At 73.5% G+C, this 57671-nt stretch carries 44 protein-coding genes (1 of these 44 running past the window's edge); 25 read left to right on the forward strand and 19 right to left on the reverse strand.

Annotated elements, in window-relative coordinates:
- The 14 genes from V9U70_RS20660 to V9U70_RS20725 all read left to right on the forward strand — a co-directional run.
- A protein-coding gene (locus V9U70_RS20660) for a TadE family protein (RefSeq protein WP_336677307.1) crosses the window boundary here: on the forward strand, positions 1 to 192 show its end. 228 nt of this gene lie to the left of the window's left edge; the window shows 192 of its 420 coding nt (coding positions 229–420); the start codon falls outside the window, past its left edge; it ends in the stop codon at positions 190 to 192.
- A 285-nt stretch (positions 193 to 477) separates the two neighbouring features.
- The gene (locus V9U70_RS20665; RefSeq protein WP_336677308.1) at positions 478 to 816 is read left to right on the forward strand and encodes a TadE/TadG family type IV pilus assembly protein; all 339 of its coding nucleotides are present in this window, start codon (positions 478 to 480) and stop codon (positions 814 to 816) included.
- A 62-nt stretch (positions 817 to 878) separates the two neighbouring features.
- Positions 879 to 2216 (forward strand): TadA family conjugal transfer-associated ATPase, encoded by a 1338-nt coding sequence (locus V9U70_RS20670; RefSeq protein WP_336677311.1) that lies wholly within the window; start codon positions 879 to 881, stop codon positions 2214 to 2216.
- A 10-nt stretch (positions 2217 to 2226) separates the two neighbouring features.
- Positions 2227 to 3171, forward strand: coding sequence for a type II secretion system F family protein (locus V9U70_RS20675; RefSeq protein ID WP_336677313.1), 945 nt, complete (start codon positions 2227 to 2229; stop codon positions 3169 to 3171).
- 48 nt (positions 3172 to 3219) lie between these two features.
- The gene (locus V9U70_RS20680) at positions 3220 to 4107 is read left to right on the forward strand and encodes a DUF5936 domain-containing protein (protein ID WP_336677315.1); all 888 of its coding nucleotides are present in this window, start codon (positions 3220 to 3222) and stop codon (positions 4105 to 4107) included.
- A gap of 364 nt (positions 4108 to 4471) precedes the next feature.
- Complete coding sequence (locus tag V9U70_RS20685) at positions 4472 to 5887, forward strand: sensor histidine kinase (protein WP_336677317.1); 1416 nt, start codon at positions 4472 to 4474, stop codon at positions 5885 to 5887.
- Between the two features lie 14 nt (positions 5888 to 5901).
- A complete protein-coding gene (locus V9U70_RS20690; protein ID WP_336677319.1) occupies positions 5902 to 6966 on the forward strand; it encodes a response regulator transcription factor in 1065 nt (354 codons plus the stop codon).
- 200 nt (positions 6967 to 7166) lie between these two features.
- The gene (locus V9U70_RS20695; RefSeq protein WP_336677320.1) at positions 7167 to 7397 is read left to right on the forward strand and encodes a hypothetical protein; all 231 of its coding nucleotides are present in this window, start codon (positions 7167 to 7169) and stop codon (positions 7395 to 7397) included.
- A complete protein-coding gene (locus V9U70_RS20700) occupies positions 7397 to 8005 on the forward strand; it encodes a pilus assembly protein TadG-related protein (RefSeq protein WP_336677321.1) in 609 nt (202 codons plus the stop codon). The genes V9U70_RS20695 and V9U70_RS20700 overlap by 1 nt, the downstream gene beginning before the upstream one ends.
- A gap of 35 nt (positions 8006 to 8040) precedes the next feature.
- Positions 8041 to 8661, forward strand: coding sequence for a hypothetical protein (locus V9U70_RS20705; RefSeq protein ID WP_336677323.1), 621 nt, complete (start codon positions 8041 to 8043; stop codon positions 8659 to 8661).
- A gap of 8 nt (positions 8662 to 8669) precedes the next feature.
- A complete protein-coding gene (locus V9U70_RS20710; protein ID WP_336677534.1) occupies positions 8670 to 9317 on the forward strand; it encodes an OmpA family protein in 648 nt (215 codons plus the stop codon).
- A gap of 308 nt (positions 9318 to 9625) precedes the next feature.
- Positions 9626 to 10540 carry an oxidoreductase gene (locus V9U70_RS20715; RefSeq protein ID WP_336677325.1) on the forward strand — a complete coding sequence of 305 codons (915 nt, stop codon included), beginning with the start codon at positions 9626 to 9628 and terminating at the stop codon, positions 10538 to 10540.
- Between the two features lie 489 nt (positions 10541 to 11029).
- Complete coding sequence (locus tag V9U70_RS20720; protein WP_336677327.1) at positions 11030 to 11626, forward strand: hypothetical protein; 597 nt, start codon at positions 11030 to 11032, stop codon at positions 11624 to 11626.
- A gap of 330 nt (positions 11627 to 11956) precedes the next feature.
- Positions 11957 to 13156 carry a hypothetical protein gene (locus tag V9U70_RS20725; RefSeq protein WP_336677329.1) on the forward strand — a complete coding sequence of 400 codons (1200 nt, stop codon included), beginning with the start codon at positions 11957 to 11959 and terminating at the stop codon, positions 13154 to 13156.
- A 222-nt stretch (positions 13157 to 13378) separates the two neighbouring features.
- Here V9U70_RS20725 and V9U70_RS20730 read toward each other — a convergent pair whose 3' ends face one another.
- Complete coding sequence (locus V9U70_RS20730) at positions 13379 to 13756, reverse strand: DUF192 domain-containing protein (RefSeq protein WP_336677331.1); 378 nt, start codon at positions 13754 to 13756, stop codon at positions 13379 to 13381.
- 170 nt (positions 13757 to 13926) lie between these two features.
- Between V9U70_RS20730 and V9U70_RS20735 the strand changes: the two genes are divergently transcribed.
- From V9U70_RS20735 to V9U70_RS20745, 3 genes are all read left to right on the forward strand, one after another.
- On the forward strand, positions 13927 to 14835 hold the full coding sequence (locus V9U70_RS20735) for an A24 family peptidase (protein ID WP_336677334.1): 909 nt from the start codon (positions 13927 to 13929) through the stop codon (positions 14833 to 14835).
- A 112-nt stretch (positions 14836 to 14947) separates the two neighbouring features.
- A complete protein-coding gene (locus V9U70_RS20740) occupies positions 14948 to 15751 on the forward strand; it encodes a class I SAM-dependent methyltransferase (protein WP_336677335.1) in 804 nt (267 codons plus the stop codon).
- Positions 15752 to 15892: 141 nt separating this feature from the next.
- Positions 15893 to 16351, forward strand: coding sequence for a hypothetical protein (locus V9U70_RS20745; protein WP_336677336.1), 459 nt, complete (start codon positions 15893 to 15895; stop codon positions 16349 to 16351).
- A gap of 706 nt (positions 16352 to 17057) precedes the next feature.
- Here the strand turns inward: V9U70_RS20745 and mgrA are convergent.
- A complete protein-coding gene (gene mgrA, locus V9U70_RS20750) occupies positions 17058 to 18107 on the reverse strand; it encodes an L-glyceraldehyde 3-phosphate reductase (RefSeq protein WP_336677338.1) in 1050 nt (349 codons plus the stop codon).
- A gap of 258 nt (positions 18108 to 18365) precedes the next feature.
- Between mgrA and V9U70_RS20755 the strand changes: the two genes are divergently transcribed.
- From V9U70_RS20755 to V9U70_RS20770, 4 genes are all read left to right on the forward strand, one after another.
- Entirely contained in the window at positions 18366 to 19127 is a 762-nt protein-coding gene (locus tag V9U70_RS20755; RefSeq protein ID WP_336677536.1) for an isoprenyl transferase, read from the forward strand.
- A gap of 422 nt (positions 19128 to 19549) precedes the next feature.
- Positions 19550 to 20872, forward strand: a complete 1323-nt coding sequence (locus V9U70_RS20760) for a PhoH family protein (RefSeq protein WP_336677340.1) — start codon at positions 19550 to 19552, stop codon at positions 20870 to 20872.
- A gap of 387 nt (positions 20873 to 21259) precedes the next feature.
- On the forward strand, positions 21260 to 21985 hold the full coding sequence (locus V9U70_RS20765) for an aggregation-promoting factor C-terminal-like domain-containing protein (RefSeq protein ID WP_336677342.1): 726 nt from the start codon (positions 21260 to 21262) through the stop codon (positions 21983 to 21985).
- Between the two features lie 155 nt (positions 21986 to 22140).
- Positions 22141 to 23574, forward strand: coding sequence for an AI-2E family transporter (locus V9U70_RS20770; protein ID WP_336677344.1), 1434 nt, complete (start codon positions 22141 to 22143; stop codon positions 23572 to 23574).
- Between the two features lie 105 nt (positions 23575 to 23679).
- Here V9U70_RS20770 and V9U70_RS20775 read toward each other — a convergent pair whose 3' ends face one another.
- Together V9U70_RS20775 and V9U70_RS20780 are read right to left on the reverse strand one after the other, a co-directional pair.
- Positions 23680 to 24213, reverse strand: a complete 534-nt coding sequence (locus tag V9U70_RS20775) for an alkyl hydroperoxide reductase (protein ID WP_336677346.1) — start codon at positions 24211 to 24213, stop codon at positions 23680 to 23682.
- Between the two features lie 10 nt (positions 24214 to 24223).
- Complete coding sequence (locus V9U70_RS20780; RefSeq protein ID WP_003966619.1) at positions 24224 to 24778, reverse strand: peroxiredoxin; 555 nt, start codon at positions 24776 to 24778, stop codon at positions 24224 to 24226.
- 133 nt (positions 24779 to 24911) lie between these two features.
- Here V9U70_RS20780 and V9U70_RS20785 point away from each other — a divergent pair, with 133 nt between their 5' ends.
- Complete coding sequence (locus V9U70_RS20785) at positions 24912 to 25886, forward strand: hydrogen peroxide-inducible genes activator (RefSeq protein WP_336677348.1); 975 nt, start codon at positions 24912 to 24914, stop codon at positions 25884 to 25886.
- 58 nt (positions 25887 to 25944) lie between these two features.
- Here V9U70_RS20785 and V9U70_RS20790 read toward each other — a convergent pair whose 3' ends face one another.
- The 5 genes from V9U70_RS20790 to V9U70_RS20810 all read right to left on the reverse strand — a co-directional run bounded on the left by V9U70_RS20790 (position 25945) and on the right by V9U70_RS20810 (position 30915).
- Entirely contained in the window at positions 25945 to 28344 is a 2400-nt protein-coding gene (locus tag V9U70_RS20790; RefSeq protein ID WP_336677350.1) for an FtsX-like permease family protein, read from the reverse strand.
- Positions 28341 to 29027 carry an ABC transporter ATP-binding protein gene (locus tag V9U70_RS20795; protein ID WP_336677352.1) on the reverse strand — a complete coding sequence of 229 codons (687 nt, stop codon included), beginning with the start codon at positions 29025 to 29027 and terminating at the stop codon, positions 28341 to 28343. The genes V9U70_RS20790 and V9U70_RS20795 overlap by 4 nt, the downstream gene beginning before the upstream one ends.
- Positions 29024 to 29548, reverse strand: a complete 525-nt coding sequence (locus V9U70_RS20800) for a PadR family transcriptional regulator (RefSeq protein WP_336677353.1) — start codon at positions 29546 to 29548, stop codon at positions 29024 to 29026. The genes V9U70_RS20795 and V9U70_RS20800 overlap by 4 nt, the downstream gene beginning before the upstream one ends.
- An 84-nt stretch (positions 29549 to 29632) precedes the next feature.
- Positions 29633 to 29947, reverse strand: a complete 315-nt coding sequence (locus V9U70_RS20805) for a type II toxin-antitoxin system antitoxin (protein WP_336677354.1) — start codon at positions 29945 to 29947, stop codon at positions 29633 to 29635.
- Positions 29944 to 30915 (reverse strand): SPFH domain-containing protein, encoded by a 972-nt coding sequence (locus V9U70_RS20810; RefSeq protein WP_336677355.1) that lies wholly within the window; start codon positions 30913 to 30915, stop codon positions 29944 to 29946. The genes V9U70_RS20805 and V9U70_RS20810 overlap by 4 nt, the downstream gene beginning before the upstream one ends.
- Before the next feature lie 242 nt (positions 30916 to 31157).
- On the opposite strand from V9U70_RS20810, the gene V9U70_RS20815 reads away from it, so the two are divergent.
- Positions 31158 to 33401, forward strand: a complete 2244-nt coding sequence (locus V9U70_RS20815) for a transglycosylase domain-containing protein (RefSeq protein WP_336677357.1) — start codon at positions 31158 to 31160, stop codon at positions 33399 to 33401.
- A 96-nt stretch (positions 33402 to 33497) separates the two neighbouring features.
- On the opposite strand, the gene V9U70_RS20820 is transcribed toward V9U70_RS20815, so the two are convergent.
- From V9U70_RS20820 to V9U70_RS20830, 3 genes are all read right to left on the reverse strand, one after another.
- Positions 33498 to 35402: a SpoIIE family protein phosphatase gene (locus V9U70_RS20820; RefSeq protein ID WP_336677359.1), complete on the reverse strand. Its 1905-nt coding sequence runs from the start codon at positions 35400 to 35402 to the stop codon at positions 33498 to 33500.
- Positions 35403 to 35787: 385 nt separating this feature from the next.
- Positions 35788 to 36474 carry a cytidylyl-2-hydroxypropylphosphonate hydrolase gene (fomD, locus tag V9U70_RS20825; RefSeq protein ID WP_336677361.1) on the reverse strand — a complete coding sequence of 229 codons (687 nt, stop codon included), beginning with the start codon at positions 36472 to 36474 and terminating at the stop codon, positions 35788 to 35790.
- Positions 36475 to 36554: 80 nt separating this feature from the next.
- A complete protein-coding gene (locus V9U70_RS20830) occupies positions 36555 to 37973 on the reverse strand; it encodes a class II fumarate hydratase (RefSeq protein ID WP_336677537.1) in 1419 nt (472 codons plus the stop codon).
- Positions 37974 to 38100: 127 nt separating this feature from the next.
- Here V9U70_RS20830 and V9U70_RS20835 point away from each other — a divergent pair, with 127 nt between their 5' ends.
- Positions 38101 to 39654 (forward strand): ricin-type beta-trefoil lectin domain protein, encoded by a 1554-nt coding sequence (locus V9U70_RS20835; RefSeq protein WP_336677362.1) that lies wholly within the window; start codon positions 38101 to 38103, stop codon positions 39652 to 39654.
- 48 nt (positions 39655 to 39702) lie between these two features.
- On the opposite strand, the gene V9U70_RS20840 is transcribed toward V9U70_RS20835, so the two are convergent.
- The 7 genes from V9U70_RS20840 to V9U70_RS20870 all read right to left on the reverse strand — a co-directional run bounded on the left by V9U70_RS20840 (position 39703) and on the right by V9U70_RS20870 (position 56381).
- A complete protein-coding gene (locus V9U70_RS20840) occupies positions 39703 to 42501 on the reverse strand; it encodes a non-ribosomal peptide synthetase (protein ID WP_336677364.1) in 2799 nt (932 codons plus the stop codon).
- A 64-nt stretch (positions 42502 to 42565) separates the two neighbouring features.
- Complete coding sequence (locus V9U70_RS20845) at positions 42566 to 43402, reverse strand: SDR family oxidoreductase (protein ID WP_336677365.1); 837 nt, start codon at positions 43400 to 43402, stop codon at positions 42566 to 42568.
- A complete protein-coding gene (locus V9U70_RS20850) occupies positions 43399 to 44130 on the reverse strand; it encodes a thioesterase II family protein (RefSeq protein WP_336677366.1) in 732 nt (243 codons plus the stop codon). The genes V9U70_RS20845 and V9U70_RS20850 overlap by 4 nt, the downstream gene beginning before the upstream one ends.
- A gap of 75 nt (positions 44131 to 44205) precedes the next feature.
- Positions 44206 to 45507: a M18 family aminopeptidase gene (locus V9U70_RS20855; protein ID WP_336677367.1), complete on the reverse strand. Its 1302-nt coding sequence runs from the start codon at positions 45505 to 45507 to the stop codon at positions 44206 to 44208.
- A complete protein-coding gene (locus V9U70_RS20860; RefSeq protein WP_419724006.1) occupies positions 45504 to 51188 on the reverse strand; it encodes a MupA/Atu3671 family FMN-dependent luciferase-like monooxygenase in 5685 nt (1894 codons plus the stop codon). The genes V9U70_RS20855 and V9U70_RS20860 overlap by 4 nt, the downstream gene beginning before the upstream one ends.
- Before the next feature lie 518 nt (positions 51189 to 51706).
- Positions 51707 to 55114, reverse strand: coding sequence for a type I polyketide synthase (locus V9U70_RS20865; protein ID WP_336677369.1), 3408 nt, complete (start codon positions 55112 to 55114; stop codon positions 51707 to 51709).
- Positions 55056 to 56381, reverse strand: coding sequence for an MFS transporter (locus V9U70_RS20870; RefSeq protein ID WP_419724007.1), 1326 nt, complete (start codon positions 56379 to 56381; stop codon positions 55056 to 55058). Before V9U70_RS20870 ends, V9U70_RS20865 begins: the two co-directional genes overlap by 59 nt.
- Before the next feature lie 212 nt (positions 56382 to 56593).
- Here V9U70_RS20870 and V9U70_RS20875 point away from each other — a divergent pair, with 212 nt between their 5' ends.
- A complete protein-coding gene (locus V9U70_RS20875) occupies positions 56594 to 57595 on the forward strand; it encodes a LuxR C-terminal-related transcriptional regulator (RefSeq protein ID WP_336677373.1) in 1002 nt (333 codons plus the stop codon).
- Positions 57596 to 57671: the final 76 nt, after the last annotated feature.

Here is a 57671-nt window from a genome sequence, read left to right on the forward strand (position 1 = left end):
CGGGCGGCCTGCCGGGCGGGCGCGGAGGCGGACCTGCCCAAGGCATGGAAGGACGGGGCCGAGATCCGCTGCCGCCGCGGGGGCGGACTGTACGAGGCGACGGTGCGGCTCAAGGTCCCCGTGCTGGCGCCCGGTCTGTTCGACCTGGACGTCCACATCGACGGCGAAGCCGGATCGGCGCTGGAGGACTGAGTGATGACGGCACCCGCGACCGCCTCCTCCGCGGCCCCGACAGCCCCCGCGGCCCCGACGGGGCTGACGGCTCCGAAGGCGCTGACGGCCTTGACGGCCTTGGCGGCTCCGGCGGCCCCGAAGGCGCTTACGGCCTCGTCGCCCCCGACGCCCCGCCCTTCGTGCCCGTCCCGCGCCCGTTCCCCGCGCCCGGCCGGTGTCCGGCCTCGCAGGCCCGCGAAGGGCGGACGCCCGTGCGGGCCCCGGCCCCCGCGCGCCCGCAGGGGGGACCGGGGCCAGGTCGCGTTGGAGTATCTGGGCTTCCTCCCGCTGCTGCTCCTGGTCGCCCTGCTGGCGCTCCAGCTCGGCCTCGCCGCGTACGCCGCCAGCCAGGCGGGCACGGCGGCCCGCGCCGCCGCCCGCACGGCGGCCAGCGCCGACCACCACGGCGACCCCCGCTCCACCGCCCGCAGCGCGGTCAGCCAGTGGCTGGTGGACGACCCCGCGGACTTCGGATACCAGGAGAGCGGCGGGGACGACGTGACCGCCACCGTGCGCATCCGGGTCCCTTCCGTCGTCCCCGGACTGGACGGCTGGTGGGCCGAGCGGAGCACGACGATGGCCGTCGAGCCGGCCTGGCCCTGACCCGAGGCCCGAACCGAGGGCCCGTACCGGCACCGTCCGCGATTTCGAGGAGAGTTACGCACATGAGCCTGCGGGCACGCATGACCGCCCCGGACGAGCAGGGCGGGGCACGGGAGGACGGCCACCTGGTGGCCGCCTACCGGGCGAAGCTGCTGGAGGAGATCGACCTCGCCGAGATGTCCTCCCTGGCCGCCGCCGACCGGCGGGCCCGCCTGGAGCGGGTCCTGGGCCACATCATCAGCCGTGAGGGCCCGGTGCTGTCCACCGTCGAACGCTCCCAGCTGATCCGCCGCGTGGTGGACGAGGCGCTCGGCCTCGGCATCCTGGAACCGCTCCTGGAGGACGCCTCCATCACCGAGATCATGGTCAACGGCCCCGACCAGATCTTCGTCGAACGCAACGGCAAGGTCGAACAGCTCCCGATGCGCTTCGGCTCCCACGAGCAGCTGATGCAGACCATCGAGCGGATCGTGTCGACCGTCAACCGCCGCGTCGACGAGTCCAACCCGATGGTCGACGCACGCCTGCCCAGCGGCGAACGCGTCAACGTGATCATCCCGCCGCTCTCGCTGACCGGCGCGACGCTCACCATCCGGCGGTTCCCGCGCTCCTTCACCCTCCAGGAGATGATCGCCTTCGGGTCGCTGGACGAACAGATGCTCGTCCTGCTCGCCGGACTCGTCCAGGCCAAGCTCAACATCATCGTCTCGGGTGCCACCGGCACCGGCAAGACGACCCTGCTCAACGCGCTCTCCGGGCTGATCCCGAACTCCGAACGCATCGTCACCATCGAGGACTCCGCGGAACTCCAGCTCCAGCAGCACCATGTGATCCGGCTGGAGTCCCGCCCGGCCAACGTCGAGGGCAAGGGCCAGATCACCATCCGCGACCTGGTCCGCAACTCCCTGCGTATGCGCCCCGACCGCATCGTCGTCGGCGAGGTCCGCGGCGGCGAGTCCCTCGACATGCTCCAGGCGATGTCCACCGGCCACGACGGCTCGCTGGCCACCGTCCACGCCAACAGCGCGGAGGACGCCCTGATGCGGTTGCAGACCCTCGCCTCCATGTCGGAGGTCGAGATCCCCTTCGAGGCGCTGCACGACCAGATCAACAGCGCCGTCGACGTCATCGTCCAGCTCACCCGGCACGCCGACGGCGCCAGGAAGATCACCGAGATCGCCGTCCTGGACTCGCACGGCCGGGACCCGTACCGCATCATCACGGTCGCACGGTTCGACGCCCGCCCGATGGGCCCGGACGGCCGGGTCCACGGCGACTTCCAGTACCTTCCGCTGCCCCGCAGGCTCGCCGACCGCCTCTATCTGGCCGGCCAGCCCATTCCGCAGGCGTTCGGGATCGCCCGGTCCGCCGAACAGCTCGCCACCCGAGAGGCCAACTAGGTACCGAGCCATGGACAACGTCAACCTCCCCCTGATCACCGTCGGCGTCACGCTGCTGTGCTGCGTGCTGGGCGTGGCGGGCCTGTACGCCTACTCCGGTGGCAAGGCCGACCGCGACGCCCTCGTCGAGCGGCTCTCGCACGTGGGGCAGATCCCCGAGCCGGGCCGCGTCCGCCGCTTCAAGGGTCTGGACCGCAGACTGCGCGGCACCGCGCTCGGCCGGAGACTGGAGCTGAAGCTCGCCGCGACCGGCATGGAGCTCACCCCCGGCGAGTTCGCCGTCTACGCGCTGGTGGCGATGGCCGGACTGTGGATGATCGCCTCCTCCGTGCTCGCCGCCTTCTTCGGGCCGGTCGCCGCCCTCATCGGCCTCTGGGGCACCAACGCCTTCCTGAACTGGCAGCGGACCAAGCGGACCGAGCGCTTCATCAACCAGCTCCCCGAGCTGTCCCGCATCCTCGCCAACGCCACACAGGCAGGCCTCGCCCTGCGCACCGCGCTCTCCATGGCCGCGGAGGAGCTGGAGGACCCGGCCGGCGAGGAACTGGCCCGCGTCGCCCGCCGACTGGCCGTCGGCGAGCCCCTGGAGGACGCGCTGAGCGAGCTGACCGACCGGCTGCCCTCACGGGAACTCGTCGTCCTCGTCACGACCCTCGTCCTGTCCAACCGGGCGGGCGGCACGGTCGTCAGCTCGCTGCGCAACCTCACCGAGACCCTGGAGGAGCGCAAGGAGACCCGCCGCGAGGTCAAGACCCAGCTCTCCCAGGTCACGGTCACCGCCTACGCCGTGCCGGCCTTCGGGGTCGGCGCGATGCTCCTGATGAACGCCGTCATGCCCGGCGCCCTCGACCGGATGACCGGGGCCTTCATCGGCCAGGCCGCCGTCGTCGTCGCCATCGCCCTGTACGCGATCGGGTTCGTCGTGATCCGCCGCCTCTCCCGTATCGACGTCTGAGCCAGGCCCCGCCCGGCCCGTACCGCACCGCACCGAGAGGAACCCGGCATGGACTTGCTGCTCGCCCTGGTCGTCGGCCTCGCCGTCTACGGGGCCATCCACGGCATACGGATGTACCGGGCCGACGCGAAACTCCCCGGCGACCTCGCCGTCGCCCTGGAGTCAGGCTCCTCCCGCACCAGCGCGGTGGGCTCCGGCATCGACCGCCTCGGCATCCGCTGGGCCCCCATGGTGCTGCGGATGATGGGCCCCAAGGCCGTCAACAAGAAGCGCCGGCAGATCGACCTGGCCGGCAACCCCGGCGGCCTCACCATCGACCGTTACGCGGCCCGCCGCGCGGTCTACGGGGCGCTCGGCCTCCTCGGCGCGTTCTCCATGCTCCTGCGCGGCCAACTGTTCCTGGCCCTCCTGATGGTCGCCTTCGGCCTCTTCTGGATCGAGGCGGGCATCTGGTCGGCGATCCGGGTGCGCCGGGAGGACATCGAGCGCACCCTTCCCGACTTCCTCGACGTCCTCGCCGTCGTCGTCTCCGCGGGGCTCGGCTTCCGCCAGGCTCTGGACCGGGTCGCGGAGAAGTACGAGGGCCCGTGGTCCGACGAGGTGCGCATCACCCTGCGGCAGATGGACATGGGCGTCAGCCGCCGCCAAGCCTTCGAGGAACTGCGCAGACGCAACGACTCGGAGCAGGTCGCCATGTTCGTCACGACGCTCCAGCAGGGCGAGGAGCTCGGTGCGCCGATCGTCGAGACGCTCATCCAGATCGCCAACGACATGCGCCGAACCGACGCCCAGAACGCCCGCCGCAAGGCGGCCAAGGCGGTGCCCAAGGCCACGTTCGCGGTGACCTCGTTCCTGCTGCCGGGAACCCTCGTGCTGCTCACGGTCGGATTCGTGTACGGAGCCGACGTCGACTTCACGTTCCTCACGGGCGGCTGACATGAACGGCGGGCGGGGCGGGGACAGAACCCGTGCACGAGGGCCGACCGCGGTGCGGCGGCCACCGGCACGGGAAACGCACCGCGGCACCGCGGCGGTCGGCGGCGTGGCGGCCAGCGGCGGGGCGTGGGGCCTTGGCGCGGTGGCGGGATTCTGCGCACGAGCCCCGGGGAGGCCCGGCGGCCGGGTCCTGGACGAGTCCCGGACGAGACGTGGGCGTCGTCCCTGCGCGCGCGGCAGAGGCGCTGTGCGCCGGGGCACGGGCCCGGGGCGCGGGGCAGGCTCGGAGCAGGGGCCCGGGGCGTGCCCGGGCCGGGACGGTCGGCCACCACGGGGAACGAGACGGAACGGAGGTGACAGGCGCATGGCCTACCAGCTCAACGAGCCCCAGCCCGGACTGACCGCGGAACTGAACCGCGCCCACTCCGGCACACCGGCCCGCCCGGCCTTCGCCATCCAGGTCAACGCCCTCCAGGCGATGTGCCGCCAGGTCTTCGGCTTCCGGCTGGCGATGATCGCGCTGGCGACCCCGTACGCCATCGACCGCACGGCCCCCGGCCTGCCCACCTGGTTCGTCGGCTCGGCGATCCTGGTCACCTTCATGGGCTCGTACGTGCTGTTCCGCGACTGGGAGCGGTTCGGCCCGGTGCTCCTGCGCCATCCCTGGCTGCTCGCCGTCGACGCGTTCTTCGGGTCGCTGCTGCTGGTCACGGCGACCCCCGAGTCGACCCTCGCCTACGTCACGGTCTGCACCCCGCTGCTGGCCGGCCTCGTCCACGGCTGGCGCGGGGCCGCGGTCTTCGCGGCGCTTCAGGTGGTGGTCGTCTTCGGCGTGTACGCCGGAGTCCCGAAGCTGCAGGGCGCCGGGGCGACGCTGCTGCTGCCCGGCTTCTGCGTGATCGCCGGGGCGGTCGGAGTCACGCTGCGCAATCTGCTCCTGCGCTTCGGCACGGCCACCCAGGCCCTCACCGAGACCCGGGCGCGGCTGGCGGTGCACGAGGCGGTGGAGGGCGAACGCACGCGCCTGGCGCGGGAGATGCACGACTCTGTGGCCAAGACCCTGCACGGCCTGGCGCTGGCGGCCGAAGGACTGGCCGGCTCGGCGGACCGCATGGACCCGCCCACCGTGAAGCACCAGGCCGAACTGGTCGCCCGCGCCGCCCGCCGCGCCGCGACGGAGTCCCGGGAGCTGCTCACCGACCTCCGCCGTGAACAGGGCCTGGGGCGCGGCGTCGACATCCTGGCCGAACTGGCCACCCACGTACGGGGCTTCAACGAGCGCCACCCCGTCCCAGCCGCCTTCCGCGGAATCGGCGAGGAGCCCCCGGCGCCCCCGGTACCGCAGGCGGTCGCCCGGCACCTGCTCGCCATCGCCTCCGAGGCCCTGGAGAACGCCCACCGCCACGCGCACCCCACCTGCCTGGTCGTCCGCGCGGGCGTGAAGGGCGACGTGCTCCGGGTCAGCGTGTACGACGACGGGTGCGGCCTGCCCGCCGGCACCACCTTGGACTCCCTCCGCAGGGCCGGCCACTTCGGCCTGGTCGGCATGGTCGAACGCGCCGCCTCCATCGGGGCCCGCATCCGGATCGGCCGGGGCAGGGCGGAGAGGGGCACGGAGGTGCGGGTGGAACTGCCCCTGGCGGCGCTGGCGGAGCCGGAGGGGGGCTCCGGCTCCGGCTCTGATCCTGGCCTCGGCGGGCCTGAGGCTGCCCCGCCCTCGGCCTCGTGCACCCCCGCCCAGGCACCTGCCCCCCGCCCCACCCGTAGTCCCCACCCCTGAGAGGAGGGCGCAGCATGCCGGACGACTACGGCGCATCCCCCGCGCCGGACCGCCACGGACTGGACCGTCACGGGCCGGACCGTCACGGGCCGGTGACTCACCCAAGCGCCTTTGGGCGCCCCGCGCCTTTGGGCGCCCCGCTCGGCGAGGACCCCGACCCCGCCGAGCGCGCTGGACCCCAGCGCCCTGCGACCGACCACCCAGCCCCTCCCGCGCCGCGGACCCCGCAATCGTCACCGTTCTCCCCGACCTTCGCGGCGTCCCGGGAGGCCCGACTCCGGGTGGTCATCGCGGACGACAACCCCGTGGTCAGGGCGGGCCTGGGGGTCCTGCTCTCGGGACGCGCCGACATCCAGGTCGTCGCAGAAGCCGTAGACGGGCGGGAAGCGTACGAGAAGACGGTGCAGCACCGCCCCGACGTGGTCCTGCTCGACGTCCGCATGCCCGGTGTGGACGGCATCTCCGCCCTCCCGCACCTGGTCGGCATCGCGCCGGTGCTGATGCTGACGTACAGCCGGGAGAGCGAGATCGTCCACGAGGCCCTGCGGCTGGGCGCGGGCGGCTATCTGGTACACGGTGAGTTCACGGCGGACCAACTGGTCCAAGCGGTACGCGACACGAAGAACGGCCGGGCGCACTTCACCGCCACGGCCGCCGACGCCCTGCTGGCCCACATGCGTCAGGGGCCGCCCTCCGGGCCGCCCCTGCCGGAGGGCCTGGGAACGGCACTGGCGGCCCCTGGGACCCCGGCGGACCACGCGACTTCGCGGCCCGCCGAAACGCGGGGAAGTCTTTCGCAACTGCAACCTGTTGTGGGACAGTCTTCTGTGAGCGGGAGGCTGGCGCCCCCTCCCAACAGGCGACAGTGCGCGCTGAGTTCCAGGGAGGTGGAGGTCATGGACCTGATTGCGTCCGGAATGAGTAATCAGCAGATCGCCGCCACCTGCTTCATCAGCGAGAAGACGGTCAAGAACCACATCAACCGCATCTTCACCAAGCTCCACTGCTCCACCCGTAGCGAGGCGATCGCCCACTGGCTCGGCACGGCGCCCCGGAGTGTCGGGCGGCGCCATGACTGATCACGGCTCCGACGCAAGAGCCCAGCAACCGCTTTGGGCCCGGGGATGGGCCCACGGACCCTCCGCCAATCCGGCAGCAACCCCCTATGGTTCTCTCGTCGCCAGCGGCACCGGCCAGGAGGAAGCCGGTGCCGAGGACGGCACCGCAGGAACGCGCGTGCCGGCCGGCAACCGGCCGGCCGGACCAGGAGGGCCACCCCATGTCGAACAACACCCTGAAGACCGCCGTCCGCGTCAACGGCTGGGCCGACACCGCCGTCAGCAGCATCCAGAAGCGTTACGCGGCGAAGGACCGGGGGCAGACGGCGTTCGAGTACCTGGGCATTGTCCTGGTGGTTGTGGCGATCATCGGGGCTATCGCGGCCGCCGGGATCGGTGGGAACATCTCGGCCCGCATCGAGGGTCTGGTGACCGCCATCACCTCTGGCTGATGCGTAGGCGCCCCCGCAGCGACGCAGGGCAGGCCTTCCCCATCTACGTAGTGATGGTGGCGGGCCTGCTCTTCCTCGCGTTCGCCTTCTTCGCTGTCGGCAAAGCCTCGGCTTTGCGCAATGGAGCACAGGGCGCGGCGGACGCCGCCGCGCTGGCTGCTGCTCAGAAAGCTCGTGACGACTTCGGGGCCGGGTTCTACGCCTCGCTCCTCGGGAACACCCTGGACCTCTTTCTGGACGCGCCCTTCGCCTCGCCCTGCTACGAAGCAGAACGATTGGCTGAAGCCAATGGAGCCGCCCTGACCCTCTGCGAGCCGACTGATGATTTCCTGCGCGACCGCATTGCGGTCGAGGCCCAGGGACGTGACGCGGTGGACTCGTCGGTGCTCCCCGGCTCGGGGAGCACGTTCGCCAAGGCCAAGGCCACCGCACTCATCGAGTTCCGCTGCCCCGCCCCGAAGGCGGTGGACAAGGACGGTGACGGCGTCCAAGACCTCTTCGTCTTCACGTGCCGGGACGGCAAGATGCTCGAAATCGCGCCAGGCAGCCCTCCGCCGTGGGAGAGCGTGAGCAGGACCCTCTTTGATGTGCGGTTGGTCGACCAGTAAAAGCGAAGCGAACGACGAGTAGAGGAATCGGGACCATGAGTATGCGGCGGACCACGAAAACCAGAAGGGCGATGACGGCTGTCACGGCGACGGCCGCTCTGGCTCTTGTGCTCGCCGGTTGTGGCGACGACGGAGGTGAGGAGCCTGGTATCGAGGGCTCCAGCATGGCTTCTGCCCCAGCCGGCACCTCTTCTGCGGAGGATAAGGGCCAACCGCAGCAGGAGGACACGGCCGCAGGCGAGAACGTGGACCGGGACGTCAAGCTTGCGGAGGCACAAGGGCAGGGCGGGCTTGTTCTGGTGATCAATGAGGTCAAGCGAGACTCCGGTGGATTCCTCACCGTTCAGGGCGAGGTCACCAATCAGGGGGACCGGGCACGGACCACCTCGTCGTGGTCCGGGTCTGAAGTGAACATCGTCAACAAGAACCCCAACTCCGTCGCCGGCGCGACCCTGGTGGACAGGGCGGGGAAAAAGCGTTATTACGTGTTGCGCGACACCGACTCCCGCTGCCTGTGCACCACGGCGATCACGTCCTTGGCACCGGGCAAGACCGCACCGATCTTCATGCAGTTCCCGGCCCCGCCCGAGGGGACGACCGAGGTGGATTTCAACCTTCCGACCTTCGCCACCACCTCGCTGAAGATTTCTGGGTGAGTGCGAACATGGAGACCATCCAGCGACCCGGGGCGCTGCGCAACGCGGGGCGGGCTGTCGCGGTCGTCGTGCTGATCGCCGGTACCACGCTTCTCGGGGCGACCCCGTCGTATGCAGACGACGAACCGAGCGTGCCCCCGGGCACGCAGACGACGTCGGAGCCACCGGTCCCGGTCGACCCCAACGACCCTGACCTGAAGATGCCCGAAGGCGGCACCCTGGCTCCCGGACGGGTCCTCGACATCGTCCAGGTCGTAGAAGACCTCGGTGGTGAGGAGCGCAGGGAGGACAGCAACGCCGACATCAAGCTCGCGCTCCAGGCGGAGGTTCTCTTCGGCAAGGACAGCGCGGAGCTGAGTTCGGAGGCCAATGCCCGGATCGCTGCCATCGCGGAGGAGATCGAGAAGCAGAACGCGACCAAGGTCCGCGTCTTCGGCTTCACCGACAACCTCGGCTCCTCAGCCCACGGTGACGTCCTCTCCAAGCAGCGCGCCGACGCGGTGCACGGGGTGCTGTCGAAGGAGCTGGGCCCCACCATCACGTACGAGATCCGGGGCTACGGCGAGCAGTACCCGATCGCCAACAACAGCAGCGAAGAGGGCCGGAAGAAGAACCGCCGCGTAGAGGTCTCCTTCCCTCGCGGCGGAGACTCCTGACTTCTGGCCACCCTTGTCCGTCCCGAAGGGTTTCTGGAGGCGGCCATGCGGACGGCGGGGCCGGGAGCCGACAGGGCACTCGGCCCCGCCGCCTTCCTGCTCGTGCACCGCAGACGGCTCCTGTGCCGGTGGGGCTCTGTACGGGCCGGCGGGCTCCGGCATACGCGGGCTCTCTCCTCTCCCGGGCAGGGGCACGGCACTGCTGCGTCGGCGAACACCAGCGCGGGGTGCGTTGACCGACCCCCGGCGCCTTTCTCCCGGGTGCTGTGGCGTTGCCAGCACCACCACGGCCCCGCGACCATACGGGCATGGCAAATGAAGCGATCACCGCAGAGGCTTCGGGCACCTGGACGCTCGGTGACCTCGTGGTCAACCGGGTCGGATTCGGGGCGATGCGGTTGCCGCAGCAGGGCGCGGCGTTCGACGTCGACGCGGTGCCGAGCGACCGGGACCGCGCGATCGGGGTGCTGCGCCGGGCCCGTGAACTCGGCGTGAACCACATCGACACCGCAGCGTTCTACTTCTCCCGGTTGCGTTCCGCCAACGAGCTGATCAACAGCGCGCTGGCCCCCTACCCCGACGACCTGGTCATCACCACCAAAGTCGGCCCCGGCCGCGACCCGTCGGGAGCATGGCAGCCCCATGCCACGCCGGGACAGCTGCGCGGCCAGGTCGAGGAGAACCTCCGCCAGCTCGGACGCGACTGCCTTGACGTGGTGAACCTGCGCATCGTGGGCACCGATTCGATCGCCGAGAGGTTCGGTGCGCTGGCCGAGCTGCGCGAGGCCGGGCTCGTCCGCCACCTCGGTCTCTCCAACGTCGGCCCCGACCAGCTCGCCGAAGCCCGCGCCATCGCCCCGGTGGTCTGCGTCCAGAACTCGTACGGCCCCGGGTCTCCGCCGGAGCAGGACGCGTTGGTGCGGAGCTGTGGTGAGCAGGGGATCGCCTTCGTCCCCTTCTACGCCATCGCAGGCGCCGGGCGTGAGGCGGGCGTGCTCTCGGGCGCCGACGGAGACGCCTTGCTCGCCGTCGCCCGCGCGCACGGTGTGAGCACGGCGCAGGTGCGGCTGGCCTGGACACTGCACCGCGGACCGCACGTCCTCGCCATTCCGGGCACCGGCGACCTGGACCACCTGGCCGACAACGTGGCCGCAGGCGCACTGCGCCTGTCCGACGACGACCTGGTCGCCCTGGACGCCCTCCGAGGCGGAGGCGTCGTGTGACCCGACGCGGGGCCGCCGACCGCACCGCGGCCGCGCTGTGCTCTCCGCCCCACGCGGACCCAGTTCCAGCGGTGTCCGGCCGGTCAGGGCATCGGCGGAGAGACGGACGAGGCGGCCCCGCGCATGCGCCGTCCTGATGGCGAGAGCGTACGGCCGGGACGGTACTCCGTCCCGGCCGTACGCTCTCGGCCACCCGGGCATGACCCGGTGTGCGCGAGCGAACCGGGCTGAGGGGGATGCGGTGCCGTCCCGGCCTTTGGGCCACCTGTGGGCCCGTGGGCCCACGCTGCCCCGGCTGTCCCTCAGTACGCTCGGACGGGCCGGTGGTCGCCGACCACGACACCGTGGCCGATCCGTCTCCGCTCTGCCCTCCTCATCCCTTCGTGGGGGTTGAGCGATCGTCGGAAGCACATGTCCGTGCGGGGGAGACGTCTTCCTGCCGTGTTCGCTTGAGTAAATCTCCGGGTTCTTTCGTGATGGGGTGGGGAAGTGACGGGCGCCGGATTCTTCTACTCGTACCACCTGGGCTGGACCCGGCTGGACGCCCGGACGCTCCTGGGCGATCTGGAGGCCGAAGGGCTCCGCCCGGCGCATCCGGTGACCGGCCGCACCGTCCTCGTCAGTCTCGACCCCGGCTCCCGGGGGGCCCGTTCCCCTGTCACCCGGGACCAGCTGCTCTCCATCGCCGATCTCCAACGGCTTGACGAAATCGGCTTCCGGCTGTGGGCGGACCGGAATCTCGACCTCCTGGTGCGCATCCGCAGAGCACGGGCCGGTGTCGTCGCCGTCGAGTTCTCCATCGGAGAGCTGCCCGGTCCGGAACGGGAACACGCGGTCGGCGCCATCCGGCGGACGGTCGGGCGGGCGTCCGTGCTGTGCATCGGGTTCGTCGTCGACCGGAGCGGCGCGACAGCCGCCACCGACTGGGACGGCGTCGTCATCGACGGCGGGACCCCCATCGACGTCTGGCCGGACGCCCTCGCAGTCCGCGACGGGACGGCGGCCCGGCACCCTCAGCTGAGCGGTGTGGACGCACGGGACGTATCGCCGTGGAAGGTGTTCGGCAAAGCGGTCCTCGACATGTGACGCGAGGGGCCGTGTCCCTCGACGGGTGACACGCGGAACCCGTCGATGGGCGGCCCGTCGGCATGAGAGCTTTGGCGTGGACGTCTCCGCCGGGAAGGCAGCCGATCCCACCGACCCCGCCGACCCCGCCGATCCCACCGACCCCGCCGATCCCATCGACCCCCGGTGGGGGTCCACCTGGTCGATCCGTCGCCGCCGACACCGCTGGTCCGTGCTGCCCGGTGCGAGGGGCCACCCCTCGTTCCGCGAGGGCCGGAACCCCTTCCCGCGACGACGGGACGAACTCCCGGCAGGGGGGAGCGTCCAGTTCCGGGCGTCATAATCGGCCGTATGTCCGCCACCCAGCTCCGCCCCCGGACGCCCGTCGACCCGCCCCGGCGCGCCCGCGCCTCCGGGCCCCGGGCCGTCGCCGCACTCCGGGCCGCCGCTCCCGCACTCGCGGTCTACGCCGCGGTGCGGGCCTTGGGGCTCCTGGTCTTCTGGGCGGCCGCATCGGCCCAGGGGAAAGACCCCCTGACGCGGCTCAGCGGGCGCTGGGACTCCGTCTGGTACCGGCGCATCGCCGCCGACGGGTACGGCTACACCGCCACCCTCCCCGACGGAGCCGTCCATTCCGACCTGGCCTTCTTCCCGCTGCTCCCGGCTCTGGAGCGCGGCCTCAGCGAAGTGAGCCCGCTCACCGTGGGCGGCGCGGGTCTCCTGGTCGCCTGGACGGCCGGGCTCCTCACCGCCTGGGGCGTCTTCGCCGTCGGCTCGCACCTGCGCGGGCGGCGCGCGGGGGTGGTGCTGGCCGCGCTGTGGGGCGTCTACCCGACGGCGTTCGTCCAGTCGATGGCGTACACCGAGACGCTGTTCACGGCCCTGGCCGCCTGGGCGCTGTACGCGGTGCTCACCGGACGCTGGATCGCGGCGGGCGCGCTGTGCGTCCTGGCAGGGCTCACCAGGCCCTCCGCTGCGGCGCTCATCGCGGCCCTGACGATCACCGCCGCCGTCACGCTCGTACGGGAGTGCCGTGGCGGAGGCCGAGTCGGCCCCGCCCTCCGCCGTAACACCCGGATGCTCGTGGGCGTGGCGCTCGCACCGCTGGGCTGGCTGGCGTACGTGGTGTTCGTGGCGGTGCGGGAGAACAGCCCGTTCGCGTACTTCGAGGTCCAGGCGCAGTGGGGCAACAGCATCGACGGCGGGCGTGCCCTTGCCTCCTTCATCGCCGGACTCCCCTGGCCCGCAGCCCTGGGCCTGTGTGCGGCGCTCGCGCTGCTCGGCGGGCTGGTGGTGCTCTGCGTACGGCAGCGGCAGCCGCTCCCCGTCCTCGTCTACGCTCTCGCGATCGTCGTCGTCTCGCTGATCGGAGCCGGGTACTTCGGCTCCCGGCCGCGCCTGATGATGCCCGCGTTCCCGCTCCTCCTCCCGCCCGCCGTGGCCCTGCTGCGGCTGCGGACCACGGTGCGCACGGCCGCCGTCCTCGCCGCGCTCGCCTGTGCGTCCGCCGGCTTCGGCGCGTGGACGCTGCTCGGCTCCGGTCCGCCGTAGACGCGCCGCGCCCTCTCCGCACCGCCCGGCCCGCCGCCGTAGGCGTGCCGCGCGCTCACACACCGCCCGGCCCCTCCGGTAGACGCGCCGCGCCCTCTCGCACCGCTCGGGCCTCGCGGCCGGGCAGCTCCCCTTCGGCGGACCGCCCGGCTCCGAGCGCCACCGCGGCTGGCTCCCTGAGGCCACCGCGCCCCCGTCCCGCGCCCCGTCGCCCTACGCCCGTCAGCCCGCCGCGTCCGCCGGCGCCCTCAGTTCCAGCCGCACGCCGGGCCGTACGCCCCACCGCTCCATCGCGCCCGCCTCCGCCTCCACCACGTGCCGGGCCCGCAGCCGGGGCAGCCCCAGCCGGCCCGGCTCCATCGTGCGGACCGCCAGCACGGTGAACTTCCGGTCCAGGTAAGCCACATCGATCGCGAACCGCATCCCGAAGGTGTGCACGCTCCCGCACGGGGTGAGCATCAACGCCCCTTCGACACCGTCCTGCCCGAGCAGCCCCTGCCTACGGGTCCGGTACGAGGCCGCGATCCGCAGCGGCACCTCCCGCACCCTGGGGGCCGCCGCGACCGTGAGCGTCCCCTCGCCATCGCGCCATGTCCTCATGGGGATCGACCGTAACCCCCGGCGACCGCGCCCGAACCCCGAACCGGCCTCCGAACCCCGAACCCCGAACCGTCCTCCGGGCCCCGGGCAACCGCGTCCGGGCTCGCCCCGGCCGGACATGGGTCTCCGGGCCCACGCCCCGGGGCGCCGCCGCCCTTTACAGTCGTTCCGTGGACGCCGTGCTGCTCGCCCTCGCCGCCGTCTGGGGCGCCGTCACCGGACTGCTGATCCCGCGTGCCGCCTACCGGTTCGCCGTCGAACCCGGGGAGCCCTGGCGTAGGGCCTGCCCCGCCGGCCACCCGTTCACCGGGCCGGCGCGCGGCTGGCTCGGCCCCGCCCGGTGCGCCGCCTGCGCCGACGCCGCTCCCCAGCCGTACGGCCGTACCGGCGAGGAGGCACCGGGGCAGGACCGTACCCACGACGAAGCCCAAGCCCAGGCCCACGGCCGCGTCGGCGACGAGCCCCCCGCGGGGGTGAGCGGCGGTATCGAAGCGGGCCGGGACGCCGGAGCGCGCCGTGCCGCCCCCGGCACGCGCCCCTACGCCCCCGGTGTCGTCGCGCCCATGGTCACCGTGCTCGCCTGCGTCGCGCTCGCCGCCGCGAACGGGGCCCGGCCGGAGCTGGCCGGGTGGCTGGTGCTGGCCCCCGTCGCCGTACTCCTCGCCACCGTCGACCGGCGCGTCCACCGGCTCCCCGACCCGCTGACCCTGCCCCTCGCCGGCGCGACCGTATCGGTGCTCGGGGTCGCGGCGCTGGTTCCCGGGCACGCCGGGTCCTGGACCTCCGGGCTGCTGGGCGGCGCGGCCCTCGGCGGCTTCTACCTCCTGCTCTTCCTCATCAACCCCAACGGCATGGGCTTCGGCGACGTGAAGCTCGCCCTCGCCCTCGGCGTGGCGCTCGGCTGGTACGGCTGGACGGTCCTGTTCCTGGGCGGGTTCGCCGGGTTCCTGTTCGGAGCCGTGTACGGGTCGGGGCTGGTGCTCCTGCGCCGGGCCGGGCGCAGGACCGGCATCCCGTTCGGGCCGTTCATGATCACCGGGGCGTTGACCGGGCTGCTGCTGGGCGCCCTGGCCGCCTGAGCCGGGCAGTCCGGGAGGCGGCCGGCCGGCCGAGCCCGGGACGGCGCGGGCAGCGCCTGTGCGCCCCGGAATCGGGTCGCGCCCCCCGGCGGCGACCTGACACGATTCGTCCATGTCCGCATCAGCCGCCCCCCTCCCGTTCCCCTCGCCGGCCTCCCGCGAACGGTTCGAGACGCTCGTCGCCGAGGCCGACGCCGTCTCCGTCGACGGCTGGGACTTCTCCTGGCTCGACGGGCGGGCCACCGAGCAGCGCCCGTCCTGGGGGTACGCCCGGGCGATGGCCGACCGCCTCGGTCGGGCCCACGCCGCCCTGGACATCCAGACCGGGGGAGGCGAGGTGCTGGCCGCCGCGCCGAGGCTCCCTCCGGTGACCGTGGCCACGGAGGCCTGGCCACCGAACGTCGCCCGCGCCACCGCGCTCCTGCACCCCCTGGGCGCGGTCGTCGTCGCGGACGGGGACGAGTCGCCGCTGCCGTTCGGCGACGCGGCCTTCGACCTCGTGGTCAGCCGTCACCCGGTGACGGTCCACTGGCCGGAGATCGCCCGGGTGCTGGCTCCCGGCGGGACCTACTTCTCCCAGCAGGTCGGGCCGGCGAGCGTCTTCGAGCTCGTCGAGTTCTTCCTCGGGCCGCAGCCGCCCGAGGCACGCCGGGCCCGGGACCCGGAGGACGCGCGCGCCGCCGCGACGGCGGCCGGGCTGGACGTGGTGGACCTGCGGGCCGAGACCCTGCGCACCGAGTTCTTCGACATCGGCGCGGTCGTCTACTTCCTGCGCAAGGTGGTCTGGATGGTGCCCGGGTTCACCGTCCAGGGCCATCTGCCCCGGCTGGCGGCGCTGCACCGGAAGATCGAGTCCGAAGGGCCGTTCGTCGCCCGCACCGCCCGTTTCCTGATCGAGGCCCGCAAACCGGGGTGACCGCCCGACGGTGCGGCCTTCTGGTCAACCCGCTTACCTCACAAGTCAGTTCACTCTCGTCCGAGAGGCAACGGGATCGTCCGGGCTACCGTCCTACCCGTCGGCAGCACGCACGGCGATGGAGCAGGAAGGGGAGCGGCCATGACCTTGGAGGGGCAGCGCTGCGCGGAGCCGGCGGGGCGGAGGCGGCACGGCAACGCCGACTGGCTCTCGGGGGCCCGGATCACCGCGGTCCTCGGCGTCTACTACCGGCCGGAGGGCCGGGCGGGCGAGCCCGAGGCCGTTGAGTTCGTGCTCGCCGACGGCCAGTCCGTGCTGCTGACCTGCGCCTCCGACGGGACGCTCCAGGTCACTCCCGGCACCTGGCCCCGGTTGCCCGACTGGTGCGTGCCGGCGAGCCAATGGCGGCAGGCCCCGCCGGCCCAACTGCCCCCGGTCCCGGACGGCGGGGCCTGGACGGTGGTGGGCACCCGGGAGCGCAGGGACGCGAACGGGGAGGTGCTTCAGGCCGAAATCCGGTGCGAGGAAGGCGACTTCGTCGTCATCGCGGGGGACACGATGGCCGTCCGCTTCGACCGCCGCGCCCCCGCCCACGCCTGACCCGCTCACGCCCACGCCTGACCCGGCCCCGGCCCGAGGGCCCGCCCCTGACCGCGCACCCCCGGCCCCCCGGCCTCCGGCTCCCGATCCCCGACCCGAGGGAGGGCCCGCCCCCTCCCCGCGTGCGCGCCGACCGTCGACCCCGCGCCGACCGCCGCCCCCGCTTCGTGCCAGCGCCCCCGCTCCTCCGCCCCCGCAGCAGACCCGATGCCCGGGGCCGCACGGGGCGCCGGGCATCGGGGAGGAAGAGTGCGGGCCCTGGGGGTCAACCCACGGGTGGCCGGCGCCCGACCGCTGTCACGGTCGCTCGGGCCCACGTCGTCATACCTCGAACGCAGAGTCCCTTCAGGTCAGGACCTGTCCTCGAGCGAGCCCGAGCGCGGCGGGAGGAGACGCCCCGGACGGCCTGGCCACAGAGGCGGCGAGCGGCTGATGCGGGACGGGCTGCCCGTGCTCGCAGCGGAACCCGAAGAATCCGGAGAGTAGTGGTGGAGTGGCGTGGCACGCGACAGCACTTACGAAGGGTTATGGTGGAAACCCTCCCTCGGGCCGGTCCGTATCCCCCCCCACGGACCGGCCCGTTTTTTCGGGCCCGTACCGGGCGGCGCCGGTGTCCGGTAAGGCGTCGGCCCCACCACGGCCGTGGCGGGGCCCAGTCCCCTCGTCCGTGGGCCCCGCCGATCAGCCGGGCCCGGCCGCTTCGCTGTCAGCCGCGTCCGGCCCAGATGTTCGTGCCCGCCGTGTCCACGGCGAAGGCGTCGATCTCTTTCAGCTCCTCCGCGGACAGCGCCGGGCCCGCCAGCGCGGCCACGTTCTCCTCCAGCTGCCGCACGCTCGACGCGCCGATCAGCGCCGACGTCATCCGGCTGTCGCGCAGCACCCAGGCGATGGCCAGCTGGGCGAGCGACTGGCCACGGCTCTGCGCGATGTCGTTCAGCCCGTTCAGGCGGCGGACCACCTCGTCGGAGAGGATGCCGGGGTCGAGGGACTTGCCCTGGGTGGCGCGCGACCCCTCCGGGATGCCCCGCAGGTACTTGTCGGTGAGCAGCCCCTGGGCGAGCGGCACGAAGGAGATGCAGCCCATCCCGGCCGCCTCCAGGGTGTCGAGCAGGCCGTCGTCCTCGATCCAGCGGTTGATCATGGAGTAGGACGGCTGGTGGATCAGTGCGGGCACCCCCATCTCCCGGAGCAGCCGGGCGGCCTCCGCGGTCTGCTCCGCGTTGTAGGAGGAGACGCCCGCGTACAGCGCCTTGCCCTGCCGCACGGCGGACGCCAGGGCGCCCATCGTCTCCTCCAGCGGGGTGCGTGGGTCGAAGCGGTGCGAGTAGAAGATGTCGACGTAGTCGAGGCCCATCCGCCGGAGGGAGGCGTCGAGCGAGGACAGCAGATACTTCCGGGACCCCCACTCGCCGTACGGGCCGGAGTGCATCAGATAACCGGCCTTGGTGGAGATGACCAGTTCGTCGCGGTAGGGAGCGAAATCCTGGGCGAAGAGACGGCCGAAGTTCAGCTCGGCGGAGCCGGGCGGCGGACCGTAGTTGTTGGCCAGGTCGAAGTGGGTGACCCCGAGGTCGAAGGCGCGGCGCAGGATCGCCCGCTGGGAGTCCAGGGTCCGGTCGTCCCCGAAGTTGTGCCACAGGCCCAGGGACAGAGCGGGCAGCCTGAGGCCGCTGAGCCCGGTGCGGCGGTACTCCATGGAGTCGTAACGCGAGTCGGCGGCGCGGTAGCGCAGGTCGGGAGAGAGGTAATCAGTCACGTTTCTCTCCTTATCACGGACTTGTGACAGGCCGGGTTGGGTCCCCGTGACCCGATCGCAGTAATGTGGCGGTTTCGGGGAATGCCGAGGTGCGGCGCGGCGACAACCCGCGCGGCCCCGTGCCACCGGCACGGAGGCCCCCGCGGACGGCGCGGGCCGCACGGGCCGTGCCGCATCCCTGCGAGGTGAGGCCCCCCGGACCCCCGGCGACGGGGAGGGCGGGCCCCGGGCCCGTACAGAACCGAGAGGGTGAACGCAGTGAACTTCCGCGACCTGGTGTACAGGCTCTACGCGCGCCGGGTGGGAGGCCGCCTGGACCACGCCCAGGTGCCGAAGCACATCGGGGTCATCCTCGACGGCAACCGGCGGTGGGCCAAGGCGTCCGGCGGATCGGCCGTGCAGGGCCATCAGGCCGGGGCGGACAAGATCTCCGAGCTGCTCGGCTGGTGCAGCGAGACCGACGTCGAGGTCGTCACCCTCTGGCTGCTCTCCACGGACAACTTCGACCGGCCCGAGAACGAGCTGAAGCCGCTCCTGGGCATCATCGAGAACACCGTGCGCAACCTCGCGGCGGACGGCCGCTGGCGTGTGCACCACGTCGGCACCCTCGATCTGCTCCCCGCGGAGACGCAGCTGGTCCTCAAGGAGGCAGAGGCGGCCACGTACGACGTCGACGGGATAATCGTCAACGTCGCGGTCGGTTACGGCGGCCGCCAGGAGATCGCGGACGCGGTGCGCTCCCTGCTCCTGGAGCACTCGGCGAAGGGCACCTCCTTCGAGGAGCTGGCCGAGGTCGTCTCCACCGACCTGATCTCCGAGCACCTCTACACCCGCGGCCAGCCCGACCCGGACCTGGTGATCCGGACGAGCGGCGAACAGCGCCTCTCCGGGTTCATGCTCTGGCAGAGCGCCCACTCGGAGTACTACTTCTGCGAGGTCTTCTGGCCGGCCTTCCGCAAGGTCGACTTCCTCCGGGCGCTGCGCGACTACGCCGCACGCCACCGGCGCTACGGGGCCTGAGGCCGCCCCGGGGCCGCAGGCCGGCGCGGCGCGGCTCCCGGCGGCCGAGGTCCGCGCCCCTGCCATGCTCCCCCCGCGCGCGGGGGGAGCATGGCGTATACAGGGGGGTCATCGCGCGTCCACCGGCACTTTTCCACACCGTGTCATATGCGGCGGCATGGCTTCCCGCGATGGAGGGAATATCCCTGTCAGGTCGGCGTCCGGTCACCAACCAGGCGGACGCCGCAGCCAAGTGAGCGGCACCCAGCCCGCTCGCCCGGGAGGCCCTTTGCACACGAAGGACCGTACACAGCGTGCGGCCGACGCCCAGGCCGTGGTCCGGCCCGGGTGCGGGGCCCGAACCCGGTCCGTCCTCTCCCTTCGGGAAGCTCCGCGACCGTCTGTCGCCCTCCCCGACCTCGTCCGAGGGGGTACGTCCTTCCGTGGTGACCAGCACTAAGCGCCGCATGCCCGACAGGCGCACCTATGTTCTCGACACCAGCGTCCTGCTGGCCGACCCAGGCGCCATGGCCCGCTTCGACGAGCACGAAGTCGTGCTGCCGATCGTGGTGGTCACGGAACTGGAGGCCAAACGGCACCATCCCGAGCTCGGGTACTTCGCCCGGCAGGCGCTGCGCCTGCTGGACGACTTCCGCGTCCGGTACGGCCGGCTGGACGCCCCGATCCCGCTCGGGGACCTGGGCGGGACGCTCCGCGTCGAACTCAACCACTCCGACCCCGGCGTCCTGCCCGCCGGCTACCGGTTGGGGGACAACGACTCACGGATTCTCGCGGTCGCACGCAACCTCCAGGCCGAGGGGTACGACGTCACGGTCGTCTCCAAGGACCTGCCCCTGCGCATCAAGGCCTCCTCCGTCGGCCTCCTCGCCGAGGAGTACCGCGCGGAGCTGGCCGTCACCGACTCCGGCTACAGCGGGATGAGCGAACTGTCCCTCGCCGGGGAGCAGATCGACCTGCTGTTCACCGAGGAGACGCTCTACGTCCCCGAGGTCGCCGACCTGCCCGTGCACACCGGCCTGGTCCTCCAGTCCGAGCGCGGCAAGGCCCTCGGCCGGGTGACGGCCGAGGGCAATGTGCGGCTCGTGCGGGGCGACCGGGAGGCCTTCGGCATCCACGGCCGCAGCGCCGAGCAGCGGATCGCCCTGGACCTCCTCCTCGACGAGGCCGTCGGCATCGTGTCGCTGGGCGGCCGGGCCGGCACCGGCAAGTCCGCGCTGGCGCTCTGCGCCGGCCTGGAGGCGGTGCTGGAGCGCCGGCAGCACAAGAAGGTCATGGTGTTCCGGCCGCTGTACGCGGTGGGCGGGCAGGAGCTCGGCTACCTGCCCGGCAGCGAGGCCGAGAAGATGAGCCCCTGGGCTCAGGCGGTCTTCGACACGCTCTCCGCGGTCGCCGGACGCGAGGTGATCGAGGAGGTGCTCGGGCGCGGGATGCTGGAGGTCCTGCCGCTCACCCACATCCGCGGACGATCGCTGCACGACGCCTTCGTGATCGTCGACGAGGCCCAGTCGCTCGAACGGAACGTCCTGCTGACCGTGTTGTCCCGGATCGGGGCGAACTCGCGTGTCGTGCTCACCCACGACGTGGCCCAGCGGGACAACCTCCGGGTCGGCCGGTACGACGGAGTCGTCGCCGTCGTCGAGAAGCTGAAGGGCCATCCGCTGTTCGCCCACGTCACGCTCACGCGTTCCGAGCGTTCGCAGATCGCGGCCCTGGTGACCGAAATGCTGGAGGAAGGCCAGATCTGACCTGCATGTCCCGTTGATGCCGCCCGGCGAGCCAAGGAGCTTAGCCGGGCGGCATCGTGCCGTGCCGTCATTTCCGCGAAAGCCGGCGTCCAAACGGGGTGTGACCTTTCCCACGCAACAGGGAATTGCCTCCTGGAGGCCCGGTCCGGCAGAGTCTTGCTTCCGTCAGGCCCCGCATACGGCACTGGGCTCCTCCCGAGGCGCCACGCACCACACAACTCAAAACGAGATGTCCGTATGCCGCCCGCGAGCACCACGCGGCACCCCCTCGCCGGGGTCGCCCACCGGGCCCGCGCCTCCCGTGACCCACGCAGTAGGGAGGCCAGTGTCAGGGGCACGATTGCGCCCGCGAGGTCACCTAAGCGGGCGATGCTGGAAGGACACCGTGTGAGCCGGATCTCGGTCCGGGGGTTCGCCGTGGCATCTGCCACCGCGGTCACCACCGTAGGCGCCGTCGTAGGCGTTGCTTCGGGCGGCGCTCCCGCCGTCGACGACAACAACTTCGAGGCGGCCGCAGCCGACACCACGCTGCTCGCAGACATCCCCGCGGGCCAGCAGGCCCAGGTCCAGACCGCTTCGCTGACGCAGCAGGCCGATGCCCAGGCATCCGCCGCCGACGCCGCCGCGAAGAAGTCGGCCGAGGAATCGGCCCGCATCCAGGCGGCCAAGGACGCCAAGTCCAAGAAGCAGGCGGCCGAGGAGAAGGCCGAGGCCGAGCGCCTGGCGGCGGCCAAGGCGAAGAAGGAGAAGGAGGAAGCGGCCGAGCGTGCCAGCCGGTCCTCCGTCCGTGACGCCTCCTCGTTCGCCGCGCAGGGCTCCTACTCCGTGGCTCAGGTCAAGGCGATGGCCCGTCAGATGGTCCCCGCCGACCAGTTCCAGTGCTTCAGCAACATCGTGAACCACGAGTCGACCTGGAACTACCGTGCGACCAACCCGTCCTCGGGTGCGTACGGGCTGATGCAGGCCCTCCCGGGACACAAGATGTCGTCCGCCGGCGCCGACTGGCAGAGCAACCCGGCCACCCAGATCAAGTGGGGCCTCAGCTACATGGACAGCCGTTACGGCAGCCCGTGCGGCGCCTGGTCCTTCTGGCAGGCCAACAACTGGTATTAGGGGGAGCGGGCGCGGTCGCACGACCGCGCTCTCAACCTCGCGAGGCCCCTCACCGTCCAGACGGTGAGGGGCCTCGCGCGCGTGTACGGTCACAGCCTGGCGATCCCGGGGAGCGCTGAGGAGCGAAAGACGAAGATGGGGGAAGGAAAGAGAGCATGTCGAAACTGCCGGGTTGGCTGGGGCGCTTCGGGGCCGAACTGACGGAGCTGGGCGCCCGTCTGGAGGAGCGGCGTGCGCTGGCCGCGTCGGACGACCCGGACGGCCCCGCCGCGCGCCCCGGGCGCGCGGGTCTGCCCGCCGTGGCGGACGACGAGGGCTCCGGGCAGGTGCCCGCTCCCCCCACGTACGCCCCCTCCGTGCCCCCCAGGCCCGATCCGACCGCGGTGATCCCGTGGGGGATGCGGGTCGCGGCCGAGGCGAGCTGGCGCCTCCTGGTCCTCGCGGGCACCCTCTGGGTGCTGATGCGGGTCATCAGCGCCGTCCAGCTCGTCGTGCTGGCCTTCGCGGCCGCCCTGCTCGTGACCGCGATGCTCCAGCCGACCGTCGTACGCCTCACGCGGCTGGGGCTGCCCCGGGGGCTGGCCACCTCGGTCACCGCGGTGCTCGGGTTCGTCGTCATCGGCCTGGTCGGCTGGTTCGTGGTGTGGCAGGTGATGGACAACCTCGACACACTCTCGGAACGGGTCCGCGACGGCATCGACGAGTTGAAGCGCTGGCTGCTGGACAGCCCTTTCCACGTCACCGAGTCCCAGATCAACGACATCGCCAAGAACCTCAACGACACCATCGGCACCAACACCGAGGAGATCACCACCGCGGGGCTCCAGGGCGTCACGGTGATGGTGGAGTTCCTCACCGGGCTGCTGCTGGCGATGTTCTCGACGCTCTTCCTGCTCTACGACGGCAAGCGCATCTGGCAGTGGACGCTCAGGCTGGTGCCCGCCCAGGCCCGGCCCGGGGTCGCCGGGGCGGGGCCGCGCGCCTGGCGCACGCTCACCGCCTATGTGCGGGGCACGGTGCTGGTCGCCCTGATCGACGCCGTGTTCATCGGGCTCGGGCTCTACTTCCTCAACGTGCCGCTCGCGGTGCCGCTGGCCGTCTTCATCTTCCTGTTCGCGTTCATCCCGCTGGTCGGCGCGGTGGTCTCCGGGGCGCTGGCCGTGGTCGTCGCCCTGGTCACCGAGGGCGTGTTCACCGCGTTGATGGTGCTGCTGGTGGTCCTCGCGGTGCAGCAGATCGAGGGCCACATCCTCCAGCCGTTCATCCTCGGCCGCGCGGTTCGGGTGCACCCGCTCGCGGTGGTCCTCGCGGTGGCGACGGGCGGGCTCGTCGCGGGCATCGGCGGCGCGGTCGTCGCCGTGCCGCTGGTCGCCGTGATCAACACGGTGGTCGGCTATCTGCGCTCCTACGACCAGGGCGCCGTGCCGGGGCCGAGCGGCGGGCGCCACGGGGCCACCGCCCTGGCGACGAGCCCGGTGCCCGCCCCCGCCGCGCCGCCGCCCGCCGTGGTGGGCGGCGAGCCCCCGCAGGACCCGGCCGAACGCGTCCCGGCCGAACGCGTCCCGGAGGACCGGGCGCCGCAGGGGTGACCGCCCCGCGCGGCGCCCCGCCGCACACGCGGCACGACGAGAAGAAGAGCCCCGAGGACGGTCGGTCGTCCTCGGGGCTCTTCTCGTATCAGGGGTGTCGCTGTGTCACTCGGCGAGTACGGCCTCGGCGTCGAGGGTCACACCGACCGCCTGGATCACCGAGGCGATCTTGACGGCTTCCTGAATGGTCTCACGGTCCACGCCGGCCTTGCGCAGCACCTGCTCGTGCGAGTCCAGGCACTGGCCGCAGCCGTTGATCGCGGAGACGGCGAGCGACCACAGTTCGAAGTCGACCTTCTCCACGCCCGGGTTGCCGATGACGTTCATCCGCAGACCCGCGCGGAGCGTCCCGTACTCGGGGTCCGACAGCAGGTGCCGGGTGCGGTAGAAGACGTTGTTCATCGCCATGACGGCGGCCGCCGACTTCGCCGCGGCGTACGCCTCGGGGGAGAGTTCGGCCTTCGCCTCGGGCTCCAGCTCGCGCAGCACCCGCGGCGATCGCGAGGCGATCGCGCAGGCCAGCACGGTGCCCCAGAGCTGCTGCTTGGGGAGCTCGCTGTTGCCGATGACCGAACCGAGGTTCAGCTTCAGGTCCTTGGCGAAGTCCGGTATGGCGGACTTGAGTGCGTCGAGAGCCATGGTTATCAGCTCACTCGCCCGAGAGGAGCGCGACCGGGTCGAGGGTGTTCTCGCCCTTGGTCCAGTTGCACGGGCACAGCTCGTCGGTCTGCAGGGCGTCGAGGACCCGCAGGACCTCCTTGGGGTTACGGCCCACGGAACCGGCGGTCACCATCGTGAACTGGATCTCGTTGTTCTGGTCGACGATGAAGACGGCGCGCTGGGCGAAACCGTCCTCGCCCTCGATGCCGAGGTCACGCATGAGCTCGTGCTTCGAGTCGGCCAGCATCGGGAAGGGCAGGTCGGTCAGGTCCGGGTGGTCCTTGCGCCAGGCGTGGTGCACGAACTCGGAGTCACCGGAGAAGCCGAGGATCTGGGCGTCCCGGTCGGCGAACTCCTCGTTCAGCTTGCCGAAGGCGGCGATCTCGGTGGGGCACACGAAGGTGAAGTCCTTCGGCCACGCGAAGACGATCTTCCACTTGCCCTCGTAGGTCTTGTGGTTGATCTGCTCGAACTCCTTGCCGCTCTCCAGCGAGACACAAGCAGTCAGGTCGAACTCGGGGAACTTGTCACCGACAGTGAGCACGCGCTCTCCTTGCAACGTCTGGAATTCCCTGTTTGCGGGTTTTCCTGAGGGTTGGACGGGTTCCACTCTGGCACAGGGTGCATTGATCACGGAAATAGCTACACTCGGGCGTGATGATCGGAGGTGCCTATCAGTGGCGCAGGGAAACCCGGGCATACGCCCCAAGCAGCCCAGCCTGTCGCAGCTACGGGCCTTCGCGGCCGTGGCGGAGCACCTGCACTTCCGGGACGCGGCGGCGGCGATCGGGATGAGTCAGCCCGCACTCTCCGGAGCCGTGTCCACTCTGGAGGAGGCACTGGGTGTCCAGCTCATCGAGCGTACGACGCGCAAGGTGCTGCTCTCGGCCGCGGGAGAGCGGCTGGCGGTGCGCGCCGGGGCGGTGCTGGAGGCCGTCGCCGCGCTGATGGAGGAGGCGGAGGCGGTCCGGGCGCCGTTCACCGGGGTGCTCCGGCTCGGAGTGATCCCCACCGTGGCCCCCTACCTGCTGCCCACCGTGCTGCGGCTGGTCCACGAGCGCTACCCGGACCTCGACCTCCAGGTCCACGAGGAGCAGACGTCCTCCCTGCTGGAAGGGCTCTCGGCCGGCCGGCTCGACCTGCTGCTCCTCGCGGTGCCCCTCGGGGTGCCGGGGGTGAGCGAGATCCCGCTGTTCGACGAGGACTTCGTGCTGGTCATGGAGCGGGGCCACCGGCTGGGCGGCCGGACGGACATCCCGCGCGACGCCCTGCGGGAGCTCCCCCTGCTGCTCCTGGACGAAGGCCACTGCCTGCGCGACCAGGCCCTGGACATCTGCCGTGAGGCGGGCCGCACCCGGGACGCGCCGGTGACCACGACCGCGGCCGGGCTGTCGACCCTGGTCCAGCTGGTCGCGGGCGGCCTCGGGGTGACGCTGCTGCCGCGGACCGCGGTGACGGTGGAGACCGCCCGCAACGAGGCGCTGGCCACCGGTTGCTTCGCGGACCCCGCGCCCACCCGGCGGGTGGCGCTGGCCATGCGGACCGGGTCGGCGCGGGGCGGCGAGTTCGAGGAGTTCGCGGCCGCGTTGCGCGGGGCGATGGAGCCGTTGCCGGTGCGGCCGGTGGCGCCGGGGAGCGGCCAGGAGGAGTGAACGCGCGGCCGGGGCCCACGCGCTCGGGAGCCCCGGCCGTCGGCGGACCGGGCCTGTGTCACTCGGTGCGCAGTCCGTCCGGGCGCATCATCCGCCACAGCGGCGGCAGCGACAGCAGGGTGACCAGCACGACCAGCGCACCGCCGAGCCCCGCCATCGGCCAGAACAGCCACCAGTCGGACGTCTGCTTCCCGATCATCCAGGTGAGGGTCGCCCCCAGCCCCAGGCCGCCCACGACGGCCACCACCAGGCCGAGCGCCACCGGTACGGCGGTCTGCCACAGCACCGACCAGCCGAGCGTGGAGCGCCGGGTCCCGAACGCGACCAGGACCGACAACAGCCGCCGGCGTTCGCGCAACTGCTCCAGCTGGGAGACCAGCATGGAGGCGGCGATCAGCAGCAGTACCGCGGACGCCCCGAGTCGGAGGCCGGTCTGGACGCTGGCGTACTGGCGGTCGCGCGCCACCGGGTTGAGCTCGACGAACCGCATGCCGGGATCGATCCCGACCGCCGTGTTGCGCACGTGCTCTGCGACGTCCGGCACGCTGTCGTCGACCCGGATCTGCGCGACGATCGTGGCGCCGGGCAGCTTCCCCGCGTCGATTGCGCCGGTGGTGGCCATGATCCCCCAGTGGACGTCGCCCATCGGGTCCTCGCGCCCGGTCACGGTCGGGGTGTCGGCGGGCAGCCTCCACCGGTACGGTTCCGCGGCCATCCCCTCGCCGATGTGGACGACCTCGCCCTTGCGCGCGGTCTCGTCCACCCAGTCGCCCTGCCCCTCGTCGTCCGGCGGGTGCACGACGAAGGCGTCGCCGTCCTCGCAGGCGCCGATCCGGGCCAGTTCGCGCAGGGTCGCGCAGGTGCCGATGGTCAGCGAGGTGGTGGGCTGGATCTCGTCGTCCGTGTAGTCCCCGGGCTTCGTGGCGTACGCCTCCACCGAGCCGATCACGAGCTCGACGCCCTCGGTCGCGCGGAACCGCTCGATGGCCGAGGTGGCGGCCTCCCCGGTGACGTCCTGGGAGTACGCGGCGAACTGGGCCCGCGAGGGGTCCTGGCCGGTGACGCGGTGGAAGTCGGCGTTCATCGCGGCGAACAGCATCTGGAGGGCGACCGCCCCCGCAACCGCCACCGTCACGCCGCTCACCGCGCGGGAGGCCGCACCACTGCTCAGCTGGAGTCGCCGGGTGGCGAGCTGCCAGGGCACCGGGCCGCCGCGCAGCCGGTTCACACAGGCCTCGACCAGCCAGGGGAGCAGCAGGGCCAGACCGACCAGCACCAGCACCGCGCCGACCGTGATGGGGACCGGGTCCACGGGTGCGTAGTCCCCGATCCGGCCCGTGAATCCGAGCACCGCCAGCCCGGCCAGCGGCACCAGCAGCCGCCACCAGAGCCGGCGCCCCCGCTCGCGCCCCCGGCGTACGACGCCGAGCGGCTCGATCACCACGGAGCGCATCGCCACCAGGGTGACGAGGACGGCGGTCAGCGGCACCGCCACCACGATCAGCGACGCCAGCAGGGGGTCGGGCACCAGGTCGGCGGGGAACGCGCTGAAGTCCCAGACCTCGACCGCACCGGCGAACCGCCGGCCCGCCAGGAAGCACACCAGGCCGATCAGCAGCCCGAGCACCGCGCCGAACAGCGCCTCCCCGGCGGCGATCCGGCGGGTCGTCCTCACGTCCGCCCCGACCAGGCGCAGAGCGGCCAGCCGCCGGTCGCGGCGGTCGCCGCCGAAGCGCACGGCGGTGGCGATGAAGATCGCGACCGGCACCAGCAGCACGACGCAGACCATGATGACGAGCACGATCAGCAGCGGTGGCAGGGGGTCGCCCTGGCGAGGGTCGCCGTATCCGCCGATCCGGTGGCCGCCCGTGGCCGTCGTCAGGGTGTCGCTGCCCGCGTAGAAGAGCAGCTCGCCGGGGGAGCGCAGCCCGGCGTCCGCGACCGTGCCGGTGACCTCGTACGGCAGCCGCTCCCGCAGCAGGTCGTTGCCGGGCGCGGCGAGCAGCTCCTTGAGGGCGGGGGAGACCACCATCTCGCCCGGTCCGGGGAAGTGCGCGACCCCCGGCGGGCGGGCGGGCGCCGAGCCGTCGGCGCGCATCAGATAGCCGGAGACGGTCCGGTCGCGGTACTCGGAGGTCGCGTTGATCCGCAGCACAGAACGGTCCGACTCGGCGGCGTTCGCGTCGGGCGAATCGGAGATCCGTGTCTCGCTGCGGGCCTGCTCGCGTGCGGAGCGTTCGTCCAGCAGATGCGGTACGGAGGAGGCGAGCAGCAGCAGCGCGACCCCGAGGCCGACGCCGACGGCCGTCAGCAGCGTGCGAATCCAGCCCTCGCGGCCGCCCGCGGCCGCGAACCGGACACCGAGGCCGAGGTCCCTCAGGGCGGCCGCGCCGCGCGAGGGCGGCGTGGGATTCGGCGGCGTCGCCGCGTCACGTTCCCTGTCGAGCAGCAGCGTCATGCGATGTGCTCCAGATCGCGGGCCCGGCCGTCCCGCACGGTGACGTCGCGGTCGGAGTAGGCGGCGACCCGGGCCTCGTGGGTCACCAGGACCACGGCGACGCCTGCGGAGCGGGCGGCCTCGGTGAGCAGCTCCATCACCCGCTCGCCGTTGAGGGAGTCCAGGGCGCCGGTCGGCTCGTCCGCGAAGATCACTTTCGGGGACGCCGCCAGCGCCCGGGCCACGGCGACCCGCTGGCCCTGCCCGCCGGAGACCTCGCCGGGGCGCTTGGCGCCGAGGTCGTCGACCTCCAGGCGCTCCATCCACTCCCGGGCGGTGCGCTCGGCGGCCTTGCGCCGCACGCCGTTCAGCCGGAGCGGCAGGGCCACGTTCTCCACGCAGGTCAGCTCGGGGACGAGCTGGCCGAACTGGAAGACGAAGCCGAAGTCGCTGCGGCGCAGGGCGCTGCGCTCGGCGTCGGACATCGCGGACAGCTCGCGGCCCGCGTAGGCGATGGTGCCGGAGTCGGGTGTGATGATGCCGGCGAGGCAGTGCAGGAGGGTCGACTTGCCTGAGCCGGAGGGGCCCATGACGGCGACGACCTCTCCGGGGTGCACGGAGAACGACGCGCCGTCCAGGGCGGGCGTGGAGCCGTAGGTCTTGCGGAGGTCACGGGCGGCGAGCAGGGAGCCTTCGGGGATCACGGAGCCACTGCCTTGGCGAGCTGGTCGAGCCGGGCGGCGGTCAGTTCCAGCCAGCGCAGGTCCGCTTCCAGATGGAACAGGGCGTGGTCGCAGATCAGCTGGTCGGCGAGGTCGCCCCTGCGCTTGCGGTCGGTGAGGGCACGCATCATCCGCAGGTGCTCCGAGCGCTGGGAGTCCAGGAGGTCGGCCGCGCTGCGACCGGTCAGGAGCGCGAGGACGACCTTGGTGTAGAGGGTCGACTGGAGGTAGGGCTCCGGTTTCTCGGGCTGGGCGAGCCAGCGCGAGACGTCGGTGATCCCGGCGTCGGTGATGGCGTACCGCTTGCGCTCGGGGCCTCCTTCGCTCTCGACGCCGTCGACCTCGACGAATCCGTGCTTCAGCAGCCGCGACATGGTCGAGTAGACCTGGCCGTAGTGGAGCGGGCGGTCCTGGCCGAACTTCTCGTCGAAGGTCCGCTTCAGGTCGTATCCATGGCGGGGGCCGGACTCCAGGAGTCCGAGGAGGGTGTGACCGATTGACATGGAAATGACTCTACACGGGGTGTATACTAGCTGTGTATAGGAGTCCGGGAAGCGCCCCGGCCCGGGCAGGGGCCGGGGCGCCCTCTACGGACCTGGGGGCGCGGGCGGGGCTTCCGGCGGCTCCTCGGGCTGCCCCGGGCGGGGCTCGGGCCGCTCGTTCGGTGGCCGCTTTGGCGGCCGGCCCCGGCGGGCGACGGGACGGGCCGCCCCCGGCAGCCGCCCCGCCTCCGCCAGCGCCCGCCGCAGCAGGAACTCGATCTGCGCGTTGGTGCTGCGCAGTTCGTCGGAGGCCCAGCGGGCGAGTGCGTCGTGCACCGCGGGGTCCAGCCGCAGCAGCATCTGTTTGCGCTGCGGCGACCGGGGCCCCGGTGTCCGCCGGGGAGGCGTCGGATCGGTCACTGGTAGAGGGAGCCCGTGTTGAGGACCGGCTGGGCCGCGCGGTCGCCGCACAGGACCACCATCAGATTGCTGACCATGGCGGCCTTCCGCTCGGAGTCCAGCTCCACGATGTCCTGCTCGGCGATCCGGGTCAGGGCCATCTCGACCATGCCCACCGCCCCCTCCACGATCTGCTGGCGGGCCGCGACGACCGCTCCGGCCTGCTGGCGCTGGAGCATCGCGGAGGCGATCTCCGGGGCGTAGGCGAGGTGGCTGAAACGCGACTCGATGATCAGGACGCCCGCGGCCCGCACCCGGGCGGTCAGCTCGACGGCCAGCTTCTCGGTGATCTCCTCCGCGTTGCCGCGCAGCGAGAGGCCGTCCTCCTCGTGCGCGTCGTACGGGTACTCGATGGCGATGTGCCGCACCGCCGCCTCGGTCTGGGTGGCGACGAACTCCAGGAAGTCGTCGACCTCGAAGAGCGCCTGGGCGGTGTCCTCGACCTTCCAGACGACGATCGCGGCCAGCTCGATCGGGTTGCCGTAGGCGTCGTTGACCTTGAGGACGGCGGTCTCGTGGTTGCGGACGCGGGTGGAGATCTTGCGGCTGGAGGTCAGCGGGTTGATCCAGCGCAGCCCGTCGGCGCGGATGGTGCCGACGTACCGGCCGAAGAGCTGGATCACCCGGGCCTCGCCCGGGGCGACCATCTTCACACCGCTCATGCCGAAGAGGGAGGCGATGAAGAGCAGGATGCCGAGGACGAGCAGCGGGACCCCCAGGGTGCTGCTCCCGTGCTTCGCGATCACGCCGCCGCCGATCGCGAGGCCCACGCCGAGGAGCAGGGCGGCGATGGTGAGGAGCAGCCCGAGGCCGCCCGGGATGGAGTGCGCGGCGACCTCCCTGACCTGCGGTGCGGGCATCTCGGGCGTGTCTGCGGCGAGCTCCGGCGCTGCGGCGTCCGGGCGATGGTCGTCGTGCTGTCCGGTCATGGGGGCCCCCGTTCGGTGCGGCCTGGGGCCGCGCTATCAATGTGATTTCACATTATCGGTTCTCGCAACCCTGTGCACCCCCGGGGAGTCGGTTCCTGAAGAGACAGGTGCTGATTGTCACGTCCGTAAAAGACCGGATCGCTCGGCATTTGTCCCTGCCGACGGTGTTAGCTGGCAGGTCTGAACGAACTGAGGAAAACCGAGCGGGGCCGGTCGAACAGAGAAGCGGGAGCAACACAGCCATGGGTCGAGCGGATGCGCGACGAGCTCAGGCGCGGGACACGCGCCAGGCGGGGAAGAGCGGTGGCATACGCAGGCTCTTCACGTGGAAGAAGCTGCTGGGCACGTTCTTCGGGATCATCCTGCTGGGGATGGGAGCCTTCGGCGCGCTCTACCTGTACGTCGACGTCCCCGAGGCCAACGCCATGGCGAAGCGGCAGAGCAACGTCTACCAGTACAGCGACGGCACGGTCCTCGCCCGGACGGGCAAGGGCGTCAACCGCCAGATCGTCAACCTGTCCGAGGTGCCCGAGAAGGTCCAGCACTCCTTCGTCGCCGCGGAGAACAAGACCTTCTACGACGACCAGGGCGTCGACCTGAAGGGCACGACCCGCGCTCTGTTCAACACCCTCAGCGGCAAGGGCAAGCAGGGCGGCTCGACCATCACGCAGCAGTACGTGAAGAACTACTACCTGACGCAGGACCCCACCGTGAGCCGCAAGCTCAAGGAACTGGTGATCGCGCTCAAGGTCGACCGGGACCGCTCCAAGGACGAGATCCTCGCCGGGTACATCAACACCGCCTACTACGGGCGCGGCGCCAGCGGCATCCAGGCCGCCGCGCAGGCCTACTACGGCGTCGACGCCAAGGAACTGAACGTCGCCCAGGGCGCGTACCTCGCCTCGCTGCTCCAGGCCCCCAGCCAGTACGACTGGGCCACGGCCACCGACACCGGCAAGCGCCTGGTCAAGGAGCGCTGGGCCTACACCCTGGACAACATGGTGGAGATGGGCTGGCTGGAGGAGTCCGAGAGGGCCGGCCTGGAGTTCCCCGTCCCGCAGAAGCCCAAGCCCGCCCAGGGCAGGGAGGGCCAGGCCGGCTATCTCGTCGAGGCGGCCAACAAGGAGCTGGAGAAGCAGGGCGTCACGGAGGCGGACCGGGAGGCCGGCGGCTGGACGTTCACCCTCACCGTCGACAAGAAGCGCCAGGACGAGCTGGAGAAGGCGGTGGACGCCCAACTGGAGTCCAAGCTCGACCGCGAGGGCGACGAGATCGACGCCACCGTCCAGGCGGGCGCGACCTCCGTCGATCCCGAGACCGGCGAGGTCGTCGCGCTGTACGGCGGCGAGGACTACGTCAAGCACTACTTCAGCAACGCCACCCGCCAGGACTACCAGCCCGCCTCCACCTTCAAGCCGCTGGTCCTCGCGGCCGCCCTGGAGAACGGGTCGACGACCCAGGACGGCAGCCTGATCGGGCTCAACACGGTCTACGACGGCACCAGCAGGCGCCCCGTCGTCGGCAGCGACACCCCGTTCGCCCCGCAGAACGAGGACGACCGCAGCTACGGGCCGATCTCCGTGCAGAAGGCGATGAACAGCTCGGTCAACTCCGTCTTCGCCCAGATGATCGTGGACGTGACGCCCGCCGCCGTGAAGGAGACCGCGCTCGCCGTCGGCGTACCGGACAAGAACTTCCCCGAGCGCCCCGCCGTCTCGCTCGGCACCATGAACGCCTCGACCTGGGACATGGCCGGCGTGTACGCCACGCTCGCCAACCACGGCCAGAAGGTCACCCCGCACATCCTCCGGTCCGCCGAGCACCGCGACCGCGTGATCGACCCGGACGAGCCCAAGCGGGAACAGGCCGTCAGCCGCGCCTCGGCCGACACCGTGACCCAGGCGCTCACCGGGGTCGTCGACGCCGGGTCCGGCCGCGCGGCCGACACCTCCGCCTACGACGCGGCCGGCAAGACCGGCACCGCGGAGGAGAACAAGTCGGCCTGGTTCGCCGGGTACACCCCCGAGCTGGCCACGGTCGTGGCCCTCTTCGGCGAGAAGGACGGCGGCGGCAAGCAGGTCTCCCTGACCGGCACCGCCAACTCCGGCCGCGCCAGCGGCGGAGGCTTCCCCGCCAGGATCTGGGCCGACTACACCCTGGGGGCCCTCGGCGGCGGCTCGGACGCCCGCTTCGACCTGGAGGACGTGGAGCGCGGCGAGGCGCCCGCGCCGCCGACCCCCTCGCAGACGCCGTCCGAGGAGCCGGCCCCGTCCCAGGCCCCCACCACCCCCTCCGAGGAGCCCTCCGAGACTCCGAGCGAGACGCCCAGCGAGACCCCCTCCTCCTCCTCGCCCCCGCCCTCGCCGTCGGCCACCACGCCGCCCGTCACCCCGCCCAGCAAGAGCCCGGAGCTGCCGCCGTCGCCCGACGACGACACCCAGCCGGGCGAACGTCCCGGCAGCAACGCGGCGGCCTCCGACCAGTGATCAGGGAGGCATGAGGCGGGGGCGGCGCCACGGCGCCGCCCCCGCCTCATATCCGTGGCGCGCCCCGGTTCGCTGCGTCCGCCGCCCGGGGCGCCCCTACAGCCCGCGCGTCGCCATCTCGAACCAGACCACCTTGCCGGTCGACAGCCGCACCGCGCCCCACCGCCGGGCCAGCCGGTTGACCAGGAACAGACCACGACCGCCCTCGTCCGTGTCCCGCGCCCGGCGCTGCCGGGGCAACTGCGGGGAGTCGTCGCCGACCTCGCAGCGCAGGATGTCGGTCCGCAGCAGCCGCAGCGTCACCGGCCGCTCCGCGTAGCGCACGGCGTTGGTGACGACCTCGCTGACCAGCAGCTCCGCCTCGTCGGCCAGCTCGTCCAGCCCCCAACGGCTCAGCGCCCGCCGGGCCAGCCGGCGGGCCCGGCCCGGGGCCGCGTCCTCCGGCTCCAGGTCCCAGTACGCCACATCGCTCGGGGCGACCCCGTCGAAGCGGGCGGCGAGCAGTGCGATGTCGTCGTCCCGGTCGCCCGGGCCGAGCATGTCCAGCACGTCGTCGCACAGCGCCTCCAGCGGCGGCGCGTGGTCCGGCCCGGTGAGCTGGGCGGTCGCCGCGAGGCGCTCCCGCAACTGCTCGATGCCCGTCCACACGTCCCGCAGCCGCGACTCGACCAGGCCGTCGGTGTAGAGGAGGAGCGTGGCGCCCGCGGGCGCGTCCAGCTCGACCGCCTCGAAGTCGACGCCGCCCACCCCGATCGGCGCACCCGGCGGGACCCGCAGCACCTCGGCCCGCCCGCCCAGGTGCAGCAGCACCGGCGGGGGGTGCCCGGCGTTGGCGATGGTGATCCGGTGCGCGACCGGGTCGTAGACCGCGTACAGGCAGGTCGCCATGCGGTCGCTGCCGAGCCGCTGCGCCTGCTCGTCCAGGTGGTGCAGCACCTCCTGCGGCGGCAGGTCGAGCCCGGCCAGGGTCTGCGCGGTGGTCCGCAGCTGGCCCATGATCGCCGCCGAGGTCATGGAGTGGCCCATGACGTCGCCCACGACCAGCGCCACCCGGCTGCCGGGCAGCGGGATCGCGTCGTACCAGTCACCGCCGACCCGGGCCGTCTCCGCGGCGGGGAGGTAGCGGGAGGCGAGCCGGACCCCGGTCGGCTGGGGCAGCGAGTCGGGCAGCATCGTGCGCTGGAGCTCGTCGGCGATGTAGGCCTCACGCCCGTACAGCACGGCCTTGTCGATGCCGAGCGCGGTGTGCGTCGCCAGTTGGGCCGCGACCAGCAGGTCACTGGCCTCGAACGGCGGACGCTCGGTGCCGCGCACGAAGACCGCCGCCCCGATGACCCGCCGCCTGCCGCGCAGCGGGGCGAGGATCGCCCGGTGCCCGGTGGGCACGCTGCGGCCGGGGCCGAGCAGCTCCGGCAGCGCGGCCCGCGCCGCCGCGGAGTCGCCGAAGACCGGCCGAACCCCGCGCAGCACCTCGGCCAGCGCGCCGCCCGTCTGCACCTCGCACAGCTCGGCGGCGGGCATCAGGTCGGCCTGCGGGTCGATGAGGAGCGGTCGCAGCCGCTCCGTCTCCGGCCCCGGCTCGCTGTCCTCCCCACTGATGCGCAGCCGGTCGCTGCGGCGCAGCCGCAGGACGAACGGGCTCACCGGACGCTCGTCGCCGACCGGCAGCGGGTCGCGCAGATACACCAGGATCGCGTCGGAGAACGTCGGCACGCTGGCCCGGCACAGGCCCAGGACGATCTCGTCCAGGTCTATGCCGCGGGCGATCCGCCGGGTCGCCGCGCCGACGAAGCGCAGCCGGTCGCCCTCGCGGCGGGTGGCCGCCTGCGCGTCGGCGACGGCGGCTGCCGCGGCCGCGGGGCCCGGGACGGATGCGGCGGCCGGGGCCGGGATCGCGGCAGCGGCCGCCGCCGCGGCGTCCTGCTGCCGGGGCCGGGTGCGCTCCTGCTGCCGGGCCGCGAGCGGCTGCCGGCCTTCGTGGGAGGTGGGATGCTCCGTCACGCGTGGGATTCCGTCCGTCCGGGCCGGTTGTATGAGGCAGTCACCTCGTGGGGCGCTACTGTGCCCCGGCAAGAGCGGTAAGAACAACGGCTGTCACCGGATGCCCCCGTACGAGGGGCCGAAACCGTGCGGCCGACAGTTGGCCGACCGACGACCCCCCGGGCGGCGGCCCCGTCGGCGGGGCGGCGAGCGGCCTGCACGTCTCCACCCCCTCGGTGTGGTTCCCACGACCGGGCGGAACGTCCGGGTCCGTGGCCCGTTCCCTCCGCACGACCGTTCCGATGACTTGTGATCAGGTCCGGTTCCGTGCCCGCCGGTTGCGGCGGCCCGCCCTCCGTGGGGCCGGTCCGACCGACCGGGCCGCCCGAAGGGTGCTCCCAGGGTCTCACGACGGCGTGGGCGCGGGGGTGCGGTCCCAGTCATCCGGCAGTGGCGGAACCCGCCAGCGCGGATCGGGCCGCCAGTGCTCCCAGCCGTCCCGGAACGGGGGGCCCCACGCCGTGATCAGCTCGACCGCCGCCAGGCCCGCCGCCCGCACCCGGGCGGCGGTCTCCCGGTCCATCAGGCCGACGCGCTGCGCCTGGGCGAACTCGTCCTCGTCGAGCCACCGCCAGCTCCGGTCGGGGTTCACCGAGATGTCGAGAAAGTGATCCTCGGAGTCCACTCCTCCGGACCACCGGGTGCGCGGCTCCTCCAGATTCACGTACCAGTTGCGAAAGAGCCACCCCCGGTCCCAGAACAGCCACACCGACCACGGGTCGCCGGGCCGGGCGAGCTTCAGCACCCCGGAGCCGAACCAGGTGGACCGGGCCGTGGTGCGCGGCGCGGTGTAACGGGTCGCCAGGGGCTCCGTGTGCACCTGGCCGCCGTCCGCCAGCACCGGCCGTACGCATTCGGTGCCGGACGCCATCCAGACGGCGAGCAGGTCGTCGGTGTCCTGGACGACGGTCACCGGGCGGCAGATGTGCAGGGGCGGCGCGCCGGCCGTCCGGTGGGCCTGGCCGTTGGCGCGGTAGCGCCAGAGGATCTGGTCCCCCGGCGCCCAGCGTGCGCGCTCTGACGTACCTGTCATGGAGGGATCTTACGGAGCCCCTCCGCCGCCCCGCTGCGACTCAGATCACCCGGTGGCCGCCGGGCGCTCCCGGCCGGGAGTCACGGCCGGGTCATCCGCAGCACGTCCAGGGCCTCGTCGAGCTGTTCCAGCGTCAGGTCGCCGCGGTCGACATAGCCCGAGGCCAGGACCGTCTCGCGGATCGTGGCCCCGTCCCGGAGGGACTTCTTGGCGACCTTGGCCGCCTCCTCGTAGCCGATGTACTTGTTGAGCGGGGTCACCACGGACGGGGAGGACTCGGCGTACGCGCGAGCGCGTTCGACGTCGGCGGTGATGCCGTCGACCGTACGGTCCGCGAGCAGCCGGGAGGCGTTGGCGAGCAGTCGTACGGACTCCAGCAGGTTCTTCGCGATGACCGGCAGCATCACGTTCAGCTCGAAGTTGCCCGCGGCGCCGGCCGCGGCGACCGTGGCGTCGTTCCCGGTGACCTGGGCGGCGACCATCAGGACCGCCTCGGGGATCACCGGGTTGACCTTGCCCGGCATGATCGAGGAGCCGGGCTGGAGGTCGGGGAGGGCGATCTCGGCGAGACCGGTGCGCGGGCCGGAGGCCATCCAGCGCAGGTCGTTGGAGATCTTGGTCAGTGAGACCGCGACGGTCCGGAGCTGGCCGGACGTCTCCACGAGCCCGTCCCGCGCGCCCTGCGCCTCGAAGTGGTCGCGGGCCTCGGTGAGCGGCAGCCCGGTGGCCCCGGCGACCTCGGCGATCACGGCGGCGGAGAAGCCGGGCGGAGTGTTGATGCCGGTGCCCACCGCCGTGCCGCCCAGCGGGAGTTCCGCGAGCCGGGGGAGCGAGGCGCGCAGCCGCTCCACGCCGTGGCGGACCTGGGCCGCGTAGCCGCCGAACTCCTGGCCGAGGGTGACCGGGGTGGCGTCCATCAGGTGGGTGCGGCCCGCCTTCACGACCTCCGCGAACTCGGCTGATTTCCGTCCCAGCGACTCTGCCAGACGGTCCAGCGCCGGGATCAGGTCGGCGGTGACGGCGGCGGTCGCCGCGATGTGGATGGAGGACGGGAAGACGTCGTTGGAGGACTGGGAGGCGTTCACGTGGTCGTTGGGGTGGACCTCGCGGCCCAGGCGCTCGGTGGCGAGGGTGGCGATCACCTCGTTGGCGTTCATGTTGGACGAGGTGCCGGACCCGGTCTGGAACACGTCCACCGGGAAGTGCTCGTCCCAGCGGCCCGACGCGACCTCGGCGGCCGCCTCCCGGATCGCCGAGGCGATGTCCGCGTCCAGCACCCCCAGCTCGGCGTTGACCTTGGCGGCCGCGCCCTTGATCCGGGCCAGCGCCTCGATGTGGGCCCGCTCCAGCCGCTGTCCGGAGACGGGGAAGTTCTCCACCGCCCGCTGGGTCTGCGCCCGCCACTTGGCGTGCGCGGGGACCCTCACCTCGCCCATCGAGTCGTGCTCGATCCGGAACCCGGCGTGGTCCGACGCGCTGCCCGGAGCGCTTCCCGGCATATCGGCCGACGTGTCAACCATGGTGTTTAAACCTCCCGCAAAAGATGAGCATGTGTCTTGTTCTCTGTATTCCCAAGTCGCCTACCAGCCAGTAAATACCGTGGGTAACCACTTACCGGGAGGCGCAATGAGGCGCACTGGCAACAGACTTCGAGGGCTCCGAAGCCTTCGCCGGCTCCGCTGTACGACCGCCGCCGCCGTCGCTCTCGCGGCGCTGCTCGGCGGTACGGCAGCCGCCGGACCCGCTCTCGCGGCGGAGCCGGGTACCAGCTCTATCGCATCCACCCCTCTCCCGCCCGCGCTGGAAGCCATCCGGGCCGCCGAGGCTGCCCAGCTGTACGGCAGCCCCGCCCAGCGGCCGCTCGACGACCGCAGGACCGGGCTGATCTCCCTCGGCGACAGCGAGATCTCCGGCGAGGGCGTCGGCGTCTACGACCCCGGCACCAACGGGCCGGACAACTGGTGCCACCGCTCGCCGGAGGCCGCGATCCACCGCACGGGCATCGCGGCGGACGTCACCTACAACGTCTCGTGCTCCGGCGCCCATACCGGAAACATCAAGATCGGCGGAAACCCGCAGTACGCCGACGAGCTGGTGCAGAGCGACAGCCTCGCGATCAAGGCGCGCAACACCCGGATCAAGATGATCGTCCTGGTCGCCGGGGCCAACGACGACCTCCAGTTCGGGCCGGTCATGACCGACTGCGTGGTGCGCTACCTCTCCCTCCAGGGCCCCTGCGAGCCGAAGTACGCGGGCGGCTGGCAGGCCCGCGTCGACGCGCTGGTCCCCAAGGTGGAGCAGACGGTGCGCGACCTGCGCACCGTCATGGCGGACGCCGGATACGCCGCCGACGACTACCGGCTCGTCCTGATGGGGTACCCGAGCCCGATCGGCCCGGACTTCAGGGACAACCCGAACTTCCCCGGCAAGCTGGTCTGCGGCGGCCTCGGCTACGACTCCGACACCGCCTGGGGCCGCAACACCGCCGTACCGGCCTTCGAGGCCGGCATGCGCAGGGCGGCCGCCTCCACCGGCGCCGCCTACCTCGACGCCTCACGGCTCTTCCACGGCCATGAGGTGTGCAGCGAGAGCCCCTGGGCACGCGGGCTCTTCATCGACCTGAGCAAGCCCGGCCTGCCCGACGAGAACTCGGTGCGGCAGTCCTTCCACCCCAACGCGGCCGGCCACCGGGCCTTCGCCTCCTGCCTCACCCAGATGTACGACTCCGGTCTGCGGGAGGCCGGCTGCGCCGACCCGGCGAGCACGGGAGAGCCGGTCCTCCAGCGTGCCGCCTGGGACGACCTGTTCGTCCCGCTGAGGAACGGGGCCACCGGCGCCTGCCTGGACGTCCCGGCCTCGGTGACCCGCAACGGCACCGGCATCGGCGGCTGGGACTGCCACGGCGGCCGCAACCAGGACTGGTGGCACGACGCGGGCACGCGGACGGTGCGCACCGCGCTGAGCCACGACCGCTGCCTGGACGTGCCGGAGGCGGAGTACCGCCCCGGCGCCGCGCTGATCGTGTGGGACTGCTCGGGCGCCGCCCACCAGACGTTCGTCCGGCAGGCGGACACCCTGCGCCCGGCCGCCGCGACGGGCCTGTGCCTGACGCTTGCGGGGGCCAGGGACCCGCTGACGCTCCAGACGTGCGACGGCAGCGCGAAGCAGCGCTTCGTGTGAGCGCGGGGCGCGGGGACGGCCGCCGCACCGGGCCGCCCCCGCGCCCCGTCACGCCCCGGACGCCGGGGCGCTGCCCGAGGAGGCCGCGTCCGGGGGCACGGCCAGCGCCTCGGACAGGGCCCCCAGCGTCGGGGTCAGATACAGCTGGCGCAGGGGGACGCCCGGCAGCCCGCGTTCCCGCGCGAGCGCGGCGATACGGATCGCGTACAGCGAATTGCCGCCCAGGTCCCAGAAGTCGTCCTCCGGCCCGACCGCCTCGACGCCCAGCACCTCTTGCCAGATGGCGGCGAGAGCGGCGGCGGGGCCCGCGGGGCCAGGGCTCAGGGAGGCCGGGACGGCCGGGTCCGCGGGCCCGCCGGTCCCTGCCGCCTTCCGGAGCGTCGCGGCCGTCGGGGGCGTCCGCGGAGGGCGCGGCTCACCGGGCGCGGGCAGCCGCGCCGGGTCCAGCTTGCCGTTGGCGGTGAGGGGGAGGGCCGGCAGCGCGGTCACCGTGGTGGGCGCCATGTGCGGGGGCAGCAGCCGCGCCGCCCGCTCCCGCACGGGACCGGTGTCCTCACCCGCGCCCGGGGCCGGGACCACATAGGCGTCGATCCGCACGGACGCCGCGTCCCCGTCGCCACCGGTCACCGTGACCGCCGCCGCCGCGACCGCCGGGTCCTCCAGCAGGACGTGCCGGATCTCGCCCGGCTCCACCCGGAAGCCCCGCACCTTCACCTGGTCGTCGATCCGGCCCAGATGCTCCAGGCTCCCGTCGGGCAGCAGCCGTCCCAGATCGCCGCTGCGGTACAGCCGTCCCGGCCCCCGCGGGTCCGGGACGAAACGCGCGGCGGTCAGCTCGGGACGGTGCAGATAGCCCAGCGCCACACCCGCCCCGCCCACCACGATCTCGCCCGGCGCGCCGGGGGGCACGGGCCGGCCGTGCGCGTCCACGACCCGGACCGACCAGCCGGGCAGCGGCCGCCCCACCGAGCGGGAGCCGGACAGCGCCTGACCGCGGGTCACCGCCCCGGCCGTGACATGGACCGTGGTCTCGGTGATCCCGTACATGTTGACCAGCCGGCAGCGGTCCTCCGGATGCCGGTCGAACCAGTCCAGCAGCGGGCGGGCGTCCAGCGGTTCGCCGCCCAGCACGACCAGCCGCACCGCGAGGGCGGACCCCCGCGCGGCCTCCGCCCGGTCGGCCGCCGCGAGCTGCGTGAACGCGGACGGGGTCTGGCTCAGCACGCTGACCCGCTCCCGTACCAGCAGCGCGCGGAAGTCCTCCGGCGAGCGGGCGGTCCAGTGGTCCACGACCACCAGCCGCCCGCCCGTCAGCAGCGGGCCCCAGATCTCCCACACCGAGAAGTCGAACGCCGCCGAGTGGAAGCACGTCCACGTGTCGCCGGGGCCGAGGCCGAAGTCGCCGCGGGTGGCCTCGACCAGAGCGACGACGTTGGCGTGCGGGACCAGGACGCCCTTGGGCCGGCCGGTCGAGCCCGAGGTGTGGATCACGTACGCGGGAGCGGAGGGGGACGCGGCCTCTTCCGCCGGGCGGGGCGGGTGGCCGGTGAGGCGGGCCGGGTCCTCGACGGTCAGCCGCACCCCCGCGTCCCGCGCGGTCCGCTCCCGCAGCTCCGCCGGATGCTCCGGGTCCAGCGGTACGTAGGCCGCGCCCGCCCGCAGCACGGCGAGCATCGCCGCCACCAGGTCCGCGGAGCGGGGCAGGCAGAGGCCGACGAGGTCGCCGGGGCGGACCCCCAGGGCGTACAGCCCGTCGGCCAGCTCCCGCGCGCGGTCGTCGAGCCGGGCGTAGCTGAGCGTGGCGTCCCCGCAGGTGAGCGCGGGGGCGTCCGGGCGGGCGGCGGCCTGTTCCGCGAAGAGCGCCTCGATCCGGCGCGGGGCGGTCGGCGCGGCCGGAGCCGTGGTGCCGAGAGCCAGTCGGGCCGCGCGCTGGGCCGCGTCCAGCGGATCGAGCGCGGACAGCGGGGTGGTGGGCGAAACGTCCGCCAGCCGCGCCCGCACCCGCTCGACCTGGCCCACCGGCACGGGGACCGCGCCCGGGTCGGGCGGCAGGGCGGTCAGCGGCCCGACGGCGCCGGTGAGGTACGTCCGCGCGTACGGCGGACGCGGGCACGGGTGCGCCGTGACTCCGTCCTCCCCGTCCGCCGGGCCCCGGTCCACCAGCCCCAGCGGGGGCGGGCCGTCGCCGACCGGCGGGCGGAGCGGGGTGGCGAGGAGCTCGCCGACCGTCCGGCCGGGGGAGAGGTCCGCCGCGAACACCGCGTACCCGTCGAGCGCTCCCAGCGCGTACGGGGGCCGGCCCAGTGCCGGCACGGGAACGGCGACCCGCACCGAGGCCGCGCCCTCGTACCGTCCGACGGTCACCGCCAGGGCCGCGGCCCACCGCCGCGCCGCGCCCCCCGCCCCCAGGTCCGGCGGGAGCGGCCCGTCGAGCGGCGTCACCGCGTCCGGGGCCAGCTCACCGCGCAGGACGCGGGCGACCAGCCACAGGGAGCGGGCGTCCAGCGCGTCCCCGTCCGCGGTCAGGACCAGGTCGCCGACGCCTTCCTGCCGCTCGCCGTCGGCGGTCGCCACCGGCCCGCCCCCCTTCGGCCGCTCGCCGCCCGTGTACCGCAGCAGCACGGCGCGCAGCCGGTGGCCCGGAGCGAGCGGGCGGCCGGTCTCGACCGCCCGGCGCCGGGCGGCCGCGGCGGACCCGGGCGGGGCGGGCACGTCCTGCGTCCACAGCCGGGGGCGGCGCCTCGCGGGCCACCACAGCCCGGCCGCGGCCGTGAGAGCGGCGGCGAGCGCGGGAGCCGACGCGGCCGGCGGCAGACGGACCGTCAGCGCGTGGTGGGACGGTGGCACGGGGGCGTCTCCTCGGGTCGCGCGGGCGGGGAAGGCGGGCGTCGGTGCGGCGGGCGCGGGGGCGTCAGCGGGCGGTGAAGCCGCCGTCCACGGTGACCACGCTGCCGGTCACCTGCCGGGACTCGTCCGAGGCCAGCCAGAGCGCGGCGTCCGCCACGTCCCCCGGCTCCACCAGCGTGTTCATCGGCTGGTCCCGGACGAAGGACTCCTCGTGCCCGGCCACCGGCACCTCCAGCGAGCGGGCGATCTCCGCCAGCATCCGGCCCTCCATGGCCCCGTCGTCCCGCACCGACCCCGGGCACACCGCGTTGACCCGGACCCTGCGGGGCGCGTAGTCCAGGGCCACGGCCTTCGTCAGGCCGACCAGACCGTGCTTCGCCGCCACGTACCCCGCGAAGTGGCGGTATCCCACCAGCCCCGCCGTCGAGGCGATGTTGACGATGGAGCCGGACCCCTGCGCGACCATCCGGCCGCCCACCGCGCGAATCGCCCGCCAGGCCCCGCCCAGGTCCACGTCGATCATCAACTGCCACGCGTCCTCGTCGATCTCGTGCGCCGGGCGGCCCGAAGGCGCGGCGATCCCGGCGTTGTTGACCAGGACGTCGATCCGGCCGAAGCGCTCCTCGGCCTCGTCCGCCGCCGCCTCCAGCGCGGCCAGGTCCCGCACGTCGGCCCGCCGGGTCAGTACCGCGGCGCCGGACTCCCGGCAGAGCCGGGCGGTGTGCGCGAGCTGCGAGGCGGAACCGAGCGGATACGGCACCCCCGGCAGGTCCCCCGCCACGTCCAGCAGGACCAGGTCCGCTCCCTCGCGGGCGAACGTCACGGCGCAGGCCCGGCCCAGCCCCCGCGCCGCACCCGTGATCAGCGCCGTACGCCCGGCGAGCCGCCCGCCGCCGGTCATCGGCCCCGGGCCGCGCGCGTCTCGGCGGCCACCAGCCCCAGCAGCGCCCCCGGCCGCTCGGTGAGGTACATGTGTCCGCCCGCCAGTTCGGCCACGCTCAGCCCGCCCGTGGTCGCCCGCTCCCACTCGGCTGCCTGCGCCGCCCCGACCAGGGTGTCGTCCCGCCCCCGGACCGAGAGGACGGGCATCGCCAACCGCCGGTCGGTGGAGGGGACGTACGTCTCGTGCAGCAGCACGTCCGCCCGCAGCACCGGCAGCAGCAGCTCCCGCATCTGCGGGTCCTCCAGCGCCGGATGGCCGTACCCGGCGAAGGCCCGCACCCGGGCGGCGAACTCCTCGTCCGGGAGCCCGGCCGCCCGGTCCGTGCGCTGAGTCCACGGGCCGGGCGCGCCGCTGACGACGAGGGCGGCAGGCCGGGAACGGGCGGCCGACCGCTCGATCCGGTGCGCCAGTTCGTACGCGAGCACCGCGCCCATGCTGTGCCCGAACAGCACGAGGCGGCCGCCCCCGGGCCCCTCCCCGAGCGCCGTCGCCACCTGCGCGTACGCGTCCTCGACCGCGGGGCCCGCCGAGGTGTACGCGGGCTCGGGGAACCGCTTCTCGCGGCCCGGCAGGGAGACCGGGAGGACGCGCAGACCCTCGGGAGCCAGCTCCTGCCAGGGTGCGAAGAAGGAGGGGCCGGCCCCGGCGAAGGGCAGGCAGACGAGGACGGTCTCTTCTTCGGCCACGGTCGTTCCCGCTCTCTCCCCCGCCGGCCCCCGCGCCCGTCCGTGGAGCGCGGGGAGCCGGCGCCTGGTGTCCGGTCAGTCCCCGACCATGATCGTGGTGAGGATCGCGGCGAGGTGGGCGGGGTCCCCCACCCCGCACATCTCGCGCGCCGAGTGCATCGACAGACCCGGCACCCCGACGTCCACCGTCGTCACGCCCAGCCGGGCCGCGGTGAGCGGACCGATCGACGTCCCGCACGGCATCGCGTTGTTGGAGACGAACGGCTGCCAGGGCGCCCCGGCCCGTTCGCAGGCGGCCGTGAACACCGCGATGCCGGTGCTGTCGGTGGCGTAGCGCTGGTTGACGTTCACCTTCACCGTGGGGCCCCCGTTGGGCAGCGGCCGGTGGTCGGGGTCGTGCCGCTCCGCGTAGTTGGGGTGCACCGCGTGCGCCATGTCGGCGGAGACGCAGAACGAGCCCGCCAGCGCCCGCGACCAGTCCTCCTCGCTGCCGCCCCGCGCCGAGACGGAACGCGACAGGATGCGCTCCAGCAGGGGGCTCTGCGCCCCCGTCTCGGACCCGCTGCCGACCTCCTCGTGGTCGAACGCCGCCAGGACCGGGACGTAGGAGGGCGCTGCGGCCCCCGTCGCCGCGTCGACCAGGGCCGTCACCCCGGCGTGCACCGACACCTGGTTGTCCAGCCGGGAGGCGACCACGAACTCCCGGTCCACGCCCAGATATCCGGGCGGCTGGACGTCGTGCAGCATCAGGTCCCAGCCCAGCACGTCCGCCGGGTCCTCACCGGCCGCCGCCGAGACCCGGCGCAGCAGTTCGCCCTCCCGCGGGTCGCCCAGCGCCCAGATCGGCGCGAGATGGCGCTGCCGGTCCAGCGCCACGCCCTCGTTCACCGTACGGTCGAGGTGGATGGCCAACTGGGGCACGCGCAGCAGTGGTTCGTCGATCTGGACCAGGCGGCTGCGGGGGACCCCGTCGGCGCCGCGCAGGGCGAGCCGGCCGGAGATGCCCAGGTCCCGGTCGAGCCAGGTGTTCAGCGGCACCCCGCCGTAGATCTCCACGCCGATCTGGCGCCAGCCCGAGGCCCCGGTGTCCGGGGCGGGCTTGATCCGCAGGTTCGGCGAGTCGGTGTGGGTGCCGACGATCCGGAACGGGGTGTGGGCGGGCGCGCCCTCGGGGACGTACCAGGCGATCAGCGCGCCGGCCCGGCTGACGAAGCAACCGCCCCGCGCCCCGGTCCAGTCGTCCGTGCCGCGCAGTTCGCTGAAGCCCGCCTTCTCCAGGCGCTGGGCGGCGCTGGCCACCACGTGGTAGGGGGACGGGCTGGCGGCGATGAAGGAGAGCAGGTCGTCGGTGTGGCTGCGGTGGGGGGCCGGAGTCATACGGCGTCCGCCTTTCCGGTGTTCGGCAGTGGCTGCGAGAGTGACGGTCCGCCGGGCCGGTCGGGCCCGGAACTGGCGCCCCCGGCAGGGAGCCGGGCGGATGGGCCCGGCGCCCTCTCCGAGGGGCGCTCAGGGAGGAGTTCGCGCACCGGCCGGTCGGGCCGGGCACAGAACTCCGCGAGCAGATCGGTGTAGGAGGAGAGGAGGTCGTGGGCGGTCGCGTGGTCCCACAGGTCGGTGGAGAATTCCAGGAACGTTCGATAACCCTTGGCCGGGTCCCGGCGCGGCGCAAGCCCGAAACACAGCTCGCTGCGGGAAAGCGGCGGTGCCAGATCGGTCACCTCGACCCGTAGGCCCGGGATCTCGATGTCCGTGTCGACGGTGTTCTGGAAGGCCAGAACGTGCGGTACGCGATCGGGCACGCTGACAGCGCCCGCGTCCCGCATCGCCTGCATGACGCGCGCGGTGGGCAGCACGTGCGCCATGGCGCCGAAGGCGCCCGCGCCCGTACGGACCGCGAACTGGGCGCACGTCTCGTCGAGATTGGCCGAATCCAGTCGTACGCGGACCATCACCGCGGTGGACGTCATCGCGACGAGCGACTCCGACGCGGTGCCCTCGCGGTGGGCGTACGGCACGCTGAGCAAGATGTCCCGTTCCCCCGACAGCCGGGTCAGAAACACCCCGAGGGCCGCCGCCGCGACCGCGAACGGGGTGGTGCGCAGGGAGCCCGCGAATCCCTCCACCGCCGCCCGCACCGCCCCCGGCGCCGCGCCCCGCACGGTGCCCCCGCGTCCGCTCGGCTTCGCCGGGCGCGGCCGGTCGGTCGGCACGGGAACGGAGGACGGCGCCCCGTCCAGGTAGCGGGCGCAGAACGCGGCCCGCTCCGCGTCGGCCGCCGGGTCCCTCTCCAGGCGCTGCCGCCGGGCGTACTCCGGGGCCTGCATCGCCGGTTCCGGCAGGGCGTGCGGGACGCCCGCGGCGGCGGCCGTGTACAGGGCGGCGATCTCGGAGAGCAGCACGGACAACGACCAGCCGTCGGCGCAGACGTGGTGCAGGACGAACATCAGCTCCCAGCGGTCCTCCTCGACCCGCAGCAACCGCACCCGGGGCAGCAGGGGCCGCCCGAGGTCGAAGGGGACGGCCGCGTCCCCCCGGCACAGGGCGTCCGCCCGGGAACGCCGCACGTTGGAGGGGAGCGTCCTGAGGTCCTCCACCGGCAGCGGGCACGGCTTGGCCGCCACCACCTCCTGCCACCACGGCCCGTCCGGAGCGTCCTCCCGCACGAACCGGGTCCGCAGCGCGTCGTGCCGGGCGGTGACCCCGCTGACGGCGGACCGCAGCGCCGCCGCGTCCAGCGGCCCGGTGAACGTGATCCGGGTCGGGACGTTCCACACGGCGGGATCGGGCACGGCGTGGTGCCCGGCGATCATCCGGGCCTGCTGGTCGCTGACGGGGGCACGGTCGACGACCACCGGGTCCGGGCCGGGCACGGCCTCGGCCGTGCCCTCGGCGTCCGCTTCCGGCTCCGGGCGCCGGTCCGCCTGCGGCCCTGCCTGTCCCCCCGGCTCCCGTTCTGTGCCCGCCTCCGCCTCCGCCTTCGGTCCCGGGACGGCCCGTTCCGCCGGGCCGCCCGAGAGTTGCCGCGTCATGGCCCGCAGGGTGGCGTCGGCGAAGAAGTCCGCCAGCGGGTAGTCGACGCCGAGGGTGCTGCGGACACGGTTGACGAGACGGATCGCGGCGATCGAGTTCCCGCCCAGATCGAAGAAGTTGCCGTCCTCGGGAAAACCGCGCACAGCGAGGACGGACTCCCAGACCTCGCGCAGCGAGGCGGCGACGCCGACGGCTCGCGCCGCCCCGGCCGGGACGGCGCCGGCCGGGGCCTCGGCCCGAGCGGCACCGCGGACGGGGCCCGGAACCGTGGCGTCGTCCGCTTCCGTCATCGCGTCGAGCTGCTCGTCCAGCTCCGCGAGGAAGCCGGCGGCCGTCGACGGGTCGAACAGGTCGGCGTCGTAGCGCAGCCGCAGGACCAGGCTGCCGTCCGGGGCGCGGGTGGCCGTCAGCGCCAGCTCCAGCGGCGCTGACTCCGTCCCCGCCGCCACCGCCTCCGCGCGGAGCCCCGGCAGACGGATTCCGGCCAGCGCCGCGTGGTCCAGATCGACCGAAACGGTCACCAGCGGGCGCGGGTTGCCCGGGTCGGGGTGCACGGCGGCCAACAGCGCGTCGGGGTCGACCCCGCTGTGCGCCTCCGCCTCGAACAGCGCCCGGCCGGTGGCCCGTACGGCCTCCGGCAGCCCGCTGCCGTCCGGGGTGGCGAGCCGCAGCGGCAGCAGCGCCACGTGGAAGCCGACCGTGTGAGCCGTCTCCGGCCGCCGCCGGCCGAACGCCGTGCCGAGCAGGAAGTCGTCCTGCCCCGACCGCCGTCGCAGCACCCGGTGCCAGGCGGTGCACAGCGTGGCGAACAGGGTCGCGCCCTGCCGCCCGCTCCACTCCCGCAGCCGGTCCGCCCGCTCCCGGTCCACCGTCCTGGCCACCGCACCGCCGCGTCCCGCCACCCGGCGGCCGCGCGGCCGGTCGGTGGGCAGCGTGAGGACCGGCGGCCGGTCGCCGAGCAGCGCGCGCCACCAGGTCAGGTCGGCCGCGTCGCGGACGGGCTCCGGGGCCCCGGCGGTCGTCCCGGCAGGGTGCGCGAAGACCGGCGGGCGGCCGGCGAGGGCCGCGGTGTACAGCTCCTGGAGGTCGGCGGCGATCAGTGAGGCGGAGTGTGCGTCCGTGACGATGTGGTGCATGCCGAGGACCAGGACGTGGTCGTCCTGCGCCAGCCGGAGCAGCCGGGGGGTGAACAGCGGCCCCGCGGCCAGGTCGTAGGCCCGGGTGCTCTCCTCGGAGAGCACCGCGCCGATCGCCTGCCCGGCGTCCGGCATCGCGGCGTCGGTCACCTCCAGCGGGACGCGCAGCTCGGCCCGTACGACCTGGACGACGTCCGCGCCACCGGCCACGGAGGCGTCGCCGGGCCCCCCGTCCTCGTCCGCCCGGGACCGGAACACCGTCCGCAGCCCCGCGTGCCGCTCGACCAGCCCGTCCACCGCCGTCCGCAGGGCCTCCACGTCCAAGGGCCCGTGCAGCCGCACCGCCTGCGTCTCGTTGTAGGCCGCCGGGTTCCCCATCAGCCGCGCGGCCAGCCACAGCCGCCGCTGCGCCGAGGTGGCGGGCGCCACGGACCCCGGGGCGGGCGAGTGGGCCCGGCCCTGGTCATGGGTCCGGTCGCGGACGCCGGTCTCCGGCGCCCGGTCACGTACGGCCCCCTCCGCGGACGCGGGGCGGACGGCGGTCTCCGGGGTCCGGCCGGGGGCGGCCGGCTCCCGGTCCCGTGTCCGGCGGCGCAGGGCGTCCAGGCGGCGCAGGCCCGCCCGCAGCCGCTCCCGGTCCATCCCGAAGTCGACCAGGGCGGCGATCTCGTCCACCCCGGCCCGGTGCAGCGCCGCCACGAGCGGGGCGACGCTCTCCGGTGTGCCGATGAGGGCCCGCCGGTCGCAGTAGCGGTCGTACGCCCGCCGGAACAGGTAGTCCAGGTCCTCCTCGCTCGCCCCGGCCACGTCCTCGCGGCTCCGGCCGAGAGCGGTGGCGGCCGACCGCATCAGCAGGGAGGAGCGCAGGTACCGCACCATCGGCTCCAGCGCCTGTGCCCGCGCGGTGGCGTGGTCCTCGCCGAGATACGTGTGCACCAGCACCGTCACCCGCCCGGCCTCCGGGTCCAGCCCGCACGCCTCGCGGGCACGGCGGTAGTGCGCGATGCCGGCGGCCAGCTCGTCCACGGACTGGCTCATCAGGTGGGTGACGACCCCGAGCCCGCGCCGGGCCGCGTCCTCGTACGACGCGCGCTGCCCGGAGGTGGCGAGGAAGAACGGCGGTTCCTCCTGCACCGGGCGCGGGCGGACCCGTATCTCCGCCTCCCCGCCGTCGCCCGTGCGCCGCCGCACCGCCCCGCCGCGCCACAGCCGGCGTATCTCGTCCAGATGGGCGAAGGCGATCTCCCGCCGGTCGGTGAACCGGTCCGGGTGCAGGGCGAAGTCCCGGGCGTGCCAGCCCGTGGCGCAGCCGATGCCGACCCGGCCGCGGGAGAGGTTGTCGGCCACCGACCACTCCTCGACGATCCGCACCGGATCGTGCAGCGGCAGGACCACCGAGCCCGCGTTGATCCGGACCCGTTCGGTCTCCCGTGCCACGGCGGCGGCGAGCACGGCCGGGTTGGGGAAGATCCCGCCGAAGGAGTCGAAGTGGCGTTCGGGCAGCCAGACGGAGGAGAAGCCGTGCGTGTCGGCGAAGCGCGCGGTCTCGAACACGGTGTCGTACGCCTCCGGGGTCCCGTCGGCCCCCTGAGCGCCGTCCCCGGCCTCCGCGCTCTGCGGGTAGTCGCCGAAGAAGTAGATCCCGAAGTCGGGGGCGGGCCGCCGGGCCCGGTCCCGTCGCACGGCGGGCGGCCGCGAGGCCCGGGGGAAGAACCCGCCCTCGCGCAGGTCGCGCAGCGAGCCCTCCACCGCGTCGGCGACGTGGTCGACGTCCTCGTCCGTGTGGGCGGTGGAGAGGTAGAAGCTGCGCCACTCCCAGACGTACACGCCGCGCAGTTGCAGGTGGTGGTAGAGCAACTCCATCTCGGCCCGGTGGACGAACCGGAACATGGACCCGAAGTGGGCCGCCTCCAGCGGGAACTCCTCGTCCCGGAAGAAGCCGTTCAGGCGGTCGGCCAGCGCCTGCGTGCGGGCGTTCAGCCCCTCCTGGAGGGCCGGCCCCCGCTCGGTGAGATGGGTGAGCACCGCGCGCGCCGCCGCCATGGACAGCGGGTGCTGCATGTAGGTGCCGCCGAAGAACGTCGTCTCGCGCGGAGGCCTGCTGGCGTCGCCGTACTGCCAGAAGCCGCCGTCCACCCCGTCGAGCAGGTCGGCCCGCCCGGCCACCGCGCCGATCGGGAAGCCGCCGCCGAGGGCCTTGCCGTACGTGGCGAGGTCGGGCACCACACCGAAGTGCTCCTGGGCGCCGCGCGGGTGGGGACGCAGCCCGGTCAGCATCTCGTCGAAGAGCAGCACGATCCCCCGGCGCGCGGTGAGTTCGCGCAGCGCGCGCAGGAACTCCACGGGCCGCAGGCCCGGGTTGCGGCACTGCACGGGCTCGACGAGCACGGCGGCGACGGTGTCACCGAGCGCGTCGACGGTGTCCAGCGACTCCTGAGCCCCGTACTCCAGCACGATCAGCTCGGCCACCGCGCTGGCCGGGATGCCGCGGGACACGGGCACGGTCCGTCGCCCCGGTCCGCCGGTCCTGCCGAGCACGGAGTCGATGTGACCGTGGTACGAGCCCCGGAACATGACGACCTTGTCGCGCCCGGTCGCGGCGCGGGCCAGTCGCACGGCGGCCGAGTTCGCTTCCGTGCCGGAGGAGGCGAAGGCGACCCGGTCCATCCCGGTCAGCGACGCGAGCAGAGCCGCCGCCTCCCCGGCGTCGGGGGAGCGGGGGCCGAAGCGGAGCCCGTCAGAGAGGTGGCGCCGCACGGCGTCGGTGACGCACGGCGCCTCGTGGCCGAGGAGCAGGGCGCCGAACCCCATGCTGATGTCGGTGTACTCGTTGCCGTCGACGTCGGTGAGTCGGGAGCCGTACGCAGAGCGGGCCGCGATCGGGTACAGCATCTCCTTGGTGGCGTCCCTGAACCCCACGACGGCCCGGCTGTCGGCCAGCACGGAGCGGTGCCGCTGCGCCAGCTCCCTGGACGTGCGGGTGCGCTCGGTGAAGCGGCGGATCAGGGACGCGGTGTGGGCCCGCTGGGCCGCGTCGGCCGTCGCCCCGGCCATCCCGCCCGCCGCGTCCACGACGAGACGGGGCCCGTGCGGACCGGCCCGGCCCGGGTCGGCGGGCCCGGCGGCCGGGGAGAGCGGATCGGCGACTGTGGAGGCCGGATCGGCGGGGAGGGCGGGGCCGGGGGGTGGGGGACCCGTCGGCGCAGGGGGAGCGGGGGCGGGCGCCGCTGCCTGCGCGCGGGCGGCCGCGAGCTGGGCGGTGAGCCGGCGGGACAGCTCAGCGGCTCGGGCCACGGCCTCTGCGGCGGTGTCCGCCGGGGCGTCGGCAGGGGCGTCAGCGCCGACCGTGGAGACGGCTGCCGCCCCGGTCTCGGGGCCGGTCTCCGGGCCGGCCGAGGTGCGTATCGTGCTCACCGGGCGTCCGTCCCCGTGCTTCCGGCCAGCAGGGCGACGGCCTCCGAGAGCTGGGTGATCATCGCCGCCTGGGTCTCGGCCAGTTGGCGTATCTGATCGGTCAGGGCGGCGACCTCCGCACGGGTCGCGTAGGCCGGCTCCCCGGCGGCCGGCCCGTCGGCCGGCGGGGGCGACCGCCGCACCGGCGGAGGCTGAGCCTCCGGTGAGCGGGGCGCCGCCGTGACGCCGACCGCAGCGACCCGGGGCCGGGGCGGCTTTGCGCCTGCCCCCGGAGCCGCCACGGCCCCGGGCGGCCGGCGCCCCGCTATCAGCGCGGCCGTCAGCCGGGGCGTCCCCGCCTCCTCCAGAAGCTCCCGCATGCTGATCTCTGTGCCGAACTCCGCCTCCAGCTGCCGCACCATGCCGATGAGCTGGAGCGAATCAGCCCCCAGTCCGACGAACGTGCGATCGGCGCCGACCTCGTCGGCGCGGGCGCAGAGGTGGTGCGCGGTCAGCTCCAGCACCCTCTCCAGTACGGCCTGTTCGAACATGCGGACCTCCGTGGGGCAGGGGGGCGGGAGAGCGGCCGAACCGTGCGGGGCGGGCCGCTCCGTGAGCGGAACTCGGGGGGCGGGGGGCGTGTACGGCACCGGGCCCGCCCAGTGCGACCGGTGCCGGAAGGGGTAGGCGGGCAGCCGGACCCGCCGCCCGCCGCACCCGTCGACCAGCGCGGCCCAGTCCACCGCGGCGCCGGCGCAGTGGAGTGCGGCCACCGCCCGCTCCCAGTGCCGGGTCGGCACGCAGAGGGCGTCCGGCGACGACCGGCGGACCATCCCGGTCAGCACGGCGGCCGGGCCCAGCTCCAGCAGCACCGCAGACCCGCCGAGCCGCTCCAGGACGGCGGCGAAGTCGGCCGTGCGCCGGGCCTGGGCGACCAGGTGTCCGGCATCCGGCCGCCACCCCGCAGGCCGCGCCCCGCCGTCCACGGCGTCGATGAACTCGGTGTGCAGCGGGGCCAGTTCCACCTGCTCGGCCAGGGCCCTGAACTCCTCCAGCGCCGGGTCGAGCAGCGCCGTGTGGAACGCCCGGTCCACCGCCAGCACCTCGTACGCCTCGCCCCGCGCCGCCAGCAGCGCCCCGGCCGCGTTCACCGCCGCCGGGGGGCCGGCCAGCACATGGTGGTCAAAGCCGTTGATCACGGCCAGCTCCAGTCGGGGGACGGCGGCCAGCAGCTTCCGCACCCGGGGCCGGGGGACGAAGGCGGCGACCATCGCCCCCGGTTCCGCCCGCTCCCGCATCAGCCGCCCGCGCGCGCACACCAGACGCATCGCGTCCTCGGTGTCCAGCGCCCCGGCCGCGCACAGGGCCGTGTAGGCGCCGAGGCTGTGCCCGGCGACCCGGTCCGCGGTGACTCCGAGCCCCTCCCAGAGTCGTACCTGGGCCATCTGGAGGGCGAACAGGGCGGGCTGGGCGAAGCCGGTGTCCCACCGGTCGGGGCCGCGGCCGGCGACTACCCGGTCCAGGAAGTCGCCGCGCCCGGTCTCCTCCGTGTAGACCCGGGCGCAGGACTCCAGCACCGCGGCCGCCACGGGGAAGCGGGCGGCGAGCTCCGCGCCCATGCCCGGACGCCCGCCGCCCTGCCCGCTGAACAGGAACACCGTCTGGGGTACGCCGTCGGCCACACCGGTCGTGTACGCCTCGCCCGCGGGGCCCCCGGAGAGGAAGGCGTCGAGCCCGGTCAGCGGGTTCGCGGTGGTGACGACGAGCCGATGGGGCAGCGTCCGCCGCCCGAGGGCGGTGGTGACCAGCAGATCGGCGGGGGCGGGGGCCGCGCCGCCCGCCAGGTGGTCCCGCAGCGAGACGGCGTACTCGCGCAGCGCCTCCCCGTCCGCCGCCGAGAGCGGCAGCAGCGCCGGCACGGACGCGCGCCCGGCCGCCCCGCCGTCCCCCCGCACGCGCCCGGCCCTTGCGCCGGTGTCCCGTGCGCGCCCGGCCCCCGCGCTCTCCCACGCGGCCTCGGCCACCGCCCCGCCGCCTTGCCGTGCGCGACCCGCCCCGCCGCCTTCCCGTAGGCGCCCGGCCGCCCCGCCGCCTTCCCGTACGCGTCCCCTCACGGGCGCCTGCTCCACGATCACGTGGGCGTTGGTTCCGCCCATGCCGATGGCGTGCACACCGGCTCGGCGCACCCCCGCCAGCGGCCACCCCGACTCCCGTACCGGCAGGACGAAGGGGCTCGTCTCCACCGCCAGAGCGGGGTTGGGCCGGGAGAAGTTCACCAGGGGCGGGACCACCCCGTGCCGCAGCACCTCGACCGTCCTGATCAACCCCGCGAGCCCGGCCGCGCTGTCCAGATGGCCGATGGCCGCCTTCGCCGTGCCCAGGGCGCAGAAGCCGGTCCGTCGGGTGTGGCGGCGGAACGCCTCGGTCAGGGCGGCGAACTCGATCGGGTCGCCGCGGAGCGTGCCCGTGCCGTGCGCCTCCACATAACCGATGGACCCGGCGTCCACGCCCGCCGCGCGCAGCGCCCCGAGCACCGCGTCCCGCTGCCCGGTCACCCCCGGAGCGGCGAACCCCCTCCTGTCCGCGCCGTCGTTGGTGACCGCGGAACCGAGGATCACCGCGTGCACGGTGTCACCGTCGGCCAGCGCCCGGCCGAGCGGTTTGAGGAGCACGGCCGCGACCCCGTTGCCCCCGACCGTGCCGTCCGCTTCCGCGTCGAAGGGGCGGACCGTGCCGGTGGGCGAGAGAGTGGACCCCTTCACCGGGAGGTGGCCGGTGACCTGCGGCAGATGCAGGGCGGCGGACGCCACGAGCATCAGGTCCGCGTCCCCGGCGCGCAGCGCCTGGCAGGCGAGGTGCAGCGAGACCAGCGCGCTGGAGCAGGCCGTCGACACGGTGAGCGCGGGCCCGGTCAGGCCGAGCCGGAAGGCCGCCCGAGTGGCCGTGAAGTCGGGGTAGTTGCCGATCTGGACCTGCTTGACGGTCATCCAGTCGCCCGCGCCGGCCTCCGCGGCGAGTTGGGTGGCGAGATAGCTGTGCAGCGAGTACAGGCGGTAGCCGGAGCTGCCGTACACCCCGATCCGTACGGCGCCGTCGCCTCCCGCGTACCCCCCGTCCTCCAGGGCGTGGAAGCAGCACTCCAGGAACAGCCGCTGCTGCGGATCGGTGAGGGCGGCCTCCCGGCCGCTCATCTTGAAGAACCCGGCGTCGAAGCCGTCCACGCCCTCCAGGAGCGCGCTCGCCCCGCCGTACCCCTCGGCCTCGTACTCCGCCGCCGGAACGCCCGCCGCCGCGAACTCGGCCCGGGTGAACCGGCGTACCCGGCCGACCCCCGCCCGGACGTCGCGCCAGAACGCCTCGGGGCTGTCAGCCCCGGGGAACCTCAGCGCCGTCCCGATCACCGCGATCCGGTCGTCGTCCCTCAACTGCCTCTTCCTTTCGCAGCCCCGCGCGCTCCGCCCGCCGCAGCCCCGCCACCCTCAGCAGGAACACCACCGCGACGGCGATGGCGGCCCCGTGGGACCAGCCCACCACGGTCAGTGCGGTGAACCGGTCGAGAGCCGCCGCCACCAGGATCATGCCGACACCGAAACCGAGGTTTTCGAATGTGGCCGAAAGACCGAAGGCGTGACCCCGCAACGTGGCCGGAAGTATCTGAAGGTGCGAGGTGTACGAGACCTCGGTCAGACCGTCGGCAGCCCCCGCGACCAGCGCGATCACCGCCGTCACCCCGAGCGGGAACCCGGCGAACGCCGCGATGAACGCCGCCGACATCACCACCGTGCCGTACCCGAAACCGGGCGCCCCCACGTGTCGGCCGGTGCGCTGCACGTACCGCTGGATCACCTGCTGCGCCCCGATGTTGCCGAGCGCCCACACGCACCAGAACGCGCTGACGAACACCGCCGGATTCGAGGCGTCCAGCGTCGTGGAGTAGATCGGCAGCGCCGCGTTGTGGGACGAGGAACCGAACGCGTCCACCCCGCGCAGGGCCACCATCAGGCCCAGGCCCGGCGCGGCGAGGGCCAGGAACGCCGTCGGCACGCGCCGCCGGCCGGCCCTCTTCTCGGGGACGCCGCCCGGCCCGCCGCCACGCCGTCCGCCGGCCGCCTTCCCGGTCTGCGCCTCCCCGCCGGCCGCTTCCCCGGCGTCCGGCTCCCCCTCGGCAGGCTTCCCGGTGGCCGTCGCGGGGCCCGCCCCCCGCCCGCCCGCGATCGGCAGCAGGGCCACCGTCACCGCGCACACCAAGAAGGTCGCCATGTCGACCAGGAAGGCCGCGGTGTACCCGACGAGGGACACCACCACGCCCGCCGAGGCGAACCCCGCCACCATGGCCAGCGAGCGCCCGGTGATCGTAAGGGAGTTCGCCCACGGCCTGCGGTCCTCGCCGACCATCTCCGGGATCGAGCTGCGCAACGCCACCATGAACAGCGTCCCGCCCGCCCCGATCACCACCGAGACGGCCGTCAGCGCCCCGTTCAGCAGGCCGTCCGGCGCGAGGACCAGCACCAGCATCACGGCGCCCTGGCCGGTATTCGCCCACAGCATGATGCTTTTCGCGGTGAATCGTGCGAGCAGGCCGCCGACGACGAGCCCGGCGACGAATCCGGACGCGAGCCGCACCGCCATGAACATTCCCATGGCCAGCGCCCGGCCCGTCGTCTCGTAGACGAAGAGATTGAGCGCCACCATATTCAGGAACGTGCCGTACGAGGACACCGCGTATCCGGCGACGAGGAAGCGAAAGCGCCGCTCGGCGACCGCGGTGTCCCGGGGCCCCTGCCCCGCCTCGTTCGCCGTCGGTCCGTCCGTGCTGCCGTTTTCCGATGTCACCCCCACATCGTCGGTGAGCGCGGGTACTTCGGCGGCCGTCCGCCGATTGCACAAAGGTAATCTGCATCCTTGTGCAGGACGATCATTCCCTCTCACCGGTATGCGATTGCCGCGAATCACCGCCGGACCGGTCGATACCGGAACAACCCTGCGAAGCGGCCCTCGCGACCTACCGCCGTGCGCTGACCCAGGGCAGCCTCCCGGTCACCGCTGCGCCGCCCTGCCTGCGGGCCCTGCACCTGATGGTCGCGGACCGGGAATCGCCCGGTCACCTCGTCCCCGTACCGCCGGAGACCGCCTCCTTCGCCGCGCTCGCCCCGATCGAGCAGGCGATCGCCGAGCAGCGCCGCACCCTGCGATCGGCCCGCGCCACCCTCGCCGCCTTCGAGGGTCTCTACGCCGAGGTGCACCGGCAGGAACGGCCCTCCTTCACCCGGCTCACCGGCGAGGCGGTCATCAGCAAGGCGCTGGACGCGGGGGTGAGCGGCTGCCACGCCGAGGTCCGCACCGCCCATCCGGGCGGCGGCCGTCCGGCCCACGCCCTGGAGAAGTCGCTGCCGCGCGACCTGAACAACCTGCGCCGCGGCATCCGGCAGCGCACCCTCTACCAGCACACCGTCCGCTCGGACCGCACCACCCTCGCCTATATCGAGCAGGTGACCGCCGAGGGCGCCGAGATCCGGACGCTGGCCGAGGTCGCGGACCGGTTCATCGTCTTCGACCGGGACCTCGCCTTCATCCCGTTCTCCGACGAGCCGCACAACGCGCTGCGCGTCCAGCACCCGTCCCTGGTCCGCTTCCTTGTCCGCCACTTCGACGAAGCATGGGCCCGCGCGGTCCCGGTCCGCCCCGAACGCGCGCCGCTGCGCACCCCGGTCGTGACCTCCGACCTCCAACGGGCCATCCTCCAGGCCGTCGTGAACGGCGAGACGGACGCCGCCATCGCCCGCCGCATCGGCATGAGCCGCCGCAGCGTCGCCGAGCACATGCGCAAGGTGTCCGAGCAGCTGGGGAGCACCAGCCGGGCGCAACTGGGCTATCTGGTCGCCACCTCGGGCCTGTTGGACGGCTGAGCGCGGCCGGGGACCGGCGCGGGCCGCGTACGGACGCGGGGGAGGGGCCGCCCGTACGGGACAGCCCCTCCCCTCA

The sequence above is a fragment of the Streptomyces pratensis genome (genome assembly GCF_037137275.1).
GTDB lineage: Bacteria > Actinomycetota > Actinomycetes > Streptomycetales > Streptomycetaceae > Streptomyces > Streptomyces pratensis_B.

What these genes read in the sequence shown, in the direction of transcription:
- V9U70_RS20670 (WP_336677311.1), top strand. Translation starts at nt 879, where the DNA reads ATGAGCCTGCGGGCACGCATGACCGCCCCGGACGAGCAGGGCGGGGCA.
- V9U70_RS20675 (WP_336677313.1), top strand. Translation starts at nt 2,227, where the DNA reads ATGGACAACGTCAACCTCCCCCTGATCACCGTCGGCGTCACGCTGCTG.
- V9U70_RS20680 (WP_336677315.1), top strand. Translation starts at nt 3,220, where the DNA reads ATGGACTTGCTGCTCGCCCTGGTCGTCGGCCTCGCCGTCTACGGGGCC.
- V9U70_RS20685 (WP_336677317.1), top strand. Translation starts at nt 4,472, where the DNA reads ATGGCCTACCAGCTCAACGAGCCCCAGCCCGGACTGACCGCGGAACTG.
- V9U70_RS20690 (WP_336677319.1), top strand. Translation starts at nt 5,902, where the DNA reads ATGCCGGACGACTACGGCGCATCCCCCGCGCCGGACCGCCACGGACTG.
- V9U70_RS20695 (WP_336677320.1), top strand. Translation starts at nt 7,167, where the DNA reads ATGTCGAACAACACCCTGAAGACCGCCGTCCGCGTCAACGGCTGGGCC.
- V9U70_RS20700 (WP_336677321.1), top strand. Translation starts at nt 7,397, where the DNA reads ATGCGTAGGCGCCCCCGCAGCGACGCAGGGCAGGCCTTCCCCATCTAC.
- V9U70_RS20705 (WP_336677323.1), top strand. Translation starts at nt 8,041, where the DNA reads ATGAGTATGCGGCGGACCACGAAAACCAGAAGGGCGATGACGGCTGTC.
- V9U70_RS20710 (WP_336677534.1), top strand. Translation starts at nt 8,670, where the DNA reads ATGGAGACCATCCAGCGACCCGGGGCGCTGCGCAACGCGGGGCGGGCT.
- V9U70_RS20715 (WP_336677325.1), top strand. Translation starts at nt 9,626, where the DNA reads ATGGCAAATGAAGCGATCACCGCAGAGGCTTCGGGCACCTGGACGCTC.
- V9U70_RS20725 (WP_336677329.1), top strand. Translation starts at nt 11,957, where the DNA reads ATGTCCGCCACCCAGCTCCGCCCCCGGACGCCCGTCGACCCGCCCCGG.
- V9U70_RS20730 (WP_336677331.1), bottom strand. Translation starts at nt 13,756, where the DNA reads ATGAGGACATGGCGCGATGGCGAGGGGACGCTCACGGTCGCGGCGGCC.
- V9U70_RS20740 (WP_336677335.1), top strand. Translation starts at nt 14,948, where the DNA reads ATGTCCGCATCAGCCGCCCCCCTCCCGTTCCCCTCGCCGGCCTCCCGC.
- V9U70_RS20745 (WP_336677336.1), top strand. Translation starts at nt 15,893, where the DNA reads ATGACCTTGGAGGGGCAGCGCTGCGCGGAGCCGGCGGGGCGGAGGCGG.
- V9U70_RS20770 (WP_336677344.1), top strand. Translation starts at nt 22,141, where the DNA reads ATGTCGAAACTGCCGGGTTGGCTGGGGCGCTTCGGGGCCGAACTGACG.
- V9U70_RS20775 (WP_336677346.1), bottom strand. Translation starts at nt 24,213, where the DNA reads ATGGCTCTCGACGCACTCAAGTCCGCCATACCGGACTTCGCCAAGGAC.
- V9U70_RS20790 (WP_336677350.1), bottom strand. Translation starts at nt 28,344, where the DNA reads ATGACGCTGCTGCTCGACAGGGAACGTGACGCGGCGACGCCGCCGAAT.
- V9U70_RS20800 (WP_336677353.1), bottom strand. Translation starts at nt 29,548, where the DNA reads ATGTCAATCGGTCACACCCTCCTCGGACTCCTGGAGTCCGGCCCCCGC.
- V9U70_RS20810 (WP_336677355.1), bottom strand. Translation starts at nt 30,915, where the DNA reads ATGACCGGACAGCACGACGACCATCGCCCGGACGCCGCAGCGCCGGAG.
- V9U70_RS20815 (WP_336677357.1), top strand. Translation starts at nt 31,158, where the DNA reads ATGGGTCGAGCGGATGCGCGACGAGCTCAGGCGCGGGACACGCGCCAG.
- fomD (WP_336677361.1), bottom strand. Translation starts at nt 36,474, where the DNA reads ATGACAGGTACGTCAGAGCGCGCACGCTGGGCGCCGGGGGACCAGATC.
- V9U70_RS20830 (WP_336677537.1), bottom strand. Translation starts at nt 37,973, where the DNA reads ATGCCGGGAAGCGCTCCGGGCAGCGCGTCGGACCACGCCGGGTTCCGG.
- V9U70_RS20835 (WP_336677362.1), top strand. Translation starts at nt 38,101, where the DNA reads ATGAGGCGCACTGGCAACAGACTTCGAGGGCTCCGAAGCCTTCGCCGG.
- V9U70_RS20845 (WP_336677365.1), bottom strand. Translation starts at nt 43,402, where the DNA reads ATGACCGGCGGCGGGCGGCTCGCCGGGCGTACGGCGCTGATCACGGGT.
- V9U70_RS20855 (WP_336677367.1), bottom strand. Translation starts at nt 45,507, where the DNA reads ATGACTCCGGCCCCCCACCGCAGCCACACCGACGACCTGCTCTCCTTC.
- V9U70_RS20860 (WP_419724006.1), bottom strand. Translation starts at nt 51,188, where the DNA reads ATGCTGTACCCGATCGCGGCCCGCTCTGCGTACGGCTCCCGACTCACC.
- V9U70_RS20870 (WP_419724007.1), bottom strand. Translation starts at nt 56,381, where the DNA reads ATGGTGGCGCTCAATCTCTTCGTCTACGAGACGACGGGCCGGGCGCTG.